The following is a 41,523-nucleotide window of genomic DNA, read 5'->3' on the forward strand; positions in this document are numbered from 1 at the left end:
AGCCCATTCAAAAGTAGCTTAAAGTGGGACTATGAAATTATTTTTAGAAAATACTTGATTTATCAGAAACAATGCAAATATGTATCAAACCAAATAAAAAATCCTACATAACAATCACACAAAAATTACCAAGGAGCGATAACAATGAAAAAAACTCTATTTTTAACCTTAATCCTAGTCACTACTATACTTAACACTAGATTAGCTCAAGCAGTTGATAATAATTTTATGATTTCTCGGGGTAACTTGGCAGTAGAAAGTAAGACACCTGATAATATACAAAATAATGATTTTAATACAGTCATCTTTAATTATCAAGATGATGGAGGACAGATCTTGTTACCATCAGAACTGAAGCTTACTTTAGCAGATTTTAATACTTCTGAATTAAGTCAAGATTATAATATTTTGGATTTTACGACTTATACAGAGCTTCTTATTGAGCAACCGGGCCAACACAATCTCGGCCTAGGATTTAAGGCAGTGACTTTAAATGAAACTGATAAAGCCGATGATTACACAGCTGAAAGAAAAGCATATGCAATTCCAATAACTTTAAAAACAACTCAAGAGGTAACTCCAACTGTCGACTTTATTGGAGGAGTTTCATTCTTCCCTTGGGGTAGATCTTCTCTGACAAGTAGTAATGATTTCAACTTTGAAGGTGATTTTTCTGGTTATGAAGTTGACCTAGCAGTTAAAGCTAATCTAACGGATACCTTTGCACTTAAAGGTGGTTACCAACAAAAAAGTTATACTTTTGGAGATCCAGAGGAAGAGTTTGCAGAACTTAGCAATGATTTCAGTGGTATTTATCTCGGTGGAGAGATTGCATTTTAAATAAATTAAGGGGTGCCCAATTGGGCACCCCTTAATTTATTCTCAATTTAATACTTAAGTCCTACGTCACCGCCTAATAATAATAAGATCAAGATCAAAAAGACTAAGTACATGATATTGTCATCTCTAAATAAATCACCCATTATTTATACCCCCTTTTTTCTTATTTTCAATTCATACTATGTCCTTAAGGGGTAATCTGTGAATGGAAAAATAAGAAAGTTGCCTCCGGCAATTCAGCTTAAGTCTAAGATTAAGTTTAAGTAAAATCAACAAATACAAATTAATAAAAGTTATCCATAATCTTACTAAATAAAAAAAGCAAAGTAAGAAATTAGATTCCTTACTTTGCTTAAAATTTATCGCTCAGAACGATATGGTGGTCGATACTTTCGTAAAGCCCGTGGTCGATCAAGAATTTCCTTAAAGATAACCCCTCGCAAAATATCATCACGACTGATCTCTTCTGTTAAAATTTGTGTTTTCTTAAGCTTTTTCCTTTGAGCATTCAATTTATCTTCTAAGCTAGCTTTTCTTCTTTTAACCCTTGCTTTAGTAGTTCTTTTAACCTCTTCTTGCTGATTAGATTTAGGACAAGACTCCTCCTTAGTTTCAAGATCAATTTTTGGCTCAAAGTTAGGCTTCATCTCTTCTGGCTTAGGGATTTTTTGCTCTTGATCAAGATCTCTTCTTTTCTTTCCAAAATCTTCGATCTCGTCTTCTCTATTCTCTGTAGTTGGTTCTTCTTCTATCTCCTTATTGAGGCCATGTAGAATTTTAGCTAATAGATAAAGAAAGAAAATTACTCCTGGTAAACTCTCAAGTAAATTTCCCATCAGCTCAGCTCCTATTCCTTATCTTCTGTAGAAGATTTCTTAGTTTTAGAACTAACCTCAGATTTAGGATCTAATCCAGAAAGACTATCTCTCATATCTGTATCGGCCTTTATATTTTCTAAATTCATATAATCCATAACTCCCATATTACCAGAACGTAATGCTTCTGCCATAGCCTTAGGTACATCAGCTTCTGCTTCTACTACCTTAGCTTGCATCTCTTGTACCCTAGCCTTCATTTCTTGTTCTTGTGCTACCGCCATAGCTCTTTTCTCTTCAGCTTTAGCTTGAGCAATTTCTTTATCTGCTTCTGCTTGGTCAGTCTGTAATTCTGCTCCAATATTCTTGCCAACATCAACATCAGCAATATCTATCGATAAGATTTCAAAAGCAGTTCCTGAATCTAATCCTTTTTGTAATACAGTTTTAGAAATGGAATCCGGATTTTCTAAAACTTTAGTATGAGCATCTGCTGAACCAACAGTCGTTACAATTCCTTCGCCAACTCTAGCTAAAATAGTCTCCTCACCAGCACCTCCAACAAGGCGATCAATATTGGCTCTGACTGTTACTCTAGCTGTAGCCATTACTTGGATTCCATCCATGGCTACTGCAGTTACTACTGGTGTTTGGATCACCTTCGGATTAACACTCATTTGAACGGCCTTTAAGACATCTCTACCTGCTAAGTCAATCGCTGCTGCCCGTTCAAAGGTTAGATCAATCTCTGCTCGCTGTGCTGCTATTAAAGCATCAACTACTCGATCTACATTACCCTCTGCTAAATAATGTGCCTCTAACTGATCAGTATTTAAATCAAGACCAGCTTTATAGGATTTAATCATTGGAGCTACAATCAATGAAGGTACAACCCTTCGTAATCTCATTCCAATTAAATTGAAAAAACTAATTTTAACTCCAGCAGCAACTGCTGAGATCCATAATCCAATTGGAATAAAATAAAAGAAGACCATTGCAACTAAAGCTATTGCAATCAAAATCAATAATGAAGTAACTGGCATTTTTAATCACTCTCCTCTTTAATTGATTTAACAATAATTCTACTTCCTGAAACTTGAATAATCTTTACTTCTCTTCCAGATTCAATAAATTCTCCTTGACTTACTACATCAAGATACTCCTCTGCAACCTCTATAGTTCCAGTAGGTCTTAATGGAGTTATTACTCTTCCTTGCTTTCCTACTAAATCTTGCTGATTCTTATCAGTAGCAGTATAGCCTTCTTCCCTTTTTTGTAATGAAATTCTGTTCCAAAAATGGCTAGTTCCAAAGTATTTAATCATTATTATTAACCCAATCAGTGATAATATAACAGCAATTGGTATCACTGTTAGAGCCATTTCAGCAGTAGGAAAGACAAAAAAGAGGCTTATAAGAATACAGATGATTCCTCCTGCACCAGTAACTCCAAAGCCTGGAATCACAACTAACTCTAAGAATAATAAAAATACTCCTACTAAAAATAAAATAATCAAGCCCCAACTAGCAACCCCATTAATAATATACCCACTAAAAAAGAGTCCTAAACTAACTAAACCAGTCGTTCCTCCAACTCCCCAACCAGGAGTTATTCCTTCTAAAAACAATCCCAAAAAACCTAAAGTCAATAAGAAAACACTGATTGTAGGGTTAGTAACTATACCTGCTAATCGTTCAGCAGAGGTTGGTGTTACTGTTACAAGTCTTGCTTCTTCTAAAGCTAGCTTTTCTAATAATTGATGCTGATCTGCTACCACTAAATCGGCAACTTGATTATCAACTGCCTCAGAAGCAGAAAAACTCAATAGTTTATCTGCTTCAATCACCCCTGGAACTTGCAAGCTAGAATCAACCATTGCTTCTGCTAGCTTGGAATCTCTTCCTCTTCTTTCTGCTGTAGCTCCAAATTCTTTACGTAATGCAGAGATATACTTCTCTTCTCTTGGCCTCGTCTCAGCAGCACCTATACTACTACCCTCTGCCATTGCTAGCTTTTCACCTGCCAAAGCAATTAAAGCTCCTGCAGACCACGCACGATTCTCCACATAGGTAATTGTAGGAGTTTCAGTAGCAAAGATTAAATCTCTAATCCTGATTCCAGAATCAACCAATCCACCATAGGTATCAAGTTCAATTATAATAGCGTTGGCCCTTGCTTCTTCAGCTTCATTAATTCCCTTCTCAACTAAATTGACCATTCCCGGGCCGACATCTCCATCAATAGGCACTCTATAAACAGACTCAAAGCCACTTGCTAGTCCCAATGAACTTGTCCAAGTTAACCCAATTAAGAGAACTAATCCTAAAAACAAATTATAAAAAATAATCTTTCTTTTCATTTGTTATCACTACCATTCTTTAGTCAGAAATTTGTTTGTTTTGCTTCCAACTATAATCACTTGCTAATTCTATCTTATCTATATCAGCTTTACATTCCAAACAACCTTTATATAATTTAAAATAGCCTATTTCTTTTATCTTTAATAAAGCCAAATCATTTCCGCTCCAACCACACTTAGTACAGATCCATTTTCCCACTCAGTTTATCCCCCTCTATAAATTAGTCCTATTTATATTATGATATAATTATAGTTTCTTATTTATTAAGCAAATCATCAAGTAAATTATGTAAACACAATAATTAATTTCATATTTTAATTTAATATAGAAATTAAAACTCCTAATAAAAATATTCATAATTAGAAAAGATAAGATTAATAAGGAAAAAGGAGAAATCATAACTGATGATTAAATTATCTATTAAAATTTTAGTTAAAGAAGATAAAGAACTTAAAGAACTAGAAACTATAACTGTTGAAACTAAAACTCCAACTTTACACTTAACTCCAGATAGATTAAAAGAACAAATATCTCAACTTAATACGACCAAAGAGATCTATGGGATTAGAGTAAAAATAAATTGTAAGCGAGCTATTTTACATATTAAAGGTTTCAACTATCTTTCTTTAACTTCTGATATCAGTAAAGAGGCTAATCTTCCTTACTTAAAAGTAACTGGCTGTAAAGATTCATTTCAATTAACTAATTTACAGATCAAACAGCTTGATATAGAAGACTCCAATTTAAAAGTAGTTAAATCAAACATTAATGAATTGAATTTAGGCTTAAGTGCTACCTTCACCCCTCCAGACAAAAAATTAAAAGAAAACCAACTGAACAATTTAACTACATTAATTAAGCATTCACGAATCAAAGAGTTTAGAACCTTTATTCCTCAACAATTAATTAAAATTAAAAAATCTCATCTTGATAGGTTGGCCATTGAATATGAAGTCGAAAAATTACGTGAAATTAAAGTCTTAGAAAATTCGATTATCAATCGCTTCACCTTATCTGGCATGATTAAAAAACTTACTATTGATAATGCTACTATCTCTCATCTTGAATTTAGAACAGATTGTAAGATCGAAAAATTTAAAGCAGATAGATATTCAATCTATAATTCATATAACTGCTTACCTGATACTATTATCAATCAATCCATCACTACCTGGAAGTTGGTTATGGATTCTGCAAAAAATAGGGATAACTCTTCATTATATGCTTTTGCTGGGTTTAGATATATGCAGGCCAAACGAAAAAAATTAACCACTCTAAGGTACAAAATCCCTTATCGGTTGATGGCACTTATTTGTGGTTATGGATATAAGCCTTTCAATACGCTCATAACAGCAATTGTTATTTGGGCCAACTTTGGTCTCATCTTTTGGCTATTGACCATCACTACTGATTCAGGGCTTTCATTACCTCCTATTCATGCAGAAGGAGCAACCAAAATCTTATATACCTTAGGTTATTCTCTCTATTTTTCGGCAATCACCTTTACTACAACCGGTTATGGAGATATCATACCTGTTGGCCCGTTAGCTAGATTTCTTGCTAGTACTGAAGCAGTCTTAGGAGCTACTATACTTTCTATCTTCATCTTTGCCCTAACAGAACGTTTTGGTAGGTTTAAATAATATTGTTAATTAGCAACACAAGTCTGATCCCTACCTGCTTCTTTAGCCTGATATAAAGCATTATCTGCAGCATTAATCAGCTCTTCAGCTTGCTGTCCATCTTGATAATTAGCAACTCCAATACTGACTGTTACATTCAATTTTTCATTCTGATAATCAACAGTCATCTCCCTTACAGATTTATTCAATCTTACTCCTAACTCCACAGCTCCTTGACGATCAGTCTCTGGCAAAATAATAACAAACTCTTCACCACCATACCTAGCTACTAAATCAGGTTCACGAGTATTTTCAACTAAAACTTGGGCCAACTCTTTTAAGACTTCATCGCCTGCTTGATGACCATAAGTATCATTAAAGAGTTTGAAATTATCAATATCAAGCATCAATAATGAAAGATCCCGTTGATAGCGTTTTACTTTATCAACCTCTTTTTTTAATACTTTCTGGAAGTAACTATGATTATACAACTTAGTCAATCCATCTTTTCTCGCTACTTTTTCCATTTGTTCATACATTTTAGCATTCTCAATCGAAATAGCAACCTGATTAGCCAACGTCGTTAAGAACTTCTTGTCAGTTTCCTTAAACTCTCTTTTAAAACCGGTTTGAAGTGCAGTAATCACTCCAATATAATCTCCTCTAATTGCAAGCGGAATACCGATTACCGACATAATATTGAATAAGTTGAATTCATCTTCTAAATATTGACTAATATTATCTTGAATAATAGGCTGCTTTTGTTTAATCACCTCTTTAGCAAGCGTCTTGATTGCAAAGACTAGATCTTCTTGTTCATTATTATCAGGAATCCCAGTAGAAGAAGCAAGTTTTAATTGCCCTGTTTCTTGATCAAATAAAAATAGACAGACCATTGAGACTCCCATCGTTCCCATAATCATATCTACAGTCAGAGTCAATACTTCCTCTAAATCCAAAGTTGAATTGATCGTATTGCTGGTCCTTTGTAAAGTAGATAAGCTGGCTACATTTCTCTCCATTCGCTCAAAGACTCCTGCTTTTTTGATCAATAGTGGTGCTTGATCTACTATCGTTCGAATAGCTAATAAATCATTAGCATTAAAGTAATTAGCTTCTTCTTCTAAAAAGAACATGATCCCTTTGACCTCTTCATCAATAAAAACAGGAGAAACTAACATAGATTTAAACTTATCATCAGTTAAAGAAAAGCACTCTCCTAATTCACTTTTGGTTAAGTCCTTAATAATATAACTTTTTTTGGCCCTTAAGATCCGTTTTAAACAACCTTTTTCAGTCAAATATCTCATCTTTTTAAAGTAGTCATACTCCAAACCAGCTAAAACCTTGACTTCAAAGTACTCAACACCATCTTCAATTAATAATAGGCCACCTGATTCAATCTCTAACTGTTCACAACCAATCTCAACTAATGTTTCATAGGTCTCATCTAGACTGAAGTTAGAAGCCATCTTTTCATTGATCAAATTTAATCCTTTCAAACTATTATAAGCACGCTTAAAATCCTTCAGTCTTCTTTCTTGAGATTTAATTCTGACTGCTTTCGATCTATAATTACTAATGATAGTCAGAACGATCCAAAAAATAATGAAATAATGTATAAAAACCAATATAGTATTCTTAAAACCAACATCAGCCAAAATAAGAGTAAAGGCCAACCCCGAACTAATTATTAAATCTCGCCAATAATAATCAATATTTTTTAACTTTGAAAGATGATAAGAATCACTAATTATTCCTAATAATAAAGACTCCAGTCCCCAAGGATAAATATTGAAATTAAAATTAACTCTATAAACTGCAGCAATAACTCCAGCAATAATTCCATAAGGAAAGCCTAATAATCTACCACTTAAAATAATATATAACCCCAGAGCATACTCTCCAAAGATGATAAGTGCTCCCAAAGAAATTAGCCCTAAAACTAAATTCAAGTATAACTTATCCTTCAATTCAATATTATTTCCTATTAATATCTCAGAAAAAATATCAGACTGAATAATTAAATAAGTTATGGCTATATATATAATTAATTCTAAGAATAACTCACCATATAAACTCATCTTCGTCCCCTTTATAAAATCTAATTATAAATTCTCCAGTTAAGCTTTATTATTCCACTATTAACTCTTTCTTTAAAAGCCTCTCCAATTCCTGCTAAATCTTAAAAAGAAGAAAGCTGCCGCAAGGCAACTTTAAAATCATCTCTTCTTAAATTGTTAGCAACTATTAGAAAGCTGAGTCTAATAACTCAGCTTTTTACTTAATTCATCTCTTCAACTGCTAAAATAATAACCGGCTCCTGATCACGTTCTGAATTTAAAGCATCTTCCATATCCATTAACTTTCTTTCCTGATGTTCATCTAAATCCGCATATTTAACCTCAATATCTACCATGACTTCTCCTCCTTTTTCTTTTTATTATTTAAATTCACACTCTTTTTATGTATTCAATAAGAAGGAAAAATTTATTATCCTATTTTAAATAGTCTTTAGTATATAATAAAGGTAGAATAGATAAAGAATGATTTATTCGTTCAGAATTAATTAATTTTTGAATCTTATTTAATGGTACTACTTTCAATTCAATATCCTCAGTCTTATCTAAACTCTGTTCACCAATCAATTTTACATCTTGAGCTAGATAAAAGTGGCAATAATTATTTTGAATAGCTGGATTAACTGCTACTTTTCCTAATTTAACCAGCTTTTCACTATCATATCCTGTCTCCTCTAACAATTCTCTCTTAGCAGCCAATTTAGAATTTTCCTCTCCTGGATCTAATGTACCACCAGGAATCTCTAAAGTAACTTCTTCAGTTCCAATTCGATATTGCTTAACCAATATGACTTCTTGTTCAACAGTAATTGGAACAACAGTAACCCAATCTAAAAACTCCATCTTAAAAAAGTCATATTTAATCCCTTTTTCCTTATGACGACATGATCTTTCTTTGAATTTAACAAAGCCTCTATCATAAATCGTTCTAACTTCAATCGTTTCCCATAATTTTTTCATAATCACTACTCCTATATACTCTTAAATAATTATCATCTTGTTTTTTATTGATCTATAGTTTAAGTTTAAGTCCAAGTCTAAGTTTAAGTAAGAACTAAAAATCCTTATGTTTTTGATGGTTGACTCAGACTTAACCTCAGCCTTAAACTTAAGCTATTTATTCACTTCGAACACCTATAATACCAACATTCTTTTAAGCTAACACGAATGAAATAATTATTTAACCCATAGAGGTAAACCAGTCTCTTGATCTAATCCCCTTCTAAAAGGCTCACCTTGATACTCCTCAATAATGAATTCACAAGCAAAGACAATCGTACCTTCTTCTAAATGTCCTCCGTATAACATACCATCTTCATCTCCTAAAGCAATATGAGCATGAATGATCGGCTCTCCATCCTTTAATGATATATTACCAATTAAATTGATTATTTCTAAGGGTTGAGCCAGGTTTTTAGCCCCATATTTCTGCTTGTTTTGATCATAAAAAGAAACAACTGCTTCTTTTACTGCTCCAAGGGCAGTTACTTTTCCAGTAGTAATCTCTTTTTCTTGAACAATTTCAGTCAATTTCGTTAATAAATCATCACCTAGTTCTAATTTACCTTTATAAATATTATCTAGAGTATATTCTTTTAACATTGAATAGCCCTCCCTAATAATCATAAAATTATATTGATTATTATTCTTGATCAATCATTCTTACTCCTGCTTTATTGGCCCTCAATTAGTAGCAATTAATTAAAAATTACCAACTACTTTTAATGCCTGAGAATGTAGAGTAACCTCTAGAGGGAGTTGAGGCCCTTTTTCACCATCTAAATCAGAAAAATAAGAGTTACATGAGCGATCTAAAGAAGATATCTTAAAATAATCATCTTGTAAATAGATAATATTTTCATCAGCTAAATGTTCTCCTTGGATGATTTTAACAAATAAAAGAGCAATCTCATGTAATGGTCGTGCTTTAACAGCAATTAGATCAAATTGTCCATCGCTAATTGAAGCATTTCTTCCTATCTTTTTAAATCCTCCAGCACTCTTTCCATTCAATATTAAAAACAAATAAATATCTTCATGAATAACTTGTTCAGTTGTTGTAATCTGAACTGGAATTGGCTTGAAGTTGGGAAGTTGTTCAATCCCCTTTAAGTAATAGCCTAGTTTCCCTAAGGTGTTTTTAAACTCTAGGTCAATTTCATGGGAGACATTAGCTAATAATCCCCCTGCACAGACATTAATAAAATATCTACCATTAGCCTCTCCTATATCAACCTGTCTGATCTTTTCTTGTAAAATAAGATCAAAACAATCTTCAATATCAGCCGGCATCCCTAAATGAGCAGCAAAATCATTTGCTGTTCCAACTGGAATGATACCTAAGGGAAGATTAATCTGATACTCCATCATTGTATTGATTACTTCATTAACTGACCCATCTCCTCCTGCTACTACAATCAAATCATAATCCTGATCTATTACCTGCTTTACTCCAGTAATTAAATCTCCTTGTTGAGCACTTCTATAAATTCTGATCTCGTAGCCAGCAGCTTGAAATTTTTCAACAAATTGATCTAAATAATAACGAAAATTTCTATTTCCAGCCATCGGGTTATAGACTAATTTCACCTTCTTACTCACTTATATCCCTCCTTAAAAACTAAACAATCTATTGGATTCTATTTCCTGCTAACCCTACTTTAATCCTGCTTGTTAATTAATTTAATCATCTTTAAGATCATTTATCTTTTCAATTTTCTTAAACCAAGGTTTATTCGTTCCAAACTTTGTATCAAATACTACTCCTAAAGCAAATAAAGCAACGATCAAATAAGATAATCCTCCAAGTAGGGGTATAAATCTTACTAAGCCTAAAATAGTAATCCCCAATAATAGTTCTAAAAAGAGATTAAGGTCAAATTGGCCTACTTCCTTTATCCTCTGTCCTATAAATAATGCTACTGCAATATACCCAATAAATTTAACTATCATAAAAGCTAGAATAATAAATGGAATTAATGGTATTCCAATTAGTGATAGACCAGCTATTAATATAATTATAGGTAGAGCTAGTAAACTTACAAATCCTATCAATAATTTTCTGAGCGGATAATCAGCTAAAGATTTAGCCATCTCTTGTTCTTGTTCAGGCAGCAAAGAAATGATCAATACAGCAAGCCCATAATAAATAATCAATCTAAAGATTCTAAAACTCCAACCTAAAAAAGGAATATTAAACCTTCTGATTATCCGTCCATCAAATCTACTTATTTCAGTAATATCTCCATAGATCTGAGAATTTGGCCCTTGATTTATCCCACCTAAGACCGATATTACATCTCCTCTGATCAAATTATTAACCTTTATATCCCCCATTATAGCCACTACATCTTGAACAACATCTTCTTGTAAAATCTGAATATCATCCATTACCCGTACGATACTTCCTTGACTCTCAACAGCAATATTTAAATTAGCACTCGCCACGCTAGAAGCTGCAGTAAGCAAGAATAGTAATCCTATACTTATAGCAATAAATCTTCTCTTAACCATTAAATTTCTCTCCTTTAAATTAGATACTTATATTATACAATGGAGCTACTTATATTATATCACGTTAATGTCGCAAGGATGCCACCTGATTCATCTGGTGGAGGAATTGCAACGGTTTATCTTTTTTATATAGAATAAAACATTATACATATTAACATAATAATAGGTTATATTATAATTAAGAGGTGATAAGATTGCATTTAACTTTGCACCATTTAAAATTATACAAACCTACTAAAACTAAATTAAATAAAATTGAATTGCTATCTAAGAATTGGAATAAAGCAATTCGTTCAGCACTCAAAATTGTTAAACATTGGGGATTTACTGCTTATACTAAATCCCATAAACAGACATATAGAGTTTTAAGAAATAATTATAAACTTCCTAGTCAAGTAGCCAATGAGGCGAATCGTAAGGCTGTTGAAGTTTATAAAGTTAATGAAAATTCTAATTTTAATAGAATAGTACCTGTTAGATTGGTACACAAAAAATCCTTTGAAATTATCAATAATGAAGGTAAATATTTTGCTAAGATATTAACTCCTAATAAAGATAAAGTTTATTGCCCGTTATCTTTTGGAGAATATCAATTAAACTACCTCGAAGATGATAATTACAAGATTAAAACTGCACAACTATATAAATCTAATAATGAATGGTATTTAGATTTAACTTTAGAATATGAACAACCTAAAAGAGATACTGATACAACTCTAGGCATTGATTTAGGTATTATCAACCTTGCTACATTTAGCATTTTAGATGAAGATCAAAATATATTACATACAGAACATATATCAGGTGAACAACTAAGATTTAAAAGAATGAGGTATAAACAAAAACGTAAAGCTAAAGCTAGATCCTCTGGAAGTTTAAAAACCTCTTTGATTAAGGAAAATCAAATCTGTAAACAACTTAATTGGAAGATTGCCAATAGAATAGTTAATCTAGCTGATAAATATAACTCTAAAATAGTATTTGAAGATTTAAAGAATATCAGAAAAAATATTACAAATGGTAACACTTTAAATAACTATGAAAAGAACAACTGGGCTTTCTACCAACTAAAACAATTTATCAAACATAAAGCTAATTTAAAAGGACTTCCAGTTGAAGAAATTAACCCTAAAAACACCTCTCAAACTTGCTCTGTATGTGATCAAAAAGGATTTAGATCTGAATATAAACAAGACTTCTTTAAATGTGCTAATGGACATATTCTAAATGCTGATAGTAACGCAAGTATAAATATTGCTAAAAAAGCTATTTAAAAGATAGCATACAGAGTAATCTGTAGCCCCTCTAGTTTTAACTAAAGGGATAGGGTAACATTTGTCAACTACCCTTCAACTTTCTTAATCCTGAATTACCAACTTGTAGGTTTAAGAAGGTGTAAATCTTGTTAGTAGACTATACTGAGTATGGTTTTGAATTTAACAAGCTCCCTACTTCAGTGGGGAGAAGTTGACATAGCTAAAATGTAATTCTAATTCAATTTGCCCCTTCTTACCTTGCTAACTTAGACTAACAAAACACCTAAGCCATCCAGCACCTAGGTGTCTTTAAAGAATATTAAAATCAGACATAATTTTTTAACTTTTTATAAAACTTTTTAAACCTTTCTTGTTTCTCAATCTCTTTACTCTGCTTTTCGACAAATAAGTTTATCCATTCTTCATTTCTGAATTTTAGTTGTACTAGCCAGGATCCAATGATAATTTCTTTCTCATCAATAACTACTTTTTGCTTTTGACTTATTCTCTCTAAATTTTCTAACTTATAAGTTTCAACTATAATCTCTTCATCTTGTGCTAAAGCTAAAAACCAAAATTTATTCTGTTCAATTATATAGATATAAAGCTTTTCATCCTCTTCAGTTAAATAAAATTCGTCTACGCCATTTTCCAATCCAAAATGAAAATTTAATACTTCTTCTACAAGTGTCTTATTATTTGATTTCGTAATGATCTGTTCTGAATCTTCTAATAATTTAGCTAACTTCATTGTTATCCCTCCTTAAATAAAATATTTCCATAAAAAATGGAACAATCCTGTTAAAATCATATTCTTTTAAGCCTACTAAATAAAAAGTTGCCTCCGGCGACTCAGTTTAAGTCTAAGATTGAGCTTAAGTAAAATCAACAAATACAAACTAGTAAAAGTTATCCACAACTTCTAAAAAACATAACTTCCTTAATAATAAAAAACAAACCTTAAGGAGTTAACTCCTTAAGGTTTATACTATTAAATTTACCAATAGCTAACGCCTAACACTAACAAAATAAGAATTAAAAATATCACAAATGCCCCATGGCCACGCTTATGACTCATCTTTATCCCTCCTTTCTTTTAATTCATAATATGCAAATAATTCTAAAAATGTTAATTGAATATTAGTTTTCAGAAAAAAACCACCAGTTTTAACTGGTGGTCAAAATCAATCTATTCTACTTTCAGTCACTAAACTTTTTAACTATCTTTTACAGTTATCTCTTTATCTTGATCACAAATTATTTTTTTTGCTTCGTTATCAATTATTGTCTCTAAGTGGATTGGCCCTCCCCATAACTCCATCATATATTTTAAGGTTTCTGTAGCATAACCCATCTTCAATTCCTTTCCAACATATTCATGTTGCAGGTACAGAATATTATCCTTTTTAGAGAACTCAACTATCTTGATTGTAGGAAATTTATTCATTCCAACTGAATTAGCTAATGTATTTCTGATCTCTCGCCAGCCACCTTCATCAGCTACTTCTGAGATTGAATAATACCTTTTCTTCTCATCATATTTTAATAACTTCATCTCTCTGATCAAATCAAATGTAAGATATTTTCTAATAAAAGACTCATCTCGCTCTAATTTCCTAACTTCAAATATTTTTTCTGCTTGGTCAGGATTTTTTTCCTTGATATTATTAAATATCTTATAGCCTATATAATATGGATTCAAATTTAGTCCTTTCTCATTTGGAGAAATCAGTTGATTATGCCTTTTGATAAATTCTAAGTGCATTCCTTGAGGTAGATCTAGTTCATTTAAAATTTGATAATGCCAATAACTTGCCCATCCTTCATTCATGATTTTTGATTCGAGCTGAGGAATAAAGTAAGCAGTTTCATCGATTACTATCTGTAAAATATCCTTTTCCCAATCTTCTAAGTCACTATATTCAATCAAAAAGCTTAAAATATCTTCCTCTGGTTCCAAAGGAATTTTATTCAGATCAGGCATTTGTTCATCCTTTTTATCTGTTAACAGTTGAAACTCTTTATATTGAGGCTGATATTTTTCTTTGATTCGTTTAATCTTCTCTTTTCTAGTTAGCTTCTTTTCGTTAATTACCTTAGAAGTTTGAAATTTTAAAGCATGAGCAGTATCTAAGATTCTTTCAACTCTCTGATAGCCAATTCCTGGGTTAGAAATGTACTCCCTAATTCGCTTGGCATGATTTTTAAACATCTCTAATGTATACTCGGCATTGGTCCCTTCTCTAAATAAACGATTATTTTTAAAAAAGTCATTATGTCCATAAACATGGGCCATAGTCAAAATCTGTAATAAAAGTGAGTTTTCCTTCATTAAATAAGCTAAACAAGGATTAGAATTAATCACCATCTCATAAGGTAGGCCGGTTAAATTATATTTATAAAAGGTTTTAATCCTCTCATAAGCCTTCCCATAACTCCAATGGGGATAACGAGCAGGCATACCACTATAAGCTTGATAGCTAATCATATCTTCAAAAGAGCAAATTTCAAACTCTTGTTGATAATAATCCAACCCTAACCTATCAACGATATCTTCTATCTTTTTATTCCACTCAATCAATTCATTAATACTAAATTCCATCCTTATCCCCTACCCTTCTTTATCACTTTCTAACATCTCTTTGAAAGAAGGCCAGATATCTTCCTTTTTTGTAATTCTAACTAAAGCTAGGTTATCACTATCAATATTTTCAGAGTAGATTGATTTAATTGCACTTCTAGTATAATTAGGCTTTATTTCTCCATAACCAAACAAATTACAAACATCACATAATTTTTTGGCATATTCTAAAGCCTTTTGGTTATCTTCACTCCAATTATCACCATCGCTACAATGAAAACAATAAACATTCCAATGCGATGGATCATAACGTTGTTCAATTATCTCCAATCCCTTTTGATAACCACTACTGATATAAGTTCCACCAGATTCTCCTTTGTGGAAGAAATCATCCTCCGTTACCTCTTTTGCTGTTGTAGTATGAGCTATAAATACGATTTCAACATTTTGATATTTCATTTGGATAAATTGATATAATAAGAAGTAAAAACTACGGGCCAAATACTTCTTAGTCTGATTCATTGAAGCAGAAGTATCCATGATACAGATGACCACTGCATTAGATTCCTTGCGTTCCTCCTCTTTAATTCGATAGTAACGAAGGTCTTGATCATGAAAAGGAAACCTTTCCTCTTCATCAAAATCATCATGAGCTCTAGCATAAGCCTTCTTTCTTTTGATTCTTTCAATCATAGTTCTTTTCTTAGCTAATCTTGGAGGAATTCCTTTCTTTTTATAACCTGACTTCTTAAAAGTACTTTCAGTCTCAATTTGAGATAACTTCTTCCGCTCCATATAAGGCAGATCTAAATCTTCAAATAGATAGTCTATCAACTCTTCAATAGTAATCTCCGTTTCATAGATATCCTCGCCTTCTTCATTCCCAGCTTGATCTGAGCCCCCTTGGCCTGAACCTTGTTGCTTCTGGGGTTTAGAGATCTTATCTCCTCTCTTTTCTTCACCACTTCCACTTGCCACACCTGATTTGTTATTCCCATGTACAAAACGATACTCTTTTAAACCTTTAATCGGGATCTTGATCTTTTTATCCTTACTCTTTCCAATAATACTTTCATCAGCAATAATATCACTAATATTCTTCTTTATACTATCTTCTACCAACTCTCGATGGCGCCTACGATCTTCAGCAGAACGGTCTTTACCTGTGTTTTCATACTTTTTAAATATAGCCATTTTCTACCCCCTTAATCTTTCCAGAGGTTATTAGCAGCATACTTTAAGATTACATTACAGCAATGATCACAATAACCATTTCGTTTCATCTCTTCAACCATAGCATCGTATTTTTCCTTCTGATCTTCATCTCTTACTTTCGCTTGAGTTATAACCCGAGATAACTCTTTAACTGAAGCAATCAGCTTTTTCTCTATTGCCTCTTTTAACGGTTCATAACTCGTATAATCTACCTTAGACCCTTTTCTCATCAAAGCAAACATATATGACGTTACATCTTGCCTAAACCCTTTAGCAGTCGTACCAGTAATACCAATTTGTGCTTCAATCGACTTTAGAAACTCTACATCTGGCTCTAGTTCTTCTCCAGTATTGTCATCCTTGATCTTTGTCTTATTGACAAAAGCTTCAGCATGATCTAAATAATTATTAAATAATTGTTCGGCTTGTTCCTGATAGCCAACAACAAATGCTCTAGTAACTTCTTTTTCTAGAAGCTTATTATACTCCTTTTTAATACTATCCTGCAAAAACTCTAAATACTTTTTCTTCTCATCTTCACCGATTGATAACTCCTTAACAGATTTGATCAATGCTTCTAAAACAGATAATGGGTTGATACAGTTATGTTCTGATTCAGATAAGCAATTATCTAAACATTTAGTAATAAATCTTGGAGAGATCCCTTCCATCCCTTCTTCTGCTGCTTCCTCTCTTAACTCCATAATATCAACTCGCTTAGTAGTCCCTTGCTCTACAATCTCTTCACCATTATAAATCTTAAGCTTAGTTACAGGATCTACCTTATTTGAAGGGGCTAATCTACTTAAAATAGCAAACATTGCTGCTACTTTAATTGTATGAGGAGCAATATGTGCATCAAACTTACTCTGGCCTAAAAGCTTCTCATAAATTTTCTCCTCCTCACTTAACTGCAGACAATAAGGAACTTCAACTCTCACAATTCTATCAAGAATAGCTTCATTTGTATGATCAGACTTGAATTTATTCCATTCTGCTTCATTTGAATGAGCAATTATTAGTCCATCAAAATAGATCATAGATCCTTTCCCTGGAGAAGGAATCACCTTTTCCTGAGTAGCAGTAATCATTGTATGAAGATACTCAACATCATTTTTAAAGACCTCAATAAATTCTACTAACCCTCGATTTCCTACATTAAAAGCTCCATTCAAAGAGAATGAACGCGGATCATCTTCGGGATATAAATCTAGTTTAGAGATATCTACAGATCCAATCAATACTGAAGTATCTTGGTTGTTAGGATCAACTGGAGGAACTACTCCAATCCCTTTTCTAGATGTAATTGAAAAATCTTCAGTTACTACCGGAAACTTCTCATAATCACCATCAAACTCATTTTCTAATCGATAGCGACAATGAGGGCACAACTCCCCTTCTATCTCTACTCCTAATAATTCTTCAAATTCAGAACGAAGATGCTTAGGTATTAGATGAAGTGGCTCTTCTCGCATCGGACAGCCTTCTAAGGTATAAATTGGCGGTAATTCTTCTAATCTTCTCTTTAACAGCTCAACTATAGAAGATTTTCCTGATCCTACAGGACCAAGAAGGTATAAAACCTGCTTTGACTCTTCCCCTTTCATTGCTGCTGACTTGAGATAACGTACAATCTTCATAATAGTTTTATCAATTCCATAAAAGTCCTCAAAAAAGTCATACTTTTTAATTGTATCGTGACCATATATTCTCCGCAATACTGGATCTTCATCAGTCTTAATCACATTGACATCCCTAGAAACAACCATATCATAAATTCTCTCATGAGCTAACTTAGTAACATCTGGCTTGGCAGAAACCACCTCTAAATAATCAAGAAAGGTTCCTTCAAACCTCTCCCTTTCTCTTTTTTCTTTACTCTTTTGAATTAAATCATTAAAATCAACTGTGTCAGTCACCTTGTACTCCCTCCTTAAAATAGTTTAACTTATTTAAAAATTATTTTATGATGATAAAATCAAACGCCTTTCCTAACTAACAACAAATCATAGATATAATCCTTTACTTTATTATATTAGTTATAAATAATTAAATATTACTCTTTTGTAATTATTTTATAATAAATTAAAATCCATGTAATTAAAACAGATTGGATTTCAGCTTACAGCAAATAGAGCTGCTTTAAAACAACTAAGTCTTAACAGTAAAAATAAGTTTCTATTTTTATTAACACATTTTTCATTGATACATACTATATGGTAAAAGAATTAAATTTGGATAGAGAGGAGGAGACATCTAATGGGAAAGCCTGTTCAAGATGATCCATATCTTTTATTCTTAATCTTAATTTTGTTGGTTTTAGGTTTTTACAGTTACTCTAGCTTTAGTGTATAACTTATTTTTGATTAATTAAGTTTACACAGCAAAAAGAACGGACTTTAAAGTCCGTTCTTTTTTTATCATTACTGAGTTGCCGGAGGCAACTTTTTTTACTCAGTATTTAATTAAAATCTGTTAGATCAATTTTAGATAGCTGTATATCCACCATCTACTAAAAGATTGGCCCCAGTAATAAAGCTTGCATCATCAGAAGCAAGGAAAGTGGTAGCTTTAGCAACCTCTTTTGGTTCTCCTAGCCTTCCAATTGGATGTAATGAAATAAGATGTTTGAGCATATCTTCTTCTAATTCATCAAGTAATGGAGTATTGATATAACCTGGACAGACTGCATTAACTCTAATTCCATCCTTGGCATATTCTGCAGCTAATGCTCTAGTTAGATTAACAACTCCCCCTTTTGCTGCTGTATAAGAAGCAGTTTGGGCTTGCCCTACATGTCCTAAGATAGAAGCACAATTAATAATACTTCCCCCGCCCTTGTTCTTCATAACAGAAATTGCATGCTTAGCACACAAAAAGAGACCAGTTAAATTTATATCGATTACCTTCTGCCACTCTTCAAGTGATAATTGATCACTAGCAGCTTGATCTCCAATCCCAGCATTACTGAACAGAATATCTAAGCCACCAAACTTATCATTAGCCATCTCTACCATTTTTTTGACCTCTTCTTCCTTAGTTACATCAACATGGCAATAAGCGGTTGTCTTTTCTGATTGATTTAACTCTTCAGCTAATTGTTGGCCCTTCTCATCAGCTATATCAGCTATGATAACTTTAGCACCCTCTTGTACCATATCCCTAACTGTTGCCTCACCAATACCGCTAGCACCACCAGTTATAATAGCCACTTTATCTTTTAATCTCATAAGCCTGCCTCCTTTTATATCACATTAATTGCTTTTCAAAAAATATAGCCCAAGCTTCATTCTTAATTAGTTTTAGCTAGCTGAAAAATATTATTCTCTAACTTAAAGAGGCAACCATTTAAAATTAAGCCAATAAAAAAATCAGATCCTTTTAAGATCTGACTTAGCGACTCTTATTTCTTTAATCTCCTTTAGAAAAAAATAGATTCTTGATCAAAAAACCAATAATTACCCCTAAGATTGCAAAAATAATATTAGAGAATTCCATTTTTCTCCCTCCTAGATAATTTTTTAGTAATGTATTAAAAAATTTCACGACGAACAAACTATTATAAAAGTAAAGAAGGTAGTGAGCAATTATGCAGCTAGTTAACTTAATTTTACTCTATCTTATTCCTGTTATTTCGCCGACCTATCTGATAACAGATCTATTTAAGAATAATCAACAGACAAAAAATAATAAACAATTGAGAAGGAAAATTATTAAGCGGATTAGTAATATTTATTTAGCGTTAGCTTGGTTATTCTTTGGGCTACTACTTTTTTGGCCTTTTTGGGTTATAAAATTTCCTTTGTTAAGTAGAATAACTTTTTTCCTGATAGGATACTATGCAATTTCTCGAGTAGTTGAAATTTTTATTGTTTTTTTAGTGGATGGCAAAGATAAAATGGAAAATAAGCCGCGAGCAGAAGAAGGATTAAATTATTCTGATAGATATATACTTGCTTTAAAGAGTTACCTTGAGTTAATCTTAAATTATGGTTTGATTTTTTATGCTTTAAATACTAATTTTGCCCAAAATCTTTTTGCTGCAGGAGAAAGTCTATTTAAACCAAAATTTAGCAGTGTCTTTGAAGCTGTCTATTTCAGTGCCAATACCATTACTGTAGTAGGATATGGTGATATCTTTCCCATTCATTTTCTATCACAATTATTCTCTATCTTTCAGATTTTAACAGGCCTCTTTTTGTTAATTATTACTTTGACCATTTATGTAACGTTAAACTTTACCAATCAACAAGATCTAAAGCCACAACAAAAAAATAACCAACCGCTCAGAAAAACAGCTCCTACTGCATTACATATATTAACTATAATTTTGATAATTGTTGTTGGAGTACTAAAAATAAGTAAGTGGTTAAGATAATACTTAATTTATAGTAAAAACTCTTAATACTTATAACATTATTTCTTGATTCATCTTCTAAACCCTTCAATCACTTACTAAATTATACTCCGTGTCTATGATCGTTTTTTTAGAAAAATGATGTAGTATTAATTAGTGCTACACCACTTCTTATTCTCCCCAGCTTCTTTTTAAATTTTCTAAGATCATACCTTAAATTCTTCTACTAGTTTCTGTAATTTATGGGCCATTACAGTTAGTTCTTGTGACGAACTAGTAATCTCATCAGACATATTTTTGATATCTTCTGTTGCAGTTATTATTTGATCACTACTTTGAGCCAAATCATTAGTTGCACTAGCAGTCTGTTCTATTTGACTTGCTGTTTCCTGTACTGAAATTTTAATCCCATTAAATACTTCTCCAGTTTTTTCTGCAATTTTTTGACCTTCTTTAGCTTTAATTTCTACCTCTTTAATTTTCTCAATCCCTTTTTTAGACTGATTCTGTGTTTTAGTAACTAAATTAGCAATCTTCTCTGTTGCTTCAGCAGTTTCAGTGGCTAACTGTCTTATCTCTTCTGCAACAACAGCAAAACCTTGTCCGTTTTCTCCCTTAGTAGAACTTGCTCTAGCAGCTTCTATAGCTGCATTTAAGGCTAATAGATTAGTCTGTTCTGTTATATTTGTAATCAATTCAACTATCTGTTCTATTTCTTCTGAAGTAGTATCTAAATCGTTAATAACCTCTACTGTCTCTTCAACTACTTTATTAATTTCTTTAATACTATCTACTGTAGTCTCAATATTTTGATTACCTACATCAGTTTGAGAATTAGCTTCTTCAGAAAAACTTGCTACTTGCTCTGCACTGGCTGAAATTTGTTGAATTCCTGCTGACATACTTTGAATTAAACCATTAGTTGTTTCTATAGTGGTATTTCCCTCTTCTGCTGATGCTGCTAGTTGCTGACTATAAGATAAAAGATTAGATACTATATCTGATATTTCATTTTTCATAAAACTAATCTCATTATTTAATTTATTTTTCATCTTATTAAGGGCCAAATTTAGACTACCGATCTCATCTTCTCTTTCAGCTCCCATCAACTCTAAATCTAAATTTCCAGTAGCAATTTCTGTAGCAAACTTAATTGCTTTATCTAACGGCTTGATCATTATTCTTTTCACACTAACAGTCATTATTATTGAAATAAATATAATTGCAATAATAAAGATGGTCGAAGTTGTTTGGATTATATTAGAAGTTAAATCTTGGGGGGCTCCCATATACCAAATACCAATTACTTCATTTTGCTCATTGCGAATTGGTTTATATGCTGTTAGATGTTCTTCACCTACAATGTCAGCAGTTCCATAAAATTCATTTTGCTCTTCTAAAACAACCTTGGCCACTTCATCTGATACTTGTGTTCCTAAAATTCTGTCACCATTTTGAGTTATATTAGTAGTTACTCTAGTATCATTAAGAAATATAGTCACACTACCACCAGTCAATTCCCCAATCTGATCTACAATCTCATAATTATCATTCATTAAAACATCACCTTTATATAACCTATCCCCTTCTAATCGCCATTCACCTGGATATTTATTATCAATTATTTCATATCCCATATTAAAGTTAGTAGTTAAATTATCTAATACAACAGGTTCAATTACAAAGGTATTTAATGAAAATAAAACTATACCTAATAAAAATAATAATGATATGAAAACTAATAGAGTTAACTGTACTTTTAAAGAATAATTTGTGATTGAAAGTTTCTTCATTTTTCCCCTCCAAATCAAGTTTTACTTATCTTATTTTAATTCAAAGTTTGAACTGACTATCCAGTCTAAACTTTACATAAAAAATTATCTTTTTTAGTTGATAAGTATAATTAGTTAAATTAATATACATTATACCATATTATTCTATCTTTTTTAAGTCTAAACAAGAGATTTGTCTTGACAATACAATTAGTAGTAATTTTTTATTTGTGAAGAATGATTTTAGATAATTATAGTCATAAGTGACTATATAGCAACTGACCTTACTTAATATAATAAAAACTTCTAGGGCCAACATCCCCTAGAAGCAAAATTAGATTAAGTATCGATCACTTCTTTACCCCACCTAACAATAAAATAAGAAGCTACTACTGAAAAAAGTAGATTATCTAAAAATAAAATCATATTACTTGTAGCATCATTAGGGACTATCCAAGCTCCTACATCATAAAAAAAGCCATAGATTCCAATATACATAATACCTACTATCAGAACTGGCCCTTTAAACCACCAGTAGTCTCTGCCTGTAACTCTGAATAGGTAGATAATCAAAACACCCAAAATCGCTGAAGTAATCATCCATAATGAAAACCCTAAAACTACACTTAAAGGACTACGAGTAAATTCTTCAAGCATATAAATACTAGAAGCTATTTCAAATGTATAATATTCCATAAATCCTAATTGAACAGCAATGAAATTAAATAATAACGAAGGAATCGTTCCTACTATCCCAGCTAGACCTCCTAAAACTATCGTATCGTCAATCTTCAAGCTAACTCCTCCTTACATTATTTAGCTCATCAAAGCCTTTTCAAGGTTATAATATCCAATTTAAGAACAACTATACCTTTTAGCGTTAAATAACATAATAAAAAAGTTGCCTCCGACAACTCAGTTTAAGTCTAAGATTGAGTTTAAGTAAAATTAACAAATACAAACTAGTAAAAGTTATCCACAACCTTTAAAAAGCATAATTTTCTTAATAATAAAAAAACAATAAACCCTCATCTATCCAATGAGGGTTTATTGTTAGGCAAATATTAATGTTAAATTATTAAAAATCTTAAGCACCATCAAAAGTTCTAGCTACAGGTACACAGATTATCTGTCCACTGACTAAATCTTCTGGTCTAATACCAGGATTAACTCTTCTTAATTCTGCTACTGTAGTGCCAAATCTTCTTGCTATTGAAAAGAATGTGTCTCCTCTTCTGACAACATATTCTCTAGTTCCTCGTGGGCAACGCCTTCTTGGAGGTCTTCTTCTCGGAGGTCTTCTTCTCGGAGGTCTCCGTCGCCTTCTTCTCCGTCTTCTTCTTGGAGGTCTTCTTCTACCTGGGTTATCTGTTCCTCCTAGCCATCTATCGTCGTCCCAATCATTGTCCCAGTCATCATCCCAGCCATTGTCCCACCAGTCATCATTCCAATCATCCCAGTCGTCATCCCAGTGATCACAATCTGCAGGATTAAAGGATTTATCATCATATTGACCCATAATCTTCCTCCTTTCCTCTTTTACCACATTATATTCGAGGATGAAGATTATGTTAATTATTTTTCAATTTATCAATAAATTCACTAATATACTCCCAAAACTCTTCACTACGATGTAGATCATTATGCCCTCTATTACTTATCATCTTAAATTCCTTCTCTCCTGCCCATTGATCATAAAGTGCTTTTGAATAGTCAACAGGTACTATCCGATCATCTTCAGCAGTTAGCATAAGGACAGGTTCTTCTAAATCAGATGCCTTAGCTATAGAATCAAACTCATGCTTTAAGATTAACTCCATCGGTAAAAAAGGAAAGATATCTTGAGTCAAATTTTTGATACTATCATAAGGAGAGATTAAAATCACTCCTGTTAGATCTCTATTAGCAGCTAAATGAACAGCAACACCTGTCCCTAAACTTCTACCCATAGTAAGAACGTTGTCACTATCTATACTCTCTAAAGAAGTAAAATGATCATGTAAATATAGAGCATCATTTAATATTTTATCCTCATCTGGTTGGCCCTCACTTAACCCATAACCCCGATAATTGACCAATAATAAGGAATAACCTTCAAATCTCTCTTCTTCCTCAATTACCCCTGAAACTTCTTCTGCATTACCACCGAAATAGATTAGCAACGGAGTTTTCTTTTCTTCTGCTGCTTTAACTAACCAACCATGCAATCTGATACCATCAGGCATCTCAACTTCAACTTCCTCCGCCTGAGGATATTCAGTTTCAATCTCCTGTAAACGCTCTTCTGTAAGAGAAGACTTTCTAAATAACAACTGGTCTTGAAATAGATAAAAAGCAGTTACTAAGATTCCATAAATCACTAATACTATAATTAAGAGATCTTTAAAACTTCTAGCCTTCAACCACTTATTCTTCATAATAATCCCTTCCCAATTATTAAAATATAAAAATAGATTCATCTTTATTATTGACTGAAAAATTAACATTATTATAATTAAGTTTACACTAAATATCAATAATTCATCCTTTATTAAATATTTAATAATATTTTACTATATTTTTCTTGTGGATTAAAGCCAAAAAATTTTAACCAAACTGCAATTAATGTCTGTTTAAGGGTTATTTTCAAATAACAAAAGAAATTTTCATAGTTTGGCAGGAAAATTGTAATCTTTTTTGAATTTAAATATATGGTAGGAGTTTTTTGGCAAGTAAAGATTATGATCTTATTTACAATGAAAAGGAGTGATGTTAATAATGTTGATGGTAGGTATGGAAGATGGTTGGATTGCTCTAGCCTGGTGGCTATCTATTCTAACTCCAATTGCTGGAGCTGTTTATGGACTTTTAAACTGGAATAGAGAAGGAAAAATTGTTAAAGTTAAGCAAGAGGATGAAGGAGTGAATCAGAATGGGTAGTGAAGCAATGGGGATTAATATTCAAATACTGACTGTAGTTATTATCTTATATGTCGGTGTGCTCTCATATTTAGCTTATTTAGGTCATAAAGCAACTAATTCTTCAGAAGATTATTTAGTAGCAGGCCGGGATATTAATGGAGGAATAATGGCTTTATCTTATGGAGTTACCTTTGTTAGTACCTCTGCTATTGTAGGCTTTGGAGGGGTAGCAGCTTTTCATGGTTTCAGCTTGTTGTGGTTGACTGTTTTAACGATATTGATCGGAATTATTATTGCTTTTGCTCTTTTTGGAGTACCAATTCGTAAATTGGCAGTAAATTTAGGCTCAACGACGTTTGGTGAATTATTAGGTCAGCGTTATAATTCAAAATTTATTACTTTCTTTTCAGGAATTATGATCTTTATATTTATGCCTGCGTATACAAGTATTATTTTAGTTGGTGGAGCTCGATTTCTAGAAAGTTCATTATTAATCAATTATGATATAGCACTCTTTTTATTGGCAATAGTTGTCGCGATTTATGTAATTACAGGTGGTCTAAAGACTGTTATGTATACTGATGCCTTCTGTGCTTTAGTTATGTTGGCAGGAATGGCTTATCTTTTATTCAGTACTTATAGTAACTTAGGTGGGATAGTTTCAGCCCATCAGGAATTAAGTGTTCTTCAGAATATGGTGCCAGAAGCTTTAGTAGCCACTGGGCATCAGGGTTGGACTGCTATGCCGGCCTTCGGTAGTGAAATCTGGTGGACGGTGATTAGTACCATTGTGATGGGGGTTGGAATTGGAGTGTTGGCCCAGCCACAATTGGTGATGAGATTTATGACTGTTAAAAAGACTAATTCATTATATCGAGCCATGGCTGTAGGATGTATCTTTATCTTCTTTATGACTGGTACTGCTTTTATTGTTGGCCCATTGAGTAATCTTTACTTTGTCCAGCAAGGTGGTGAGATTGCTACTACTGTAGCTGAAGGGAATGTTGATCTGATTATTCCTCTCTTTATCAATGAGATGATGCCAGGTTGGTTTGTCTATTTAATCATGCTCTCGCTTCTTTCAGCAGCTATTTCAACCCTTAGTTCTTTAATCCATGTTCAGGCAGCTGCCTGGGGGCGAGATATTATTCGCAATTTTCGGTTATGGAAATCTCCTGCCTCAATTACTGCTGACGACTTGGATACTATCCCCTGGATTACTAGAATTGGTGTTTTAGTAGGGTTGATAATTTCTATACTTTTAGCCTATAGACTGCCAGAAAGTATTATTGCACGGGCTACTGCTTTCTGGTTTGGAATCTGTGCTGCCAGTTTCTTACCTACTATTATTGGAGCACTTTACTGGAAAAACTCTACTAAAGCTGGGGCGATAGCAAGTATTATTAGTGGTTATACAGTAGCTATTTTTGGTTTTGTTTTTATGCACCTTGCAGAGTCTAAACCACTAGGAATTGCAAGGCTTATTTTTGGTAGGGATGCTTTATTTGAGTTTCCTTGGACTCATGTAGATCCTCTATTCTATGCTTTACCAATATCTGCAATTGTTTTTGTTGTAGTTTCGTTAGTTACTTCACCGCCAGCCAAAAAGCATTTAGAAAGGTGTTTTCATAACTTTTAAACAAAAAGACTGCTCATTTGAGTAGTCTTTTTTATTTGAATCTATTGCTTAAAAAAACTCATACCGCTTAAGGTAAGAGTTTAGTGCTAATTAAGCTTTCAATTTTCTAACTCTTCTATTTTAATTATCTTATTGAGCTTAATTATTTTAAACATCCTTTTAATATAATCATTAGTCAGATTTATAATTTGCAACTCACCATTTCGTTCTCTTAATTTTTTATAAAATAATAACAACTTACCCAAGCCAGAAGTGTCAATCCGCTCAACATCTTTAAAATCAACTATAATTTCATCATATCCCTGTTCATAAGCAGCCTGTAATTTTTTTTCGAACCCATAAGAATTACTGAGATCAATCTTATCTTCTGGACTAATAATTACTCTTCTACTATTCCGCTTCTCAACTTCTACTCCCATACTTACCCCTCCTTATAATCAGTTACAATTCAAAGTAGTAACATCAACACATTGAAAAAGTCAACAATTAGAAACCATATAATCACTAAATCTTTTAACATATAATATCTTCCTTAATTTAAAACTAATCCTTGTACAAGTCAAGTCCAATTTAGACATAAATCAATCCCATTTATTATTAATACTACATAATCTCCTTTAGCTCAATCATAACACCATCACCTCTACAACCAGTAATAGTAACTATTACTGTATCATATTTTTAGCTTTAACTCAAGTTTTTCTAAATTTAAGCTACTCTACTTATATTAGTATTATTTGTTTCTATCCATAATTATTTTATTATTTAAAATTTTCTGAATATTGTTAATAAAACTAAATTACTTATATATTTATATGCGTTTACTTTACTAATTAGTCAAAAAAAATTATTTCCCTTTATTTTTTTGAAATTAAAACCCTGTTAGCTTCTTTATTATAGTATTTTTGCTTGTATAAATTAACTTAAGAAAGGAAAAGTAATAGATAAATACTGTTTTATCAGGTGAATAAAATCTAGTATTTAGATAAATTTATAACTAGAAACAACATGAGAGGAGTATTTATTTATGTTTGATCATGCTATAGGAGCATTAAGTGGAATAATTGCTGGCATTTTCATGGGCTTAATTAGTATGACATTATTTCGAATTGGCATCTGTAAGCTTTGTATAATTGCTATTGGTGGTGGAATCTTTACTGGTCAATTAGTAGAACTACAGCCTTATGGACTTATTATAGCCTGGCTAACTCATTTGTCCTTGAGTGCTGCCTTTGGAATACTTATAACTATAGTGCTAAATCATTTTGGTAGTAAATACCATGTGTTAACAGGAGCAGTTTTATTAACCTTAATCTATTTAGCTAATATCGGTATTATAGCTCCACTGAGAGGAACCATCCCTGATGACCCAGAATATTTCGACTTACTTTTGATACTGTTATACCATATCTTCTTTGGAAGTTTAACTAGCTTTTTAATTGTTAAGTACGGAAATAAAGAGCGATCCTACTCTTAAAAAATAATCAAGGCTTACTAAAAAACTTGCCTCCCGCAACTCAGTTTAAGTCTAAGATTGAGTTTAAGTAAAGCTAACAAACATAAACTAGTAAAACCTATCTACAACCTTTAAAAAATATAATTTCCTAAATGATCAAAAAGTAGCTAAGAAGGTAACATCTATCCCTCTTAGCTACTTTTTTACTCCCCTTATGAATAAGATCAATCTGGATTATAGATAGGATATACTGGCAACCACCCTTTAGCTTTTGCATATTTACAGCATTGGAGCATAACATCAGCTTCTTCTTTGACAAAGTCTATAAACATCACCCTTAAAGAATCACTATGAAGTACAGCGATCGCATTCCGTAAGTTTCTTTGAATTGCTGCTACACAACCATCACGTATACTCTCCATAATTAATTGATCATTAATTAAAGAGGTATCATTTGCACTTTCTGTTACCTTTACACTTTCTGGTGATCTAGTTGGTTGAGCGACATTGTATTTATCCATTTGCTCCTCTAACATTCCAATCTCTTTTTCTAAATATTTTTTTCCTGTTGTAATCAAAGCTTTTAGTTCAGTATCTTTGGCCCATTTGTGATAATGTTTAGTCTTTGCTAAACAGACATGTCTATAATATAACTGCTGTGACAATATAAAAGCCTCACCAATATCTATCTTTGGTTTTGTAGATGATTCTCCTTTACCGATGTGGAAATTGCCTATCTGAACCATATTGCACCCCCATTAAGATTTTTACTCATACTTTCAGTCTATCATCCAACCAATTAAGAACTATCCCTAATGCTAATCCCCATAATAAACCGGAGATAAAGTTAGAGATGACTGTTTGTAATTCGACATCTGCCAACTTTGGCAACTGAAATAAGAAAGGTATTGCAAAAGATATAAACCAGATAGCAAGACCATAGATACTACTTTTTAATAAGTAATGTTGACTTGAAATTAGAGGTAGTAAAAAGACAAAGATAATACCTAATCCTCCTAAAAAAAGAGCTTGTGCGATTGAGGAAAAGACTACTTCTGCCACTCCAACAGGTCTATCACCAAATAAAAACACCCCCATAAAATCTCCCCAAAGTAAATTGGTAAAGTTTAATGTATAGGCACCAATATTGAAGAGAAGAGATGGTAACCCAGCAATAACTCCTGCAATTAAGCCTCTTGTAAATCTATCTCTCATATTTATTCCCCTTTTAGTAGTATTCATTATTTAAGCTTTACAATTTGCAAAAAGTTTATACTTATTAAGAAGAATAGTTCTGTTAACCAATAATTCCTAACCGCCCTTTACTCTTCTTTAGTAAGATAATAGCCTAGTAATAGTTAAAGATTTCTAAAGATTAACTCAAATATTTACTAACCCCTAAAGCTGCTTTGGCTCCTTCAGCTGCTGAAATTATTATCTGCTTATATGCTATATTAGTCACATCTCCGGCTGCCCAAACTCCTTCTAAGCTAGTTTCATTATTTTCGTCAATTATAATTTCTTCAATCTCATTAACTTCGACTTTATCTGCTATAAAATCACTATTAGGTAACAGTCCAATCTCCACAAAGACTCCATCTACATCTAATCTTCTTTCTGTTTCTTCATCAATATCAGTAAGTATGATTGAACTTAAACTATCATCTTTTTCATCCACTTCAATTTCTTTAACCCCAGTCTCTGTATGAACTGTTATAAGTTCTTGCTCATAAACTTTATCTCTTAAAATTTGATCACCTGTCAATTCAGATTGAGCCTCAATCAATTCAACCTTACAATCAATCTTTGCCAAATCAAGAGCTGCTTCAAGACCAGCATTGCCACCACCAACTACTGCCACCGGCTGACCTGCATACAGGTGACCATCACAAGTTGCACAATAATGAACTCCTCTCCCCATTAACTTCTTTTCTCCAGGTACATCCAATTCTCGATTAGTAGTTCCAGTAGCTACTAGCACCGCTTTAGCTTGAGCTTCTATTTCAGTATTTGTCTTTACAATCAAGCCTGCTTCAGGTTTCTTTTTTACCTCTACTACTCTTTCTCCTAACTCTACCTCAACTTCATAATTTTTTACATGATCCCAAAATGATTCTGTTAATTCAAGGCCATTGGTTTTCTGAAATCCTAAATAGTTCCCTATTTCACTTGTATTTACCATCTGACCACCCATTACTTCTGCAATTATTAATATTTTTAAACCTTTTCGAGCTCCATACAAAGCAGCATTTAAACCTGCTGGACCAGCTCCGATAATTATCAAATCCCACTGTTGATCAAAATTATCTTCCGCTTCAACTCCTAGCAATCGATCTAACTCTCCTTGCTGTTTCTTCTCTATCATTGAGTCATAACCACCAACAAGTTGATCATCAATAAAAATTTGTGGAACAGCCTTAACTCCATCAGTCCTTTTTAGCAGCTCCTCTTTAACTTCTGGCTGCTCAACATCATACTCCTGAAATGAAAAACCTTTACTCTTCAAAAAAGATTTGGCCTTATTACAGTAAGGACACCAATTCAAAGTATAAATTTCTATTTTTGGTTGACTATTTTTAGGCATACTGATCATCCCCCTCGTAATCATTTTTGTCTAAACAAAAACAATCATAAATCAAACAAGTCTGGATTGATAAAGGGCCAACAATTAAAAACTCCCATCTAATACGATAAGAGTCTGCTGATAATTAAAGTTATATTCTGCTAAGACCCTTTTAATAATTTATACAACATTGCTTCTATTCATTCTTTAAAAAAAGATTATATTTGCTAATGCAGTATTCTCCTGGATCTTAAATAAATTATAATCTGGAAATTATATTGATTTTATGATATATTAGTTGGATAAGAGGTGATTTTCATGTCGAATTTAGAAAAAGAAAAAATCAAACAGGATCTTGAAGATTTAATTGCAGGAGAAGTTTTGGTCGATGAAATTAGCCGAACTCTTTATAGTACTGATGCAAGTATTTATAAAATCAAACCATTAGGAGTAGCCTTTCCAAAGAATAAAGAAGATGTCCAAGCTATTCTAAAATATGCTTATCAACATCAATTATCTATCTTACCCCGAGGAGCTGGCTCAGGACTAACAGGTCAAGTGCTAGGAAAAGGAATAGTCTTAGACTTTACCAAATATATGAATCAAATTAAGAAGATAGATTTGGCTAATTCCCAAGTTACAGTAGAACCGGGAATTACTTTGGGAGTTTTGAATCAGAGACTAGCTGAAGATAATAAATTCTTCCCTCCTGACCCTTCTAGCAGTGATTATTGTACCCTGGGAGGAATGTTGGCTAATAATGCTTCAGGTGGTCATTCTGTTAAGTACGGCAGCACTTTGGATTATACTATAGAATTAGAAGTAATTCTAGCCAATGGTGAACAAGTTCACCTTAAAAATCTTAAGTTGGATAGTCCAAAGTTAGAAGAGAAATTAAATGCAGATAATTTAGAAGGAAAAATTTATAATAGAATAAAAGATTTATTAATTAATAATCAAGAGCTAATTGCTGAACATATTCCTGCTGCTCCAAAAAACTGTAGTGGTTATAGGCTTGAAGAAGCTTTGACTGGAGATGATCTTAATTTAGCCAATTTAATAGTAAGTTCAGAAGGTACTCTAGCAGTAATTACTGAAGCTACTTTAAAGATTGAGGAATTACCTAAAACAAAAGCTATTGCATTATTACATTGTGATGAGTTAGACAAAGCAGGCCGGGCTGTCAGTGAAATTTTGGCCCTTGATCCTAGTGCAATCGAGATTATGGATCACCAATTTTTAGATTTAGTCAGAGAAAATTATTCTGATATCGATGCTAGATTACCGGATCAGGTTTCAACAGCTTTATTAGTAGAGATGGAAGGTAACAATAGAGCTGAGGTTGAAGAAAAAATAGAACAGTTAGAATCTAAAATATACCACCAGTTGGAATTGGCCTTTGAACTTGATACCGCTTATGAAAAGAAGGAGCAAGAGAAATTATGGGCCATTCGTAAATCAGCTGTACCCATTTTAAATAAATTAAAGGGGCCTAAACGAATTGTAGGCTTTGTAGAAGATGTAGCAGTCATGCCAACTAAATTACCAGATTATATTCGGGGCTTTAAAGAAATCATGGACAAGTATCAAGTCACAGCAATTATTTATGGTCATGCCGGTCATGGTAATACCCACCCTAGACCACTGTTGAATTTAAAGGATCAAGCTGATATTGAAAAAATGGAATCTATTGCTCGAGAAGTTTATGCCTTAGTCAGGGAATTGGATGGGACTATTAGTGGTGAACATGGTGATGGTTTGGTTAGAACTCAGTTTTTAAAGGATATCTACGGGCCAACCTATGACTTATTTAAGGAAGTAAAAGAGATTTTTGATCCCAAAAACATACTAAATCCAGGAAAAATTGTCAATGATGATTCTTCCTTACTGACTAATAATCTTCGTTATGGTAGCCAGTATCAAGTTACAGAGATCGAACCTGAACTTAATATCGACTTTGCTGAATGGCAAACTGAAATCGAAAAATGCCATGGCTGTTCTAAATGCCGCTCTTTAGTCAATAGTGATATGTGCCCTATTTTTAAAGCATTAGGTGAGGAGAAGTTTGCACCAAAGTCTAAAACAAATCTTTTACGGGCCATTATTACTGGGGAGTTAGATCAAGACTATTTGGAAGATGAAAGCTTTGTAGAAATTTTTGATCTCTGTCTCAACTGTAAAAGCTGTTATCTTGAATGCTCTTCCCAAGTAGATATCCCTAAATTAGTCGTAGAAGCTAGGGCCCAATACTATAAAAGAACCGGAAAAGAGCCACTTGCTAACAAAGTATTAGGTAATAATGAAATAGTAAGTAAACTAGGTAGTATTACTCCTGAAATCACCAATACAATTTTAGAACTGGAACCAGCTCGCAAAGCAATGGAAAAAATAATCGGGCTCGCTAGTGAAAGAAAGCTACCTAAATTTGCTACTCAGACCTTTAAAGACTGGTTCAAACAACGTAAAACAGTCACTAACTCCAAACAAGTAGCTTACTTTGTCGGTTGTTCTACTAACTACTATAATCCAGAAATAGGAAAAAGCTTAGTCAAAGTATTGGAAAAGAACGGTTATCAAGTCTTATTACCTAACCAAAAATGCTGTAATGTAGCTAAGCTAAATTACGGAAATCTAGATTCAGCCAAAAAAAATATAGAGTATAATGTTAATTCGTTAATCGAACTGGTTAAGGAAGGAATAGATATAGTAGTCGACTGTCCTAGTTGTAGTTTTAGCCTTAATACCGAATACTTGGAAGTCGTCGATAGTCTAGAAGCTAAATTAGTAGCCGAGCATACTTATCATATTAATGACTATCTGCTAGAATTATTAAATAAAGATCAATTAAATCTAGATTTTGCCGGTCAAAAAATAAATTACGCTTATCATCCCTCGTGTCATTTAAAAACTCAGAACCTTAAAGGAGCAAGTAAGGAGTTATTAGAGAAAATTCCTGGTGTCGAAATGAAGGTCTTAGAAGCCGGATGCTGTGGAATTGCTGGCACCTTTGGGATGAAGAGTAAGAATTACAAGCTTTCGTTAGAGATTGGTCAAAATGTCTTTAATGAATTAAAAGATTTAGAGTACGATCAACTACTAACTGATTGTGATGCCTGCGGGATGCAGTTAGCAGAAGGAACTGATAAGGAAATTAGACACTCTATAGAGGTTCTAGCAGAAAATTATTAACAACTTCAAAAAGAAATAGGTGACTTTTGATTATGATAAGTCTGGCTAAGCTAATTCTTTTCTTAACAATAGCATTTATGCTTAATATCCCCCTTGGCATGTGGAGATCAAAAACCAAAAAGTTCAGCTTAAATTGGTTTATATCTATCCACTTAGCGGTACCATTAATATATTTACTGAGATTAAATATTGGTTTTACCTCTTGGCTAGTAGTGCTTATTTCAATCGCTTGTGCAGTCTTAGGACAATTAGCAGGCGAAAAATTATTCAAAAAATAGATAAAGTAGCAGAATATTCTGCTAAACAATAAGAAGACCTTCATCTTAACAGATGAGGGTCTTTTACAGGATTACAATAAGATCATTAAATTAAAAACTTAAAGCCAAAATAAAAAAGCAGTAATGTTAGCCAATACACCTGCAAATAATCCAATAGTAAATTTATCTTCAAGGTCAAGCACTATTGCCCCTCCCAACTAAAACTACTCTAAGTTTTTTTCATCATTTATTAACCTTGATTGAAACTTGGTAATCGATTAGTTCGATAAATATAATAAGTTATACCTAAGTGAATGAGTAAAGATGCTAAAAAAGTATATAACAGATTCCAATTTGTATAACTCAATAGTCCATAATCAATCAAAAAATAATGAACCACTACAGCAGCTAAAGGAAAACTTAAAATAATACTTAAAAAAGCAGGAATTGTTTTAAATTTAACTACTAAATAAGAAAAAATAATAATAATTGGCAGCCAAGCAACAGAAAGTAAGAGTGGTATATCACCAATAACTATAATATCAACATTGTGAAAATTCCAGAAACCAAACATATTTTGCATTAAATAAACCAGTATTAAAGCAAGTACTAGCCCTCCTACAAGACCAATATTAAAAAACTCTCTAATCTTTTGTTCAGGAACGACTAAAAACATAAAAAATAAAGATAAAAGTAATATTAATCCTCCAACAAGATTCTCCAAAATCAATTTTATCACCTCTTAATTAATTTCTCCTTGCTTGATATATATATACATTTAGAAATTTATAAAAAGAAAAACTCTTATCCGCTAAGATAAGAGCTTGCTGAAAAACTATTCAAATATTCTTGGCCTGGATAATACTAAAGCAAGATACTGGCTGATTAACGTCAAGCATTATTTATGTTTTAAGCCTGTCATCTAACCAGTTAAGGATTAAGCCAAGACCTATACCCCAAACTGAAGCCCCGATAGCATGTGTAATAGCTGTCTTAATAGGTATCTTTTCAATCTCAGACAATTTAAAAAGAAATGTAAGAAAATACGTTGAAAACCATATGGTAACTCCAAATAACCAAGACTTTAATAAATAGTTTTCACTTGAGAAAAAAGTGATTAAAAAGGCAAAAATGATCCCCATTAATCCCAATAAAACAAATTGTGATGTTAAAGTAAATGCCATTGGCAGAACACCTTCAGGTCTCTTGCCAAGTAAAAAAAGCCCCATAAAATCTGACCAGACCAAAGTACTCAAGTTTAACATTTTACCACCAAAATTTATAATGAAAGAAAGTATCCCAGCAGTAATTCCAGCAACAAAACCTCTTGTAAATCTATCCTCCATTGATTATCAACCTTCCTATAACAGTATACTTCATTATTAAATTACACAATTTACAAGAAAAATATGTAGAAGTGCTTTAGAAAAGTTATTTTAATTAAATTATATTCTTGGCTGGATTACTTAGTATATTTAGGTGGTGTTGGTAACCATCCTTTAAGTTTGCCATATTTACTGATCTCATTTAACATATCCATCTCTTCATATAAAAAATCTTTAAAAACCTTCCTAATCCGATCATTAACAATACATTGTTGAAAGGCTTTAGAATGTAAAGTCCCTGCCCATTGTAATCCAATAAATAATGATTTAAAAATATATTCATCCTTATAAGTAGTTTTATCATTAGTAGTTTTTACTACTTTAGGAGGTCTTTTAGGAACCATAAGACCAAAATGTTTAAGCTCTTTTTCCAATACTTTAACCTGGCTGTTCAATTTTTTTAAACCCTTTTCTAAAATCTTTTTGAAATCAGCATCATGTACAAATTCTTTCCATCTTAAGGTTTCTTCAATATTTACATAGCGATAATTTGTATGGGTCCATAAATTAAATGCTTCTATACTAGCTAGTTGTTCATTGGTATCTAGAGGAACATCTAAAAAATTAGGAGGAATATCAATCCAACCTTTAGTCTTTAAATATTTTAAAATATTATCAGTTTGTTCAATAGCATGCTTAGAAAACCTCTGTAAAAAGGTGTAGACTTCATCATTGTAATATGAATGTTGGATTGAATAAAGAATCAAATCAACTATTTGTTGTAAAAAATTGAAGTAATTTAAACCTATAGTCTCATCTGATATAACTTGTGAATTAGCATCTATGTGTGCATGTGATTTTGGTCTTTGAGGTGCTTCTATTGAATATTTTTCTAATTCCTTTTCTAAAAGCTTGATATGCTCCTCTAGATCTTTTAAAAAATCTTTTATCAATATCTTTAAATCTTTATCATGGACTTGAGCATGCCAGACTTGAACATTATTTATTGCATGGTATTTAGAAGATAATAAATTCCATAATGCATGTGCTTCTAAAACACTTACCTTTTGATCTTTTCTAAAAAATGAAAAAATAATAGTCATCACTCCCTGCTATTATGTTATCTCCTATAATATTAAGTTGAAATATACTTTCTTAAGTTACATCAATATAATCTCTTTACTTACGTTATACTTATTGGCTAAATATTATTCACTAATTTATTTGACCTTCCTAAATTACAATAATAGATTTATTATACCCTATATTAGATTGGCATAAAGTTGGCCCGAAATAAAAAAACAGATCTGTATAAGATCTGACTAGGAAATAATAGAATATATATTCTATTACTTTGAAATACTAAATTTAAAATAATTTGCAAAAGGATGATAGTATGTTGCAAGAGATTATTGGAGATTCTTCCCCTGTGTATCCTATTTGGGCAACAATTATGATGGTTTTGTCTCTGATACTTGTTAATAAAAAAGATTATCAATATTTATTACCACTTGGACTTCTAGGTGCAATTATCGCTAGTCTTATAGCAATGATCTCTAATCATATAATTAATGCTTGGAGGTATGTAGAAGCTGAGCCTTTCTCTATACTAGGTATACCTATTTTTATCTTTATTGCCTGGTTTGCTGCAATAATTATTTTTCTTTGGGCACTTCCTAAAGAGAATCAAACTTGGATACACTACCTATATATCAGTTTGTTTTCTTTGTTTGGAGCCGCAATAGATGGTCTTTTCCATAATTTAGGGATTAGATCATATGCAAATTGGTATAGAGGTTGGATATGGTTTTTTCCTTTATATTTAATCTTCTGGATCAATTATAGAATTTTCTTATTCCGAAAAAAATATTAGACTAAAGCAGTTTAACTATTTCTTACACAATATCCCCTACCTGCATGAGCGCAGTCAGGGGATATAACAAAAATCGCCTATTATTTTATTTGAAAAAGACTATTAAACAAGATCAAATCTATTAAGAACTGTCCAATAAGCTCTCCTGCTTCATCATTTCAACAATCTTCTTATCCAACTTTCGACTAACAGCTTGTACATCTTCATCCAATAATTCTTTATCTTGAGCTTCCTTAGCCATCCTTCTCCGCAAAAATTCAACTTCTTCTTTAAGCTTATCAGTTATAATTACACCTCCACATAATAGTAATGGTTACTATTACTATAACGTGCTTTTCTAAATAAAGCAAATGTTTTCCAACTTAAATTACAATAAATTCCTAATCTTATCATCCAACTTTCTTAATATCCTCTTTTTGCAAAAAAATGACCATATGTATCGGTACTAAACCAATAGAACTCCAAAGTATCATAGCTTCCGATTAGATCAGCTAAATTGACCAATGTTGGCCCGGCTAATCGATCAAGTAACAATAATACCGTAAGTTAAATTAATCCTACTTCTTCTAGATATACTACTTTTCATCTCAGAAAAGACCTGCCAAGTATTTATTACTTCTCCTCTATTAGGATCACAACTACTCCAACCAACTAGCCGACCCTATCAATAAAGTTATATAAGTTTATTATCCGTTCTACTCTTCAGCATCTTCTTTAGTTTCATGAACTGTACCACGTGGATGCTCAGGTGGCGCATAAATAGAGTACAACTTAAGTGGTCTACGACCTGTATTGATCACATTATGCCATTTATCAGCAGGGATAAATATTGCAGAGCCATTATAGACTCTTTCTTGAAAATTTAGCTGATCTCTTCTATCTCCCATCACAACAATCCCTTGCCCTCTTTCAATACGGATGAATTGATCATGGTCAGGATGAACTTCTAAGCCTATGTCATCACCAGCCTCGATACTCATCAAGGTAAGCTGTAAATACTCTCCTGTCCATAAAGCAACACGATAATAATCATTTTGCTTAGTAGCCGCTTCAATATTAATCACAAAAGGACATGGTCCATAATCTCTTAGCTGAATAAGTCGTTTCGGATTACGTGGATCAATTATATAATCATCACTCATCTTAATCATTCCTTTCTTAGGCTTTTGGGATATTATATGTTATATCTTTAGAATCTGTTCTTAAAAACAAAAGTCATCCAGAACCTTAAAAAAGTATAATTTCCTAAAAAACTAAAAAAGTCAGATCTGTTTAAGATCTGACTGAATAATTTTCAAACTATTTCTATATTATTTTCTAAACTTAAATCAATTTCTTTGAAATTATTTAATTTATTACCATCTTTATCTTTGAAAATTCTGACCTTTGGTCGATAAGCATCTTCAGTCTGTTCAACAACAATTGCTTGGCTACCATCATCAAGTTTAACAATTTCGCCATTAGGATAAATAGAAATGAATGATAGAAGCTTGTCTACTATTTGGTCATCAAATTCTTTGCTTGCTTGTTCTTTAATGAAATCAACAGTCTTTTTAACGCTCCATGCCTGCCGATAACATCGATCAGAAGTTAAAGCATCAAATACATCAGCTATAGCTACTACACGCCCAAACTCATGAATATCTTCACCTTTCAACTCTTCAGGATAACCACTACCATCCACTCTTTCATGATGCTGTAAGATAGGTATTCTTGCTACTGGACTAATATCAAATCTTCCTTCGAACTGCTTGTATCCTTCTTCAGGATGAGTTTTAATAATTTTATATTCTTTAGCAGTTAATGAACTAGGCTTTTTTAAAATTTCTGCAGGTATTGCTAGCTTTCCAACATCATGTAAGATAGCTCCTAAACCAAGTTTGATTAAACGTTTTTTCTTGTAATTTAATTTCTTTCCAATCATAATCGAAATTACAGCTACATTAACAGAATGTTGAAAAATATATTCATCAAACACTTTTAAAGAAAATAAATTAACTAAAGTATTATTGTTAGTTAATACTCGATCAACAATATTACCAATCCCTGTTTTTAATTTGGCCATATCTACTGCTTTATTTTGAGTTATATTTTCAATAACTTCTTTAACATCTTCTTTACATTCATCTTGTAATTGCTCAGATATTACTTTGTTCTCTTCTATACCTTTAGAGATCTTATCTTCAATATAGACTTGCATAATTCCATACTCTTCTAGTCGTTCTTTATATTTATCTATTCTTTGACAGCCTTCTCTTAAAAGAACTTGGCCATTGTACATAATTGGTTTAGCCAAAACCATATTTTCTGTTAATTTTTCTATTCTAACTTTTCTCATTATTTGCATCCCCTTTTAAGCACATAACATCACTACCATATAAAATTATAAATTTACGTCATTGCAGTTCGCTCATTATCTTCTGAATTATGTACTACCAAAATTAACATTCATTATTTATTATTCTATTTAAAACAACATTATCCTTTTAATTTTTGAAACAAAAAACTCTCATCCGCTAAGATAAGAGTCTACTGAAGAACCTATTTTAGATTTAATTCTATTTGTGGTAGAGAAAATTTTACACCATTCCTTTAGGATCGATAGCTTGTAATATTTCATCTGTCAGCATTCCTTTTTCTTCTAACACCTGTTTTAATGTTTTATCTTGCTCATCAGCTGTTAACCCGATCTGTGAGGCCATGTCATAACCTAGTTTAGGGCTTAACCCCGTAACTAAGGACAAACTCGCATTCATCCATTGCTTGCAAACTTTCTCATCTGCTTGAATACCTGTGATGCATTTTTGAACAAGGGTATTGATTGCATTACTCATTAATTCAATCGAATGAAGGAATGTATGGGCAATAACAGGCATCATCACATTGATTTCTAATTGACTAGCCCTAGCAGCAGTTGAGACGGTCGTTTCGTATCCTATCACTTGGCAACAAACCATATGAGTCATTTCTAAAATAGCAGGGTTTACTTTCCCAGGCATAACCGTTGAACCAGGCTGAACAGGTGGCAATGTAATTTCAGCTAGTCCTGTCCTAGGCCCTGAACTTAGTAATCGTAAATCACTAGTTATTTTTATTAGATGAACAGCTAGTTCTTTTAATGTTAACATGCAATGTAATGGTTCACTCATATTTTGCATGAAAGCAAATATGTCTTTTGGCTCTCTAAAGGTCAAATTCGTCAGATTATTCACTTCTTGAATTACTTTTGGCACATACCCTGGTTGTAAGTTAATATCTGTACCTACAGCATTCCCACCTAAACCAATCTCGTATAATCCTTGCAGGTCCTCCTCAATTTGTTGCTTCATATTTTGGATAGTTTGTGCATAACCTGAAAATTCTTGTCCTAGCCTGATAGGAACACCATCATGTAAGTGTGTACGACCAGCTTTTAATACTGGCATGAATTGTTCAGATTTCTTTTGAAGCTCTTCTTGTAGGTTGGTGAGAGCTGGAATCAGTTTTTGTTGTATTGATTCAACTGCAGCAATATTTAATGCAGAAGGAAATGTATCATTAGTGGATTGTGACATATTAACATGATCATTAGGGTGGACTTGTTGTGCACCGTCCATGATTTCAGTTGCACGTCTAGCAATAACTTCGTTTGCATTCATGTTTTGTGATGTCCCTGCCCCTGCTTGATAGACGTCTACAACAAATTGTTCATCCCATTTACCATCAATTACTTCTTGAGATGCTTGGATAATAGCTTGACCAATATCAGGTGAGAGTGAACCTAGTTCTACGTTTACAGATGCACTAGCAGCTTTAATAATCCCCTGGGCTTTTATAAAAACACGAGGAAATCCCTATGTGTTAGGATAGTTGTCGTAAGGAGTAAAATCTGTGTATAATAAAGTAACGACAATAAATCCTAAGGAGAA

At 32.5% G+C, this 41,523-nt stretch carries 39 protein-coding genes; 9 read left to right on the plus strand and 30 right to left on the minus strand.

Annotation, left to right across the window (positions count from 1 at the left end):
• Positions 1 to 144 precede the first annotated feature (144 nt).
• Positions 145 to 840 (plus strand): hypothetical protein, encoded by a 696-nt coding sequence (locus tag MWH28_RS11810; RefSeq protein WP_248619592.1) that lies wholly within the window; start codon positions 145 to 147, stop codon positions 838 to 840.
• Positions 841 to 1,199: 359 nt separating this feature from the next.
• On the opposite strand, the gene MWH28_RS11815 is transcribed toward MWH28_RS11810, so the two are convergent.
• Genes MWH28_RS11815 through MWH28_RS11830 form a run of 4 tightly spaced genes read right to left on the minus strand, consistent with a single transcriptional unit; the run spans position 1,200 to position 4,213 of the window.
• A complete protein-coding gene (locus MWH28_RS11815) occupies positions 1,200 to 1,676 on the minus strand; it encodes a hypothetical protein (protein WP_248619593.1) in 477 nt (158 codons plus the stop codon).
• Positions 1,677 to 1,687: 11 nt separating this feature from the next.
• Complete coding sequence (gene floA / locus MWH28_RS11820; RefSeq protein ID WP_248619594.1) at positions 1,688 to 2,698, minus strand: flotillin-like protein FloA; 1,011 nt, start codon at positions 2,696 to 2,698, stop codon at positions 1,688 to 1,690.
• Positions 2,699 to 2,700: 2 nt separating this feature from the next.
• Positions 2,701 to 4,014 carry an NfeD family protein gene (locus tag MWH28_RS11825; RefSeq protein ID WP_248619595.1) on the minus strand — a complete coding sequence of 438 codons (1,314 nt, stop codon included), beginning with the start codon at positions 4,012 to 4,014 and terminating at the stop codon, positions 2,701 to 2,703.
• Between the two features lie 19 nt (positions 4,015 to 4,033).
• The gene (locus tag MWH28_RS11830) at positions 4,034 to 4,213 is read right to left on the minus strand and encodes a hypothetical protein (RefSeq protein ID WP_248619596.1); all 180 of its coding nucleotides are present in this window, start codon (positions 4,211 to 4,213) and stop codon (positions 4,034 to 4,036) included.
• Positions 4,214 to 4,419: 206 nt separating this feature from the next.
• Between MWH28_RS11830 and MWH28_RS11835 the strand changes: the two genes are divergently transcribed.
• The gene (locus MWH28_RS11835; protein WP_248619597.1) at positions 4,420 to 5,658 is read left to right on the plus strand and encodes a potassium channel family protein; all 1,239 of its coding nucleotides are present in this window, start codon (positions 4,420 to 4,422) and stop codon (positions 5,656 to 5,658) included.
• Between the two features lie 5 nt (positions 5,659 to 5,663).
• On the opposite strand, the gene MWH28_RS11840 is transcribed toward MWH28_RS11835, so the two are convergent.
• The 6 genes from MWH28_RS11840 to MWH28_RS11860 all read right to left on the minus strand — a co-directional run bounded on the left by MWH28_RS11840 (position 5,664) and on the right by MWH28_RS11860 (position 11,231).
• A complete protein-coding gene (locus tag MWH28_RS11840; protein ID WP_248619598.1) occupies positions 5,664 to 7,721 on the minus strand; it encodes a sensor domain-containing diguanylate cyclase in 2,058 nt (685 codons plus the stop codon).
• A 200-nt stretch (positions 7,722 to 7,921) separates the two neighbouring features.
• A complete protein-coding gene (locus MWH28_RS12930; protein ID WP_282580222.1) occupies positions 7,922 to 8,056 on the minus strand; it encodes a hypothetical protein in 135 nt (44 codons plus the stop codon).
• Positions 8,057 to 8,135: 79 nt separating this feature from the next.
• A complete protein-coding gene (locus MWH28_RS11845) occupies positions 8,136 to 8,678 on the minus strand; it encodes an NUDIX hydrolase (protein ID WP_248619599.1) in 543 nt (180 codons plus the stop codon).
• Positions 8,679 to 8,894: 216 nt separating this feature from the next.
• A complete protein-coding gene (locus tag MWH28_RS11850) occupies positions 8,895 to 9,320 on the minus strand; it encodes a PPC domain-containing DNA-binding protein (RefSeq protein ID WP_248619600.1) in 426 nt (141 codons plus the stop codon).
• Between the two features lie 99 nt (positions 9,321 to 9,419).
• Positions 9,420 to 10,319 carry a YegS/Rv2252/BmrU family lipid kinase gene (locus MWH28_RS11855; RefSeq protein ID WP_248619601.1) on the minus strand — a complete coding sequence of 300 codons (900 nt, stop codon included), beginning with the start codon at positions 10,317 to 10,319 and terminating at the stop codon, positions 9,420 to 9,422.
• A gap of 81 nt (positions 10,320 to 10,400) precedes the next feature.
• Positions 10,401 to 11,231 (minus strand): DUF8173 domain-containing protein, encoded by an 831-nt coding sequence (locus tag MWH28_RS11860; protein ID WP_248619602.1) that lies wholly within the window; start codon positions 11,229 to 11,231, stop codon positions 10,401 to 10,403.
• 194 nt (positions 11,232 to 11,425) lie between these two features.
• On the opposite strand from MWH28_RS11860, the gene MWH28_RS11865 reads away from it, so the two are divergent.
• Complete coding sequence (locus tag MWH28_RS11865; protein ID WP_248619603.1) at positions 11,426 to 12,505, plus strand: RNA-guided endonuclease InsQ/TnpB family protein; 1,080 nt, start codon at positions 11,426 to 11,428, stop codon at positions 12,503 to 12,505.
• 307 nt (positions 12,506 to 12,812) lie between these two features.
• Here the strand turns inward: MWH28_RS11865 and MWH28_RS11870 are convergent, their stop codons facing one another.
• The 5 genes from MWH28_RS11870 to MWH28_RS11890 form a co-directional block, all read right to left on the minus strand.
• Entirely contained in the window at positions 12,813 to 13,238 is a 426-nt protein-coding gene (locus MWH28_RS11870) for a hypothetical protein (RefSeq protein WP_248619604.1), read from the minus strand.
• Between the two features lie 465 nt (positions 13,239 to 13,703).
• On the minus strand, positions 13,704 to 15,089 hold the full coding sequence (locus MWH28_RS11875; protein ID WP_248619605.1) for a SpoVR family protein: 1,386 nt from the start codon (positions 15,087 to 15,089) through the stop codon (positions 13,704 to 13,706).
• A 9-nt stretch (positions 15,090 to 15,098) separates the two neighbouring features.
• Positions 15,099 to 16,262 carry a sporulation protein YhbH gene (gene yhbH, locus MWH28_RS11880; protein WP_248619606.1) on the minus strand — a complete coding sequence of 388 codons (1,164 nt, stop codon included), beginning with the start codon at positions 16,260 to 16,262 and terminating at the stop codon, positions 15,099 to 15,101.
• An 11-nt stretch (positions 16,263 to 16,273) separates the two neighbouring features.
• Positions 16,274 to 18,172: a serine protein kinase gene (locus MWH28_RS11885; protein WP_428323580.1), complete on the minus strand. Its 1,899-nt coding sequence runs from the start codon at positions 18,170 to 18,172 to the stop codon at positions 16,274 to 16,276.
• Positions 18,173 to 18,769: 597 nt separating this feature from the next.
• Complete coding sequence (locus MWH28_RS11890) at positions 18,770 to 19,513, minus strand: SDR family NAD(P)-dependent oxidoreductase (RefSeq protein WP_248619608.1); 744 nt, start codon at positions 19,511 to 19,513, stop codon at positions 18,770 to 18,772.
• A 668-nt stretch (positions 19,514 to 20,181) separates the two neighbouring features.
• Here MWH28_RS11890 and MWH28_RS11895 point away from each other — a divergent pair.
• The gene (locus tag MWH28_RS11895) at positions 20,182 to 20,661 is read left to right on the plus strand and encodes a potassium channel family protein (protein WP_248619609.1); all 480 of its coding nucleotides are present in this window, start codon (positions 20,182 to 20,184) and stop codon (positions 20,659 to 20,661) included.
• A gap of 185 nt (positions 20,662 to 20,846) precedes the next feature.
• Here MWH28_RS11895 and MWH28_RS11900 read toward each other — a convergent pair whose 3' ends face one another.
• From MWH28_RS11900 to MWH28_RS11915, 4 genes are all read right to left on the minus strand, one after another.
• Positions 20,847 to 22,433 carry a methyl-accepting chemotaxis protein gene (locus MWH28_RS11900; RefSeq protein ID WP_248619610.1) on the minus strand — a complete coding sequence of 529 codons (1,587 nt, stop codon included), beginning with the start codon at positions 22,431 to 22,433 and terminating at the stop codon, positions 20,847 to 20,849.
• A 318-nt stretch (positions 22,434 to 22,751) separates the two neighbouring features.
• The gene (locus tag MWH28_RS11905; RefSeq protein ID WP_248619611.1) at positions 22,752 to 23,207 is read right to left on the minus strand and encodes a hypothetical protein; all 456 of its coding nucleotides are present in this window, start codon (positions 23,205 to 23,207) and stop codon (positions 22,752 to 22,754) included.
• 292 nt (positions 23,208 to 23,499) lie between these two features.
• Positions 23,500 to 23,931, minus strand: a complete 432-nt coding sequence (locus MWH28_RS11910; protein ID WP_248619612.1) for a LysM peptidoglycan-binding domain-containing protein — start codon at positions 23,929 to 23,931, stop codon at positions 23,500 to 23,502.
• Positions 23,932 to 23,983: 52 nt separating this feature from the next.
• The gene (locus MWH28_RS11915) at positions 23,984 to 24,829 is read right to left on the minus strand and encodes an alpha/beta hydrolase (RefSeq protein ID WP_248619613.1); all 846 of its coding nucleotides are present in this window, start codon (positions 24,827 to 24,829) and stop codon (positions 23,984 to 23,986) included.
• 340 nt (positions 24,830 to 25,169) lie between these two features.
• On the opposite strand from MWH28_RS11915, the gene MWH28_RS11920 reads away from it, so the two are divergent.
• Positions 25,170 to 25,331 (plus strand): symporter small accessory protein, encoded by a 162-nt coding sequence (locus tag MWH28_RS11920; protein ID WP_248619614.1) that lies wholly within the window; start codon positions 25,170 to 25,172, stop codon positions 25,329 to 25,331.
• Positions 25,324 to 26,952, plus strand: a complete 1,629-nt coding sequence (locus MWH28_RS11925; protein ID WP_248619615.1) for a sodium:solute symporter family protein — start codon at positions 25,324 to 25,326, stop codon at positions 26,950 to 26,952. The genes MWH28_RS11920 and MWH28_RS11925 overlap by 8 nt, the downstream gene beginning before the upstream one ends.
• Before the next feature lie 98 nt (positions 26,953 to 27,050).
• On the opposite strand, the gene MWH28_RS11930 is transcribed toward MWH28_RS11925, so the two are convergent.
• On the minus strand, positions 27,051 to 27,371 hold the full coding sequence (locus MWH28_RS11930) for an STAS domain-containing protein (RefSeq protein WP_248619616.1): 321 nt from the start codon (positions 27,369 to 27,371) through the stop codon (positions 27,051 to 27,053).
• 608 nt (positions 27,372 to 27,979) lie between these two features.
• On the opposite strand from MWH28_RS11930, the gene MWH28_RS11935 reads away from it, so the two are divergent.
• Positions 27,980 to 28,429: a hypothetical protein gene (locus tag MWH28_RS11935; RefSeq protein ID WP_248619617.1), complete on the plus strand. Its 450-nt coding sequence runs from the start codon at positions 27,980 to 27,982 to the stop codon at positions 28,427 to 28,429.
• A gap of 203 nt (positions 28,430 to 28,632) precedes the next feature.
• Here the strand turns inward: MWH28_RS11935 and MWH28_RS11940 are convergent, their stop codons facing one another.
• The 3 genes from MWH28_RS11940 to MWH28_RS11950 all read right to left on the minus strand — a co-directional run bounded on the left by MWH28_RS11940 (position 28,633) and on the right by MWH28_RS11950 (position 30,992).
• Positions 28,633 to 29,154 carry a DUF3231 family protein gene (locus MWH28_RS11940; RefSeq protein WP_248619618.1) on the minus strand — a complete coding sequence of 174 codons (522 nt, stop codon included), beginning with the start codon at positions 29,152 to 29,154 and terminating at the stop codon, positions 28,633 to 28,635.
• Between the two features lie 25 nt (positions 29,155 to 29,179).
• Positions 29,180 to 29,623, minus strand: coding sequence for a hypothetical protein (locus MWH28_RS11945; protein ID WP_248619619.1), 444 nt, complete (start codon positions 29,621 to 29,623; stop codon positions 29,180 to 29,182).
• Positions 29,624 to 29,783: 160 nt separating this feature from the next.
• Positions 29,784 to 30,992: an FAD-dependent oxidoreductase gene (locus MWH28_RS11950; protein WP_248619620.1), complete on the minus strand. Its 1,209-nt coding sequence runs from the start codon at positions 30,990 to 30,992 to the stop codon at positions 29,784 to 29,786.
• A 297-nt stretch (positions 30,993 to 31,289) separates the two neighbouring features.
• Here MWH28_RS11950 and MWH28_RS11955 point away from each other — a divergent pair, with 297 nt between their 5' ends.
• Positions 31,290 to 34,160 carry an anaerobic glycerol-3-phosphate dehydrogenase subunit C gene (locus MWH28_RS11955; protein ID WP_248619621.1) on the plus strand — a complete coding sequence of 957 codons (2,871 nt, stop codon included), beginning with the start codon at positions 31,290 to 31,292 and terminating at the stop codon, positions 34,158 to 34,160.
• 507 nt (positions 34,161 to 34,667) lie between these two features.
• On the opposite strand, the gene MWH28_RS11960 is transcribed toward MWH28_RS11955, so the two are convergent.
• The 3 genes from MWH28_RS11960 to MWH28_RS11970 all read right to left on the minus strand — a co-directional run bounded on the left by MWH28_RS11960 (position 34,668) and on the right by MWH28_RS11970 (position 36,845).
• Positions 34,668 to 35,156: a hypothetical protein gene (locus tag MWH28_RS11960; protein WP_248619622.1), complete on the minus strand. Its 489-nt coding sequence runs from the start codon at positions 35,154 to 35,156 to the stop codon at positions 34,668 to 34,670.
• A gap of 163 nt (positions 35,157 to 35,319) precedes the next feature.
• Positions 35,320 to 35,763, minus strand: coding sequence for a hypothetical protein (locus tag MWH28_RS11965; protein ID WP_248619623.1), 444 nt, complete (start codon positions 35,761 to 35,763; stop codon positions 35,320 to 35,322).
• A gap of 116 nt (positions 35,764 to 35,879) precedes the next feature.
• Positions 35,880 to 36,845, minus strand: coding sequence for a DUF3231 family protein (locus MWH28_RS11970; RefSeq protein ID WP_248619624.1), 966 nt, complete (start codon positions 36,843 to 36,845; stop codon positions 35,880 to 35,882).
• 293 nt (positions 36,846 to 37,138) lie between these two features.
• Here MWH28_RS11970 and MWH28_RS11975 point away from each other — a divergent pair, with 293 nt between their 5' ends.
• Complete coding sequence (locus tag MWH28_RS11975; RefSeq protein ID WP_248619625.1) at positions 37,139 to 37,615, plus strand: hypothetical protein; 477 nt, start codon at positions 37,139 to 37,141, stop codon at positions 37,613 to 37,615.
• Between the two features lie 121 nt (positions 37,616 to 37,736).
• Here MWH28_RS11975 and MWH28_RS11980 read toward each other — a convergent pair whose 3' ends face one another.
• The 4 genes from MWH28_RS11980 to MWH28_RS11995 form a co-directional block, all read right to left on the minus strand.
• Positions 37,737 to 37,904 (minus strand): aspartyl-phosphate phosphatase Spo0E family protein, encoded by a 168-nt coding sequence (locus MWH28_RS11980; RefSeq protein ID WP_345894776.1) that lies wholly within the window; start codon positions 37,902 to 37,904, stop codon positions 37,737 to 37,739.
• Positions 37,905 to 38,310: 406 nt separating this feature from the next.
• Entirely contained in the window at positions 38,311 to 38,757 is a 447-nt protein-coding gene (locus MWH28_RS11985; protein WP_248619627.1) for a cupin domain-containing protein, read from the minus strand.
• 152 nt (positions 38,758 to 38,909) lie between these two features.
• A complete protein-coding gene (locus MWH28_RS11990; RefSeq protein WP_248619628.1) occupies positions 38,910 to 39,953 on the minus strand; it encodes an HD-GYP domain-containing protein in 1,044 nt (347 codons plus the stop codon).
• Positions 39,954 to 40,194: 241 nt separating this feature from the next.
• Positions 40,195 to 41,430, minus strand: coding sequence for a lyase family protein (locus MWH28_RS11995; protein ID WP_345894777.1), 1,236 nt, complete (start codon positions 41,428 to 41,430; stop codon positions 40,195 to 40,197).
• Between the last annotated feature and the right edge of the window lie 93 nt (positions 41,431 to 41,523).

The sequence above is a fragment of the Natroniella sulfidigena genome, assembly GCF_023223645.1.
GTDB lineage: Bacteria > Bacillota > Halanaerobiia > Halobacteroidales > Halobacteroidaceae > Natroniella > Natroniella sulfidigena.

Coding starts and splice junctions, on each gene's coding strand:
- MWH28_RS11945 (WP_248619619.1), bottom strand. CDS start 29,623: ATGAGAGATAGATTTACAAGAGGCTTAATTGCAGGAGTTATTGCTGGG.
- MWH28_RS11955 (WP_248619621.1), top strand. CDS start 31,290: ATGTCGAATTTAGAAAAAGAAAAAATCAAACAGGATCTTGAAGATTTA.
- floA (WP_248619594.1), bottom strand. CDS start 2,698: ATGCCAGTTACTTCATTATTGATTTTGATTGCAATAGCTTTAGTTGCA.
- MWH28_RS11850 (WP_248619600.1), bottom strand. CDS start 9,320: ATGTTAAAAGAATATACTCTAGATAATATTTATAAAGGTAAATTAGAA.
- yhbH (WP_248619606.1), bottom strand. CDS start 16,262: ATGGCTATATTTAAAAAGTATGAAAACACAGGTAAAGACCGTTCTGCT.
- MWH28_RS11990 (WP_248619628.1), bottom strand. CDS start 39,953: ATGAGAAAAGTTAGAATAGAAAAATTAACAGAAAATATGGTTTTGGCT.
- MWH28_RS11925 (WP_248619615.1), top strand. CDS start 25,324: ATGGGTAGTGAAGCAATGGGGATTAATATTCAAATACTGACTGTAGTT.
- MWH28_RS11870 (WP_248619604.1), bottom strand. CDS start 13,238: ATGAAGTTAGCTAAATTATTAGAAGATTCAGAACAGATCATTACGAAA.
- MWH28_RS11975 (WP_248619625.1), top strand. CDS start 37,139: ATGTTGCAAGAGATTATTGGAGATTCTTCCCCTGTGTATCCTATTTGG.
- MWH28_RS11915 (WP_248619613.1), bottom strand. CDS start 24,829: ATGAAGAATAAGTGGTTGAAGGCTAGAAGTTTTAAAGATCTCTTAATT.
- MWH28_RS11825 (WP_248619595.1), bottom strand. CDS start 4,014: ATGAAAAGAAAGATTATTTTTTATAATTTGTTTTTAGGATTAGTTCTC.
- MWH28_RS12930 (WP_282580222.1), bottom strand. CDS start 8,056: ATGGTAGATATTGAGGTTAAATATGCGGATTTAGATGAACATCAGGAA.
- MWH28_RS11890 (WP_248619608.1), bottom strand. CDS start 19,513: ATGAGATTAAAAGATAAAGTGGCTATTATAACTGGTGGTGCTAGCGGT.
- MWH28_RS11900 (WP_248619610.1), bottom strand. CDS start 22,433: ATGAAGAAACTTTCAATCACAAATTATTCTTTAAAAGTACAGTTAACT.
- MWH28_RS11920 (WP_248619614.1), top strand. CDS start 25,170: ATGTTGATGGTAGGTATGGAAGATGGTTGGATTGCTCTAGCCTGGTGG.
- MWH28_RS11910 (WP_248619612.1), bottom strand. CDS start 23,931: ATGGGTCAATATGATGATAAATCCTTTAATCCTGCAGATTGTGATCAC.
- MWH28_RS11810 (WP_248619592.1), top strand. CDS start 145: ATGAAAAAAACTCTATTTTTAACCTTAATCCTAGTCACTACTATACTT.
- MWH28_RS11860 (WP_248619602.1), bottom strand. CDS start 11,231: ATGGTTAAGAGAAGATTTATTGCTATAAGTATAGGATTACTATTCTTG.
- MWH28_RS11815 (WP_248619593.1), bottom strand. CDS start 1,676: ATGGGAAATTTACTTGAGAGTTTACCAGGAGTAATTTTCTTTCTTTAT.
- MWH28_RS11940 (WP_248619618.1), bottom strand. CDS start 29,154: ATGGTTCAGATAGGCAATTTCCACATCGGTAAAGGAGAATCATCTACA.
- MWH28_RS11985 (WP_248619627.1), bottom strand. CDS start 38,757: ATGAGTGATGATTATATAATTGATCCACGTAATCCGAAACGACTTATT.
- MWH28_RS11895 (WP_248619609.1), top strand. CDS start 20,182: ATGGAAAATAAGCCGCGAGCAGAAGAAGGATTAAATTATTCTGATAGA.
- MWH28_RS11845 (WP_248619599.1), bottom strand. CDS start 8,678: ATGAAAAAATTATGGGAAACGATTGAAGTTAGAACGATTTATGATAGA.
- MWH28_RS11935 (WP_248619617.1), top strand. CDS start 27,980: ATGTTTGATCATGCTATAGGAGCATTAAGTGGAATAATTGCTGGCATT.
- MWH28_RS11875 (WP_248619605.1), bottom strand. CDS start 15,089: ATGGAATTTAGTATTAATGAATTGATTGAGTGGAATAAAAAGATAGAA.
- MWH28_RS11950 (WP_248619620.1), bottom strand. CDS start 30,992: ATGCCTAAAAATAGTCAACCAAAAATAGAAATTTATACTTTGAATTGG.
- MWH28_RS11835 (WP_248619597.1), top strand. CDS start 4,420: ATGATTAAATTATCTATTAAAATTTTAGTTAAAGAAGATAAAGAACTT.
- MWH28_RS11840 (WP_248619598.1), bottom strand. CDS start 7,721: ATGAGTTTATATGGTGAGTTATTCTTAGAATTAATTATATATATAGCC.
- MWH28_RS11970 (WP_248619624.1), bottom strand. CDS start 36,845: ATGACTATTATTTTTTCATTTTTTAGAAAAGATCAAAAGGTAAGTGTT.
- MWH28_RS11965 (WP_248619623.1), bottom strand. CDS start 35,763: ATGGAGGATAGATTTACAAGAGGTTTTGTTGCTGGAATTACTGCTGGG.
- MWH28_RS11930 (WP_248619616.1), bottom strand. CDS start 27,371: ATGGGAGTAGAAGTTGAGAAGCGGAATAGTAGAAGAGTAATTATTAGT.